The following is a 57,371-nucleotide window of genomic DNA, read 5'->3' on the forward strand; positions in this document are numbered from 1 at the left end:
CGCTGCGCCGCCGCTTCGATGGCGGCTCGCTGGCGCTGGAGTGGGTGCAGGCGCATCGCTTCGATCGCACCACTTCGGGCTGGGCGTTGGACGGCTACGCCAAGCTGTGGTCGCGCGCGTACGCAAACGCGCGTTACCAGCACGGCCCGGATGGCGGGATCCTGCCGCGCGATGCGTGGCGGGTGGAGTTGTTCCAGGGCGTGGGCCACGGCTGGGAGCTGTCGGCGAGCATCGATCACCTCCGCTTCAGTTCCAATACCGAGTTCTATGGCATCGGCATTGGTCGTTACGTCGGCAATTGGTATGCGCGCTACAAGTTGCAGCACGTGCCCGGGGTTGGTTCGGGCAGCTGGAGCCATCGCGCACTGGTGCGTAACTACTATCGCGGCGACGCGGACGATTACGTGGAGTTCAGCGCCAGCACAGGGCGCAGCACGGACCTTGATCGCACTGGCGGGCTGGTGCGCAACAACAACGCCGCCTTCGGTGTGGCTTGGTCGCACTATTTCCGCCCGCAATGGGGATTCAAAATCGGTGCCGGTTATGCCGACGATGCGGACGGCATCAACGAACAGCGCCTCTGGTTCTCGCTGTACCACCGCTGGTGAAGCCGCGCGCGACTCCGTTGGTAGGGACGGACGAACAAGCGACCGCGTCGATGCGCTTCGTCAGCTGGATGCCGGCGCTCCTGCTGGCGCAACTGGCGCTGTCGGCGTGGGCCGTGGGCCGTGCGTTGCCGCCCGGCGAGGGCTCGATCCAGGTGATCGCGGCCGCGATCGGCAACCAGCTACTGTTCCTGTTGCGCGCGTTGCCGATCCTGTTCCTGCTGACCTGGCCGTTGTTGAAGTTGCGCGACAAGCGCTTGCGGCTGCTGGCGGTGGGCATGTTGTGGTCGTTGTTCCTGTTGTTCCAAGCCGGCCTGGAACAGTATTACCTGATGGCGAGAACGCCATTGGGTGCCGATCTGTTCGGCTACGGCATCGAGGAAATCCGCACCACAACAGGTGGTGCGGGCAGCGCGCTGGGGATCGTCGATTGGTTCGGCTGGTTGTTGCCGCCGGGCGTGCTGTGGACGGTGCTGGCGTTGCGCGCGCGGCGTACGCCGCGCAGCCGGCAAGTCTGGCCATGGCTGCTCGCCGGGGTCGCGTCGTGGTTCCTGCCGGTTGCGGTCGGCATCGGCGGTCTTGGTGGCGAAACCCAGCGCGATATCGCCACCAGCAAAGGCACCTACCTGGTAGCCGACAGCCTGCGCGCATGGCGCGGGTCGTCGGTACTCGCGATCGGCAGCGCCAATGCCGGAGCGCGAACCGCAGGCGCATCCGCCGCCGTGCAACCGGACTATCCGTTCCTGCATCCGGAAAGCACGCCGGACGCGCTAGGACCGTTCTTCGGGCCGACCCGCGATGGACGTCCGCCGAACATCGTGGTGATCATCGTCGAGGGGCTTGGTCGTTCCTTTTCCGGCCCGGATGCGCCGCTCGGCAGCTTCACGCCGTTCCTGGACGATCTCGCCGCGCGTGGCCTGTACTTCGACAATTTCATGGCCAACCAGGGCCGCACGTTCGGCGTGTTGCCGTCGTTGTTCGGCTCGCTGCCGATGGCCGATCAGGGGTTCGCCGCGCTGGGCCCGAAGATGCCGGCGCATGCGGGTCTGTTCAACGTCCTGCGGCGGCAGGGCTACCGCAGCGCGTTCTACAACGGCACGGACACCAGCTTCGACAACGAGCGCGGCTACCTGCAGTTGCAGGAAGTCGACGACATCGTCGACCTGCGCAACTTCGGTACCGGCTACCAGCGCAACCCGTTCAGCGACTGGGGCTATCCCGACCGGGAACTGGTCTCGCGCGTGCTGGCCGACAGTGGTCGCCTGCGGTCGCCGTTCGTACTCGGCATCCAGACCATCAGCATGCACACCAGCTATCGCTTCCCCGGGCAGGAGGCGTACACGAAGCGGTTCGAGCAGCAGTTGGACGCATTGGGCGTGCCGGCGTTGTTGCGTTCGAAGTATCGCGCCAACGCGGAGATCTACAGCACCATCCTCTATACCGACGACCAGTTGCGGCGTTACTTCGAGGCGGTGGCCAAGACCGGCTGGTATGCGAACACGATCTTCCTCGTCACCGGCGACCATCGACTGGCCGAGATCCCGCAGGACACCCATATCGAGCGCTACCACGTGCCGTTGCTGGTGTATTCGCCGTTGCTGCGCAGGCCGGCGCGGATCCGCGGCGTGTCGTCGCACCTGGACGTGGCACCCTCGCTGCTGGCGCTGTTGTCGAATACGTACGGGTTGCGGCGGCCGCAACAGGTCACCTGGCTCGGCCGTGGCCTGGACATGTCGGCGGACTTCCACAGCGGGCATGATTTCCCGCTCAAGCAAACCAAGACCAGCGTGCCGGATTTCGTGTCCGGACGCTGGTTCCTGCACGACGGAAAGCTGTACGAATTGCAGGACGGCATCCGCGCCTCGGAAGTGGGCGATGCCAACCTCACGGCACGGACGGAGCAGCGGCTGCAGCGCTACCTCGCCGCGAATGCCGCGTTCCTGCAGCGTCTGGCGCTGTCGCCGGAAGGCGGAGCGCCCAGGCTCGTGCCGTTCGCGGAGACCGCCAATCAGGTGGCGGCCCGGCCACCGCCGGAAACCGAAGCGTTGCCTGCGGGATTAGGGTTGGATGCGGTCAAGCTGGCTCGTTCGGGCAAGGGAATCGAAATCATCGCCACGTTCGCCAACGGCGATGCCGTCGATTCGTCGCGCTTCGTGCCGCTGGCCGTGCTGGCAACGGAAAACGGGCGCGAGCTGGGCGAAGCCTACGGCAGTGCGATCCAGCTGCGTGGCCACGAACGACGCGAAGTGCTGCTGACGCTGACGCTGCCGATGCCCGCGCAGCGTCGCTATTTCGTCTCGGTGCTGCCGTCCTCGCCGGATAGCGGAAAACCGCTCGGACGAGGACGCTACCGCATTCCACTCGATGCGACGGGAGAGGCGCCTTGAACCCCATGCGGCGGCTGGTGCAACTGGCGCTGTGTGCGCTGCTGATCCTCGTGCCGTGCGCCGATGGCAAGACGCCGGCACCAGTGCCGCGCGCGGTCTGGATCTGGGAACAGCCGTCCTACGCCATGCTGGAATCGCCGCAGGTGGCGGAGGAAGCGCTTGCGTTCCTGCGTCGCGAGCGGATCGGCATCCTCTACCTGTACGCGGATGGGTTCGATGGACGCAACCTGATCGCGGAGCATCCGCAGCTGTACCGCGACTTCATTCGCCGCGCGCATGCGCAGGACATGCAGGTCTATGCCTTGCTCGGTTCCTGGTACCTGCATACCGAACGCTACGTGTTGCCAAAGCACCGCGGCGACGCGGTGGCGATGCTGCAACGCGTGCTCGACTACAACGCCGGGGCACCGGCCGCGGCACGCTTCGATGGCGTCAACTACGACATCGAACCGCATTTGCTGGACGAATGGGAAGACGCCACGCGGGTGCGATTGCTCGGTGATTTCCTCGACATGAGTGCAGCGTTGATGGCGGCCAAACGCAAGTCGGGGCAACGCCTGCCCATCGGGCCTGCGATGCCGTTCTGGTGGGACGGCATCGAGCTTGACTGGAAGAGTGCGCGCAAGTCGGTTGCCGATCACGTCATCGACACCACCGACTACGTGGCGCTGATGGACTACCGCAACAAGGCCGAAGGCAGCGACAGCATCCTGTCGCACGCACGCGATGAAATGACATATGCGGACAAGGTGGGCAAGCGGGTGGCGATTGGCCTGGAGTTCAATCCAGGCGAACCGAAGAAGCTCAGTTTCCACGGCATGGATAAAGCGGCATTCGAGCGCGAGGCGGGCAAGGTCGAAGCGGCCCTGCGCGGACGGCCCGCCTTCGCGGGATTCGTGTTCCACCATTACCTGGGCTATCGACGTTTCGTCGGTGAAGCCCCATCGCAATAACCTGCCGGATGCGACGTGCGAAAACGAAAGCCCCGGAATCCAGGGGCTTTCGTTGTGGCGAGGATGGCAGCTGCTTACAGCGGCTTGCCGCCCAGCTTCCAGGTGATCTGCAGGTAGTAGCTGCGGCCCATGCTGTCGAACCAGGAGGTGTCGTAGTACGGGTAGTTCGCCCAGGTTGCGTCTTTCGGCGGCATCTTGTCGAGCAGGTTGTTGACCGCCAGCGACACGCGCAGATGGTCGTTGATGTCGTAGCGCGCGCTGCCGTTGAAGCGCCAGGTCGCCGGCGTCCAGGCATCGTTGTTGTAGTTGGCTACGCGTCCCACATAGTTGCCGAACAGGCCCGCGCCCCAGGCATTCTTGTCCCAGTTGACGCCGATGTTGCCCTTCACGCGCGGCAGGGTGGTGTCGGCGAAGCCAACGTCCAGCATGTCTTCTTCCGGATCGCCAGGAAACTGCCGGCGCGTGTGCTTGTCCGCCCAGGTGTAGTTGCCGGTGAAGCGGAAATCGCCGGCACGGGCGGTCTGCAGCCGGTAGTTGGCGGTGACGTCGATGCCGGAAGTCTCTTCGCTCGCGATGTTGATCGGGGCGAAATGCACGCTGGTGATCACGCCGTCCTCGTCGCGGATGACGCGTGCCAGGGCGTCGACGCAAGTTGGTGAATTGATGTCCACGGCCACGCCGTCGTCGGTGATGCCTAGCCGGCAATCGGCCTCGGTGCTGCGCAGGCGTTCGCGATCCTGCGCCTGCACTTGGTTCTTCACCTGGATCTTGTAGAAATCGACCGCCAGATCGAAGTTGGCGCTCGGCGACCACACGAAGCCGGCGGTAAACGACTTGCTGGTTTCCACGTCCAGCTGCATGTTGCCGGTATAAACGTCGAACGTGCTGACGTCCCAGCTGCCGTCGTCGTAGCAGTCGCCATCGCTCATGCCCGGTTCGTCGGTGCGGCACTGGAAATAGTCGGTCGCGAAGCGGGTGCGGTAGTAGTCGCTGCCGGCGAACAGGTAGTGCATGTCGGGCGCGCGGAAGCCGGTGCCGTAGGAACCGCGCACCAGCAGGGTGTCGATCGGGCGCCATTCAAGGCCCATGCTGTAGGTGAACTTGCCCGGGTTCTTGTCGCCGTAGCTGTAGCGGTCGTAGCGGCCGGCCAGGCTGGCTTGCAGCGAGGACAGCAGCGGCATGCGCAATTCGCCTGCCGCGCTCCAGCGATTGCGGCTGCCATCGCCGTCGCCGTAGCGCGGGCCGTAATAGGCATCTTCGGTCAGCGCCAGCGGGTCGGGGTTGATGCGGTAGGACTGGCGGCCGAATTCGAGTGCGCCGGCGAAGCCGACATCGCCGGCCGGCAGCGAGAACAGGGTCGGGGTGTCGGCGGTGAAGCTGACGTTGTCGTTCTTCGCCACCGGGTGCCAGGAAGACATCACCCCGAACGTGGCGAATTGCGCTGGCGTCAGCGGGGTGAACAGACGCGCCGGATCCGCGTTGTAGATCGCATAGCCGTCGTCGTCGTAGCCCAGCCGCGGCCCCAGGAAGAACGTGTTGGCCGCTGCCGCGCTGATGCGTGGCATGTCCACGTCGGCCTTGTACTCGGAATGGTTGTAGGCCGCTTCCCAGTTCCAGTCTTCGCCGAACGCGCCACTGAAGCCGGTGGTCAGGGCCATGGTCTTCTGGGTGGTGGTGTTCATGCGGTTTTCCAGGCCGCCGATTTCCTCGGGTGTGAACTGACGCGACCAGATCTCGTAATGCCCGGTAGCGGCGTTGAAGAACATCTTGCGCCGGTAGTTGCTGGTCGAGGCTGGGTCATGGAACTCCCAGCCCATGTGGTCGCTGGCGACGTCGTTGCCGTTGGTGCCGGTCAGCAGCTTGACGGTCTGCCGGCCGAGCTGGAAATCCGCGAACCAGAACAGGTCGCTGGAAAAACGATACTCGAGCGAGCCGTAGACATTCGCGCCCTTGCGTTCGTTCTGGATCGTGCGATACGCGATGGCGCGGTCGCTGCCGCAATAGGGTTCGCCGAAGCGGTCGTCGGCCAGCACCGTGGTGCCTTCGTTCAAACCGGCCATCGCCGCGCAGCCATCGGCTGGCGCGATGTTGACGTCGTCATCCCAGTCGTAGAGCTGGGCGGTGAGCCGGGGCAGCCGGCGCCTCGAGGTCGGTGCGTCGAGGGTGGAATCCTGCACGCTGCGGTCGAAGCCCCATAGCGGGCGCTTGTCCTGCAGTTCCACGCCGACGATGCCGCTGAAGTCGCCGCGCTCGAACCCGGTGGTCAGGGTGAGCCGATGCGATTCGCCGCCGCCGCGCTCGGTATCGCCGTAACGGTAATCGATGATGGTGCCGTCGATGGACTTCTTGAGGATGAAGTTGATCACGCCGGCCATCGCATCCGAGCCGTACACGGCCGAGGCGCTACCCGTCAGGATTTCCACGCGATCGACCATGCCGAGCGGGATGTTGCCGACGTCGGTGAAATTGCTGCGGCTGTTGAGTGGCAGCGGGAAGTCGGCGATGCGGCGGCCGTTGATTAGCACCAGCGTGTGGTTGGGCCCCAGGCCACGCAGGTCGACCGCCTGCGCGCCTGGCGTGGACTGCGCATTGGTGGTGTTTTGCTGGCCGTAGACGCTGCCGCTGTTCTGGCTCAGCGAACGCAGCAGGTCCGGGACGGTGGTGAGGCCGGCGGCCTGGATTTGCTCGGCCGTCACGATGGTGATCGGCGCTGGGCCTTCCACCTGCGCGCGCGGGATGCGTGAGCCGGTGACCTGCACGGTTTGCAGATCGGTGACAGGCGTATCGGTGGCGGCTTGCGGCGACGGTGTCGCCGCGCGTGGCCGCGTCGGCGCCTGGGCGGGTGCGGCTTGCGAAGCGGCCGCCTGCGGCACGACCAGCACCGCGCCGGAATCATCGCGTTGGGCGTGGAAGCCACTGCCCTTGAGCAGCGCGTCCAGCGTTTTCGGCGAGGCCGGCTGTCCCTTCAGTCCCGAGCTGCGCGCACCCTTGAGCTGGTCGGCGCGATAGACGAGCTGGGTGCCAGACTGGCGGGCGTAGGAATCCAGCGCGGAGGCGAGATCTCCTGCGGGAACGTCGATGCGGCCGGATGCCGCCTGCGCCTGCGCGGCGAGCGCGGCGGAGCAGGCCAGGGACAGCAGCAGGACGCGCAACGGTCGGGACGACTTCATTCAAACTCCCCCATGGCGCTCGATATGGCGCCGTTAAAGTTTCATGACGAACGAGTCCGGGAAATCCCCCCTGCCGGTCAGGGCGAGGCCAGCACGATGCGATCCACCGCGTACTCGGCGCGCACCGGGAAGCCGCGTTCAAGCAGGCGGGCGAAACCCTCGGTGTTCTCCCAGCGGAAACTGCCGCCGACCCGCAATGCACCCGCTTCGGCATCGGCCACCACGATCTTGCGCGCGTTGTAGCGGTTGAACTCCGCCGCAGCGTCGGCCAGCGTGGCATTGCGGAACACCAGCAGACCCTCGCGCCAGTCCAGCAGTTGCTCCGCATCGGCGATGGGGATGCTGCGCACCAGCACGCCATCCTCGCGCACCAGCGCCACGCTGCCGGCCGGCAATAGTGTGGTGGGCTGCGGATGGGTGCCGCCTGCGGGCGATTGCAGGCGCACCGTACCCTCGGTCACCACCACGCGCAGTTCGTGCGCGTCGCGGCGCACCGAGAAATGCGTCCCGACTGCCACCACCTGGCGACTGCCGGCATCGACCACGAACGGGCGCTGCGGATCCTTGGCGACATCGAAGATCGCCTCGCCGCGTTCCAGGTCGATGTGCCGTTCGCGTCGCGACAGGTGCACGTCGAGCTGGCTGTTGCTGGCCAGCGTGGTCTTCGAGCCATCGGCCAACGAAATGGTCTGCAGGCCGCCCAGCGCGGTGTGGTAGCTGGTCGATTCCACTCGGTGGTAGGACTGCCAGCCCCAGCTTGCGAACACGGCGCAGGCCGCGATCGACAGTGCAGCGAACGCGCGTGCCGCATGCGAACCGTTAGCGCGTGCGTACCGGCGCGGTGCAAATTCGAGATCGCGCAAATCCGGCGGCGCATACGGCGGATCGGCATCCAGCACCGCGACATCGGGTGCCTGCGCCGGCAGCGTCCAGTGCGCGCGTGGTGGCGGCCCCGGCTGCTTCCAGCCTGCGCCCAAGGCTTGCAGCCGTCCGCTTTCGTCCCAGGCCGCTTGCAGGCGCAGCAAGGCGACGCGGTGCATGGTGTCCGCCTCCAGCCATGCGTCCAGCGCGGCCGCGTCGGCTGGCGTCCACGCGCCGCTGTCGCGCAGCGCCAGCCAGTCGGCGGCGATGCCTTCGATGTCAGTCCGCATGTTGCTGCTCATCGCCCTCTTCCAGCGCCGTCGACGCCGCATGGCGCGACATGCCCTCGCCGCCAAACAGGTGTCCGGCCAGCAGGCGCATGCCCTTGGCGATGTGTTTCTCCACGGTCTTCTCGCTGATCCCTAAGCGCAATGCCACGTCCTTTTGCGACAGTTCCTCGACGCGTCGCAGCCACACCACGTCGCGGCAGCGATCCGGCAAGCGGTCGAAGGCATCGGCCAACCGCTTCAGGGCTTGCCGTCCACCGCACCAGCGTTCCGGCGACACGTCATCCACCAAGACGTGCGAAGGCTCGAAATCACCCATCGGCTCGATCGACACCACCCGTGCGCGGCGCGCGCGATCCGCCATCAGGTGGCGCGCGCTGGCGAACAGGAAGGCCTTTGGCTGCTGCGGCAACGCCTTGCCGGCGGCTTCATAGACGCGTGCGTAGACTTCCTGGCGCAGGTCATGCACTTCGTCGCGGTGCGGCCAACTGCGCTGCAGATAGCGCAGCAACGCTTCCTCGTGGACGAGGATCGCCTCGATGAACCATCTGTCGAGCACGGTCGGCATCGAGCGAAGATAGCGGAAGCGGCGATGTAGTGCAGCGAGGGGGAAATCGCGCCGCCGCTCGTCTAGGACTAACACTGCAGCGAAGGAAGCGGATCACGATGAAGCGACGCAACGGTTTGGCGATGATGCTTGTGGCATTGATGGCGGCGTTGCCCGCGATGCCGACAATGGCCGCGGACTTGGGTCACTACGTCTTGGGCGACACTGCAGCGAAGACCCCGGGCAAGCCCGCGCCTGGCCTGTTGCTGATGGGCGGCGGCGACCGCAACTTCGATGCCATGCGCTGGTTCATGAAGAAAGCCGGCAACGGCCACATCGTGGTGCTGCGCGCCTCGCAGGCGGGCGAGATCGGCGAGGAATTCTTCAACGAAGTCGGCGGCATCAAGTCCGTCGAGACCTTCGTGTTCAATGATCGCGAAGCCGCCACCGATCCGAAAATGCTGGCCGCGATCAAGCGCGCCGATGGCATCTTCCTGGCCGGCGGCGACCAGTCGCGCTATGTGCGATTCTGGCGCGGCACGCCGGTCGCCGACGCATTGGACGCTCATGTGCGCGCCGGCAAGCCGCTGGGTGGTACCAGCGCCGGCTTGGCGATGCAGGGCGAATATTTGTACGGCGCGATGGATGGCGGCAGCCAGATCAGCCCGCGCGCATTGGCCGATCCGCTTGGCGCGGAAAACACCATAGAGACCGGTTTCCTCAACATCGCGCTGCTGAAAGGCATCATCACCGACACCCATTTCAGCGAACGCAACCGGCTGGGCCGGCTGATCGCCTTCGTCGCCAAGGGCGAGTCGATGGCGGGCAAGCCGCTGATCGGTTTGGGCGTCGATGAAGACGCCGCGGTCGCGGTGGAAGGCGACGGTACGGCACGCGTATACGCCACCTCGCCGATGGCCGGCGCGACGGTGGTGAAGGGCGGCTTCGCCAAGCAGGTCGAAGACGAAGCGATGCAGCTGGAACGCGTGGACACCGTCGGTGCCGGCCCGAACTCGGTACTGCACTTGCCCGATGCCCGGGTCGAACGGCCGGTGTTCCAGCGCCACTACGCGGTGCGCGATGGTGTGCTGACTGCGCTGGATGCGCCCTTGCTGGTGATCCATGGCGGTGCCGGCGTGGAGCCGGGCGACTTGACCAAGGAAGAAGAGCAGGCCGCGCGTGCGGCGCTGGAAGCCGCATTGCGCGCAGGCCACGCCAAGCTCACGGCCGGCGGCTCATCGGTCGATGCGGTCGCCGCCACCATCACCGTGCTCGAGGACGCACCACAGTTCAACGCCGGGCGCGGCGCGGTGTTCACTCACGACGGCGTCAACGAGCTGGACACCTCGATCATGGATGGTGCCAACGGCAAGGCCGGCGCTGCGGCGGGCCTGCATCGGGTGAAGAATCCGATCCTGCTGGCGCGCGCTATCATGGACAAGTCCAAGCACGTGATGATGGTCGGCGATGGCGCGGAACGCTTCGCCACCGAACAGGGCATCACGTTGGTCGACCCGGTGTATTTCCGCACCGAGAAGCGTTGGCAGCAGCTGCAGAAGGCCTTGGCGGAAGAAGCCAAGGCACAGGCGTCCAATACGCCGCTGGTGCTGCCGGGCAAGGCCTATTTCGGCACAGTCGGTGCGCTGGCGCTGGATGCGCAGGGCCGGCTGGCGGCGGGCACCTCCACCGGTGGCATGACCAACAAGCGCTACGGCCGCGTCGGCGATTCGCCGATCATCGGCGCCGGTACCTGGGCCGATGCGCGTTGCGCGGTGTCCGGCACCGGCTGGGGCGAGTACTACATCCGCGCCGCTGCCGCGCACGAAATCTGTGCGCGCGTGCGCCTGTCCGGGTACAGCATTTCCCGAGCGGGCGAGGGTGTGATCAACAAGGACATCCCCAAGGCCGGTGGCGATGGCGGTGCGATCGCGCTGGACGCGCAGGGCGTGGCCGCGTTCCCGTTCAATACCGGCGGCATGTACCGTGGCTGGATCGGCGCGGATGGCGTGCCGCACGTGGCGATCTACAAGGGCGATGCGTTGCCGATGCCGGCGTATTGAGCGACGCCAAGTCCTGAACCGTCATCCCGGCTTTCGCCGGGATGACGGCAAGCGAAGCGCGCTATCGCTCCGAATGCCCGCTCTGGTCGTACTCGCGTGAGGCCAGCACTTCCGGCTTGATCAGTTCCACGAACGCACGCGCCTGCGATGACAGGAACTTGCCCTTGCGCATGACGATGCCGTAGCTGCGCGAGGGGAACCAGCGCGCCAGCGAGCGCGCGGCCAGCCGCTGGCGGTCGGCCTCGGTCAGGCAGATCGCGGTGACGATGCTGATGCCGAGACCCATCGCCACGTACTGCTTGATCACCTCCCAGCCGCCCACTTCCAGCGCCACCGTGTACGGAACGCGGTTCTGCTGGAACACGAGGTCCACCAGTCGATAGGTGGTCAAACGCTTGGGCGGCAGGATCAGGCCGTAGGGCGAAAGGTCTTCCAGCGACAGGTCGCGTTTATCGGCCAGCGGATGGTCGAGCGGCATGATCAGCATCGGTTCGAAGCTGTAGACCGGCGCATAGCTGAGGTCGGCGGGGACATCCAGCATCGAGCCGACGGCGAGGTCGACCGCATCGTTGCGCAGCAGGTCCAGGCCACCGGCGCCGGTCACGTTGTGCAGGCTCAGGCGCACGTCGGCATGGCGCTGGCGGAACGCATCCACGATGCCGGGCAGCAGGTACAGGATGGTCGAACTGCCGGCGGCCACGTTGAGCTCGCCCGCGTCCAGCCCGCGCACCTGTTCGCGGAAGCTGGCGGCCAGTCCGTCCAGCCCTTCCACCAGCGGGCGGGCCATCTCGTACAGCAGTTCGCCCTCGCGGGTGGGGGTCAGGCGGCGACCACTGCGCTCCAGCAGGCGCACCCCCAATTCGCGCTCCAGCGCCTGCAATTGCAGGGTCACCGCCGGCTGGCTGAGGTACAGCGCTTCCGCCGCACGGCTGACCGAACCCAGCCGCGCCACCTGGCAAAACGCCCGCAAAGGCTTCAGTCGCGAGCCTTTGTAGGCGAATCGCAGGGCGCTGGAACCCGGTTCGGCCATTGATCTGATTACTGTATTTGGAAATTAAATAGTACGCATTGATAAAACTGCTTTGTCAAATACCAGACGCTGGCGGATGGTTCGATTCCCCACGGTGTTGTTCTGGAGTTGGCGATGTCGGCAGTGCTGCAGCAAGCCTCGCAAGAGTTGGGCCCGAACGAGGGCGGAATCGAGGTCACCCGCACCCTGCCGGGTCAGGAGCAGCTGCTGACCCCGGCCGCGCTGGCCTTCCTGGCCGGCCTGCAGCGCCGCTTCGAGGCCGAGCGCCAGGCCCGCCTGACCGCACGTGCCGCCCGCCAGGCCCAGTTCGACGCCGGTGCGTTGCCGGATTTCCGCGCGGACACCGCCCACATCCGCGATGGCGAATGGAGCGTCGCGCCGATCCCGGCCGCCCTGCAGGACCGCCGCGTCGAAATCACCGGCCCGGTCGACCCGAAGATGGTGATCAACGCGCTGAACTCCGGCGCGAACTGCTACATGGCCGATTTCGAGGACAGCACCAGCCCGACCTGGGCCAACCTGATCGAAGGCCAGCAGGCGCTGCGCCAGGCGGTGGCCGGGACGCTCGAGTTCACCGCAGACAACGGCAAGCACTACGCGCTGAAGCCGGAAGCCGAGCGTGCGGTGCTGCTGGTGCGTCCGCGTGGCTGGCACCTGGACGAAAAACACGTGCTGGTCGATGGCCAGCGCATGTCGGCCAGCCTGTTCGACCTGGGCCTGTTCTGCTTCCACAACGCCAAGGCGCTGGCGGCCAAGGATCGCGGCCCGTACTTCTACCTGCCCAAGCTGCAATCGATGGAAGAGGCGGCGCTGTGGGATACGGTGCTGTCGCAGATCGAGCGCGAGCTGGGCTTGGCACAGGGCCAGCTGAAGGCCACCGTGTTGATCGAGACCCTGCCGGCCGCGTTCGAGATGGACGAGATCCTGCACGCGCTGAAGGACCGCATCGTCGGCCTCAACTGCGGGCGCTGGGACTACATCTTTTCCTACATCAAGACCTTCCGCCGCCACCGTGACCGCGTGTTGCCGGAGCGCGCGCAGGTCGGCATGACCCAGCCGTTCCTGAAGGCCTACTCGGAACTGCTGATCAAGACCTGCCACCGCCGCGGCGCGCATGCGATGGGCGGCATGGCCGCGCAGATCCCGATTTCGGGCGATGCCGACGCCAACGAAGCCGCATTGGCCCGCGTGCGCGCCGACAAGCTGCGCGAAGTCACCGCCGGCCACGACGGCACTTGGGTCGCGCATCCGGCATTGATTCCGCTGGCCCGCGAGATCTTCGATGCGCACATGCCGGAGGCCAACCAGCGCCATGTGTTGCGCGACGACGTGAACGTGGCGCGCGACACGCTGATCAAGCCATCGCTTGGCACCATCACCCGCGCCGGTTTCGAGAACAACGTCGAAGTCTGCGTGCGCTATCTCGCCGCATGGCTGGATGGCAACGGCTGCGTGCCGATCCACTGGCTGATGGAAGATGCCGCCACCGCGGAAATCGCCCGCACCCAGTTGTGGCAGTGGCTGCACTTCGCCGACGACGGCCGCGAGCCGCTGCACCTGGCCGATGGCACTCCGGTCGATTTCGCCCTGCTCGAGCGCGCGCTGATCTCGCTGCCCAGCAAGTTGACTGATCGCCTGCGCATGCCCGGTGCCAGCCGCGTCAACGAGGCGATCGGGATGCTCGACCGGCTCACCCATGCCGACGTGCTGGTCGATTTTCTGACGCTTCCGGCCTACGAACGCATCGATTAGCGCTGCATCGATTGACCTGCATCGACTGAATTCCTTCCCGTTTCCACCGCCCCGCCAACCCCACGAGAGAGCCCCATGAAGAACCACATGCCGAGCGCCGAACAACTGAAGCTGGACTGGGCTAACAATCCGCGATGGGCCGGGATCACCCGCCCCTATTCCGCGGAAGACGTGGTGCGCCTGCGCGGCACCGTGCACATCGAACATTCCATCGCCCGCCTCGGTGCGGAGAAATTGTGGAAGTCGCTGCACAGCGAACCCTTCGTCAACGCGCTGGGCGCGATGACCGGCAACCAGGCCATGCAGCAGGTCAAGGCCGGCCTCAAGGCCATCTACCTGTCCGGCTGGCAGGTCGCCGCCGATGCCAACCTGGCCGGCGAGATGTATCCGGATCAGTCGCTGTATCCGGCCAATTCGGTGCCGCAGGTGGTCAAGCGCATCAACAACACCCTGCTGCGCGCCGACCAGCTGCATCATGCCGAAGGCGACGACACCATCGACTTCATGCAGCCGATCGTGGCCGATGCCGAAGCCGGTTTCGGCGGCGTGCTCAACGCCTATGAACTGATGAAGGCGATGATCGAGGCCGGCGCCGCCGGCGTGCATTTCGAAGACCAGCTAGCCAGCGTGAAGAAGTGCGGCCACATGGGCGGCAAGGTGCTGGTGCCGACGCGCGAGGCCATCGAGAAGCTGACCGCCGCGCGCCTGGCCGCCGACGTGATGGGCGTGCCAACGATCATCGTCGCCCGCACCGATGCCGAAGCCGCAGACCTGCTGACCGCGGACGTCGATGCCAACGACCAGCCGTTCACCACCGGCGAGCGCACCATCGAAGGCTTCTACAAGACCAACAACGGCCTGAACCAGGCGATCAGCCGCGGCCTGGCCTACGCGCCGTACGCCGACCTGGTATGGTGCGAGACCGGCAAGCCGGACCTGGAATTCGCGCGCAAATTCGCCGAGGCGATCCACGCCAAGTTCCCGGGCAAGCTGCTGGCCTACAACTGCTCGCCCAGCTTCAACTGGAAGAAGAACCTGGACGACGCGACGATTGCCAAGTTCCAGAAGGAAATCGCCAGCTACGGCTACAAGTTCCAGTTCATCACCCTGGCCGGCTTCCACGCGCTGAACTACGGCATGTTCGACCTGGCCCACGGTTACGCCCGCCGCCAGATGAGCGCCTTCGTCGAATTGCAGGAGAAGGAGTTCGCCGCTGCCGAACGCGGGTTCACCGCCGTGAAGCACCAGCGCGAGGTCGGCACCGGTTACTTCGATGCCATCACCCAGACCATCCAGGGTGGGCAGAGCTCGACCGTGGCCTTGAAGGGTTCCACCGAGGAAGAGCAGTTCCACGGCGAACGCGCCGCGGCCTAAGGCTTTCCCTACCCACGCAGGCCGGTTTTCCGGCCGGCCTGCGTCACTCTTTCCATGGGACTCCCGGTGGTATCCTGCGGTCAGATCGTCTCGGGGGACGTGGAGAGTGGGAGAGGGCGTGGCCGCAATCGCACAGGACGTAGCGGGCGCCTTTGTCCAGGGCGACCCGCATTCACCCGTGCTGACCGCTGCGGAATATGCGCTGTTCGCGCAGGTGGCACGCACGCGTCGGGCGGATACCGGGCATCCCCTGTTCCGTCGTGGCGACCTCGGCACCTCCATGTTCGTGATCGCCAGTGGTGCGGTCGACCTCGATTTCGGCGACGACCTGGTCGGCAAACGCCTTGGCGCACGCGAATTCTTTGGCGAACTCGGCTTGCTGATCGGTGACCACGCGCGCAGCGCGGAAGCCACCATGGTCGAATCCGGCGTGCTGCTGGAACTGGGGCGTGACGAATTCGACGCGCTCGCTGCGCGCGATCCGCAACTGCTCGCACAATTCCTGCGCCGCGCGATCATGCGCGTGGTGTCCAACGAACAGGCCCTGATCGGCCGCTTGCGCCGGCGCAACCAGGAGTTGCAGACCGCGCTGGACACCTTGCGTGCCACTGCGCACCGGTTGAACCAGACCGAAGTGCTGACCCGCACCGACGAGTTGACCGGCCTGTCCAACCGTCGCGGCTTCGGCACGCACGTCCAGCAGCGTCGACGCAACGGCGCGTTGAGCGGCCTCAGCCTGATCCTGATCGATTGCGACCGTTTCAAGCACGTGAACGACGCCCATGGTCACTTGGCCGGCGACCGTGTGCTGCAGAGCGTGGCCAACCTGTTGCGCGCGGTGGCCGGCCCCGATGATGTCGCCTGCCGGCTGGGCGGCGACGAGTTCTGCCTGCTGGTGCAAGGACACCAACACCAGGAGCTTGAGCGCACGGCCGATTACATCCTCGGCAGCGCGCGCGCGCTGACCCGCATGCACCACAACCCCCCGCAGATGACCACGCTCAGCCTGGGCATCTGCACGGTCGGTGAGTCTCCGCAGGATTGGGAGCATTGGTACACCCAGGCCGATACCGCCCTGTATCGCGCCAAGCGGCTGGGCGGTGATCGCGTTGAGTGGCAGGACTGACGTCATGATGGGCGCGATCACCCACACGCCACAGGTTCGTACGCTACTGCTGACCGACCTTGCGGATTCGACCCAGCTGGTCGAGAGGCTGGGCGACAGTGCGGCGGCGGAACTGTTCCGTGCCCATGACCGCATGGTGCTGGAACTGCAGCAACGTTGGCGCGGCCGCCTGATCGACCGCAGCGACGGTCTGCTGTTGCTGTTCGAGCGCCCGATTGACGGACTTGGCTTCGCCCTGGATTACGTGCGCGGATTGCGCGACCTGGGGCGCGAGCAGAACTTGAAGCAACCGCTGCAGGCACGCGCCGGCCTGCATGTGGGCGAAGTGCTGGTTTGGGAAAACAGCGTCGATGCGGTGCGCCTGGGCGCCAAGTCGCTGGAGGTAGAGGGCCTGGCCAAGCCGTTGGCCGGCCGGTTGATGGCGTTGGCACGGCCCGGGCAGATCCTGCTGTCGGCCACCGCGGAACCACTGGCGCACCGCGCGGCGCGCGAACTCGGCGAACGCGGCGAGCTGCTGGTGTGGAAGTCCTATGGGCGCTGGCGTTTCAAGGGCGTGCCGGAGCCACAAGAAGTCTTCGAGGTCGGGGAGCCGGGGCTGGCACCGTTGCGAATGCCGGCGCACACCCCGAAGGCGTGGCGCGATTTGCCGCTGTGGCGGCGGCCGGTGGCGCTGGCCGCGGAAACCCTGCTGTTGGCGGGACTTGCGCTCAGCGGCTGGTTCCTGACCCGGCCGCAGCCGGCCATTGCCTTTTCCGAGCGCGACTGGGTGGTGGTGGGTGATCTGCGCAACCTCACCGGCGACCCGCGCCTGGACGATTCGCTGGAACAGGCGTTCCGCATCAGCCTGGAGCAGTCGCAGTACGTCAAAGTGCTCAGCGACCTCAAGATGCGCGAAACGCTGCAACGCATGCAGAAGAAGCCGGGTGCGCAGGTCGACCGCGCCGTCGGCTCGGAGATCGCGCAGCGCGACGGCGCCCGTGCCGTGCTGCTGCCCACTGTGGCCGAAGTTGGTGGTCGTCTGCGGGTGAGTGCGGAAGTCATCGATCCACGTACCCAGACGACGGTGTACGCAGTATCTGCGGACGGCAAAGGCATTGATTCCGCGCTGGCCTCGATCGACGACGTCACCGACCAGCTGCGCGAGAAGCTGGGCGAGGCGATGCAGAACGTACAGAAGACCTCGGTGCCGCTGCCGAACGTGGCCACGCCGAGCTTGGATGCGTTGAAGGTCTTTGCTGTAGCGCGCAACGTGGTCAATACCACGAGGGATCGGAACCAGGCACTGGGTTTGTATCGACGGGCGTTGCAGTTGGATCCGCAATTCGCATTGGCCCATGCGGATATGGGGCGCATGCTGGCCGCCTCGGGCGAAGTCGAGATGGCGCAGAAGGAGTGGCGTGCCGCGCTAGCGCTTTCGCAACGGCTATCGCCCCAGGAAAGACAATGGGTTGAACTGATGCTGATGGAGCATGTTGCGCCGGAGCAGTTCTTCCGCAAAGCCGGGGAATACCTGGCCCTGTATCCCGATGATTACAAGACGATCGGCAGGCTAGGCACGCACCAATGGCATGACTTGAATGATTTCAAGCTTGCGGAAACCACGTTCCGTCGCGCCATGAAACCGCAGTTTGAAGGAGTTGAAAGTACTCGATACAGCCTTGGTATCGCCTTGCTGGGACAGGAGCGCATCGATGAAGCCTTGACCGAATTCAAACGTGCCCGTGCGGCAGGGTTCACTGGTGCCGGTGAACTGTACGCGCGCGCGTATGACGCGCGTGATCAGCACGTGGATGCGGACAAGGTCTATTTGGCCAGCACGGGTGGGCGCGACGGTTGGAAGGATGAGGCAGCGGTTGTCACCGGTATTGATCGTGGGCAATGGCAGCAGGCGGCGACGGCGGCCCAGTCTTGGGCAGCTGCTGCGGATGGTGCGCACAATACACATGAATCGGTGCTCGCGCGCACCGCGATTGCCGGTGTTGCCGTCCTGTCCGGTCAATCCGACGCCATGCGTGAACTGCAGGAACTGAACTTGGTCTTGGGCACCCGCGAGCGCGAAGTCGACGCGATTTATTCACCCACCTCGATTGAACTGCGGTTGTATGCCGGATTGTTGGCTGCGTACATGGGCGACGCGGCAGGAGTTGCTGAAGCCCTGCACCAGACAGAGGGGGCACAGGTAGTCCGCGATTACCCAGCTGTTGCCCAATTGCGGCAGACGGTGCTCGCGGAGCAAGAACGCATGGCGGGCAAACCGCAGGCAGCAGTGGCCAGGCTCATGTCGTTTGCGAAGCAAGACACCGCGCTGGTAGTCGTGCACTGGGCGTTGATGCGGGCTTTGCAGAAAGCAGGGGATGATGCCGGTGCCCAGGCGCAGGCCGATTGGCTCGCGACTCACCGTGGTCGCATATTCGCGGAAAGCACGACAACGGGTGCGCTGCGGTTCTTCAATGCAGCGGTATCGCGAGAGGCGATTCGTGATCGGAAAACGATCAATCGATGAATCGAGAACACAAAGGCCAAGGCGCTGCTTGCGCTGAGCGCCTTGGCCCAGGCGATATCGTTGGCTTCAGTTGCCGCGGAAGTCTTTTGCGCACAGGAAGGTCAGCGGAACCTTCAGTGCCGCTTCGAGTTTTGCGCGATCCCGGATGATATTCGCCTTGGGCGCGATCCGGTCCGTTACCTGGAGTTGCATGCAATCGCCGGCAGAGGTGGCATTCGCCTCCGCCTTATAGCCCACGGAGGCCAATGCAGCATCCGCATCTTTTTTGAACAGCCGGCGGAATTCGTTGTCGGTGGAAAGCTTGTCCAAGAGTTTTTTCGCCACTTTCGGATCCAGTGGTGCCGGTGCCGAACCTTTGTTTTTCTTTGTCGCCATGTGCGCTCCCCTTTGGTTGGTGAAAATCCCCGGACGCGACGCTACGCTGCCGCGACCTTAACGGCAAGCGGCTGGGAGAATCGAGCGTGCGGATCAGACGGTGTACGACCCTTTGGCTGGAGGCGGCCGAACTTGCCAATTTCGATTTGGGGGCGATGTTGGCGGGCGGTACAGGTGTCGTAACCCATATGGAGTGGCTTGCACATTCACCCCATCTCCACTCGCCGGTGCAGGTGGATGTCGCTGAGATTCCTTTGCTCGGCAGCCTCAGCCCATTGGACTGGGTTGCGGCTGCGCCGCTGCGCGAACGGTATGGCGCCACGCGGGTACGCCGTTTGCTGCAGGCTGGCTTGCTCATAGGCAGCACAAAACCATGGGTAATGGCCCGCGAGGCGGATGAGCGCTTCCGCGGACAGTTTTGGAATGGGTTGGCTGCGGTTAGCCACATGAATTCCAGGTGGGAAGGTGTCGATGCCGCGCGAGAGGTGGAAGAAGCGGGCCTGCAGACGGCGGAAGATTTGCGTCAATCCTATGGCATCCCGCCGCCGGCGCACTGCGAAAGGGCCGCTCATAGTGCGGTGGTCAAGCTGGAGGCAACCCGGCGGGGCTCGCTCGACGACTTGCTTGATGCCCGCGCGACTTGCCGTAATTTCGATACGACCCGATCGATGCCGCTGGCGCAACTGTCGAGCGTTCTCGAGCGTACGTTCGGCATGAGGGGTGAGGTACAAGGCGCCGAGGATTTCGATGTCATGAAAAGGACAAGCCCGTCGGGCGGTGCTCTTCATCCGACCGAGTGCTACCTGATCATCAGGCGGGTGGAAGGACTGCCGGACGGCATTTATCACTATCAGCCGAAAAGTCATACGCTCTTGCCGCTACCGTACGACCAGCAACAGGTCGTTGTGGTCGATAGCGAAAGCCATGGTGCCGCGCCGAAGGAAGCCTTGGATCGTTTGGCGTGGATTGCAGTCGGTGGGCAATCATGGTTCGCGGAGGCACCCGTCCTGTGCGTGCTTGCGCCGAGGTACGTCAGGAGCTTCTGGAAGTACCGCAACCATGCAAAGGCATATCGGGTCTGTATTTTGGATGTGGGCCATCTGTCGCAGACTCTGCAGCTTTGCGCTACCCACGAAGGGCTTGGAAGTTTCGTTACCGCAGCAATCAACGAGGTAGACATCGAGCGAGCGTTTGGTTTGCTGGGGTATGTCGACGGGCCTTTAGCAGTATGCGGCTTCGGTCCGCGCGCGAACGAGATGCAGACCTACGAGCTTGATCCCAACCGCAAGATATGGCCGCGAACATGACAGAAGCACGGCCGCCCACATTCAAGCTACCTTGCGCTCATACCCGCGCTCCAGCTTCCGGTAACCGATCGCTTCGCTGAGGTGCGGTGTCTGGATCTCCGCCGATCCCGCCAGGTCGGCGATGGTGCGCGCCACCCGCAGGATACGGTGCAGCGAACGCGCCGACAGCTGCAGGCTTTCCACCGCACGCTCCAGCAGGGCGCTGTCGTGCGCTGCGAGTCGGCAGTGGGCATCGGTTTGCGCCTGGCCCAGGCGCGCGTTCGTCCTGCCGCAGCGCGCCAGCTGCACATCGCGCGCATTGGCGACACGTTCGCGCACTCGCGCACTCGCTTCGCCGGCCGCGGCATCGTGCCGCAACGCTACTGCAGGCAGTCGCGGTACTTCGACATGCAGATCGATGCGTTCCATCAGCGGCCCGGAGATGCGTGCGCGATAGCGACGGATCTGCTCGTTGTTGCACAGGCAGCGGCCGGAAGGATCACCCGCCCACCCGCAGGGGCAGGGGTTCATCGCCGCGACCAACTGGAAACGCGCCGGGAATTCGCATTGCCGTGCCGCACGCGAGATAGTGACGTGGCCGGATTCCAGCGGCTCGCGTAGCACTTCCAGCGCGTGCCGGCCCCATTCGGGTAGTTCATCGAGAAACAGCACCCCGTGGTGGGCTAGGGAAATTTCGCCGGGTCGCGGGTCTGCACCGCCGCCGACGAGCGCAACCGCACTGGCCGTATGGTGTGGTGCACGGAATGGCCGTTGCCGCCAGCGTGCGGGATCCAGGCCGCGGCCACTGGCGGAGGCGATCATCGCCGCTTCCAGCGCTTCGGCTTCCGAAGGCGCGGGCAGGATGCCGCACAGCCGCGAGGCGAGCAGGGTCTTGCCACTACCCGGCGGCCCGACGAACAACAGGTGGTGCGCGCCAGCGGCGGCGATCTCCAGCGCGCGGCGCGCCTGTGCTTGTCCGCGCACATCGCCGAGATCCGGCTGGCGCGCTTCTTCGCAAGGCAGCGGTTGTGCGTGCGGCAGCGCCTTGCGTGCATCCAGCGCTGCGCAAACTTCGAGCAGGGTGCGCGCGGTGCGGACTTCGACATTCGATGCCAATGCCGCTTCGTGTCCGTTGCCCGGCGGTACCAACAGTTTGCGGTTCGCTTGCCCGGTGGCGATCGCCGCCGCCAGCACGCCATCGACCGGGCGCAATTCACCGGTCAGGGCCAGTTCGCCGAGGAATTCCCAGCCATCCAGCGCGTCGGTCGAGAGTTGCCCGCTGGCGGCAAGGATGCCCAGGGCGATGGCCAGGTCGTAGCGGCCGCCGTCCTTCGGCAGGTCCGCCGGGGCCAGGTTGACGGTGATCCGCCGCGCCGGGAATTCGAACTGCGCGCACTGGATCGCGGCGCGCACGCGATCCTTGGCTTCGCGCACCGCGGCTTCCGGCAAGCCGACGATGTTCATCGCCGGCAAACCGCCAGCCAAGTGGACTTCCACGCGCACGGCAGGCGCATGCACGCCCGCGCGTGCACGGCTGTGCACGAGTGCAAGACCCATGGCGGCGGCCGTCAGTGCTGTTGCGGTGGCTTGGGCGCTTCGCCGCCGAGTGCGGCCAGGTCGCGTTCCAGCGCTTCCAGCTTCTCGCGGGTGCGCGCCAGCACCGCGCGCTGCACCTCGAATTCTTCGCGGGTGACCAGGTCGAGCTTGCCCAGGCCCGCCTGCAGCACCGACTTGAAGTTCTGCTGCAGCTCTTCACGGCCCTCGCGCAGGCCGGGCGGCACCAGGCTGCTGAGGCGGCGGGCGAGTTCGTCGAGTTGGGCGAGGTCGATCATGGGAGGCGGGCTCATCGTCGTGCTCCTGCTGGCTTGGTCGACGCCAGCATGCGTAACGCGCCGTGTCGTCGCCGTCGGGGCAGGGTGCTTCGTGGCGTGGGAAAACCCCGCGCCGCATGCGCGCAGTATGCACGCCGAGCATGGCGGCGGGCTATGCTGCCGGCATCGAAACAACGTGTTGAAGACGGAGCGGCGCCAATGAAAATGGTCATGGCGATCATCAAGCCATTCAAGCTGGACGACGTGCGCGAGGCGCTGGCCGAGGCCGGCGTGGCCGGCATCACCGCCACCGAGGTCAAGGGATTCGGTCGCCAGAAGGGTCATACCGAGCTGTACCGCGGCGCTGAGTACGTGGTCGATTTCCTGCCAAAGATCAAGCTGGAAGTGGCGGTGACCGACGACCAGGTGGACGCGGTGAGCGAGGCGATCATGAAAGCGGCCGGCACCGGCAAGATCGGCGACGGCAAGATCTTCGTGTGGGATCTGGAACGCGTGGTGCGCATCCGCACCGGCGAGCTGGACGGCGACGCGCTCTGACTAGCTTTCGATGCGGTCGCGGCCTTGTTGCTTGGCGCGATAGAGCGCCGCGTCGGCGCGGTCGATCAGCGCATCGTAGCTGTCCCCGCCGCGCCGCGCCTGCGCCGCCCCGATACTGACGCTGACGCGTAAGGCGGGATCGATCTCGTCGAAGCGCAAGGCATTGGCGGCATCGCGCAGGCGATTGCCCACCACCAATGCCTGGTCGAGACTGGTATCAGGGCAAACCACCACGAATTCTTCGCCGCCTACCCGACCGAGCGGATCGCGGCCGCGCAATTGGGCCTGCCAGGCCGCGGTGACGGCGCGCAGCACCTTGTCGCCGGCGGCGTGGCCGTAGCGGTCGTTGATTGCCTTGAAGTGGTCGAGATCCAGCATCAGCAGCGAAAGCGACGTCCCGTCTGCCACGGAGGCATCGAGTGCGCGCGCGGCTTCGCGTTCGATGCCGGGACGGTTGGCGATCTTGGTGAGCGGGTCGAGCAGGGTCAGATCCCGCAGGCGACGCGACTTGTGCCACTGCCGCCACGCCAACGCGGAAAGCAGGGACACCAACAGCGCGCCGAGGGCGATGGTCAGCCATTGCCAGCGCCGCACCGCTTCCAGCACCGAGACTTCCTGCTGCTTGGCAACCGCCTGCGCGCGCAATTGCTTGTTCTCGAAATCGCGGCGGCGGATTTCGTATTCGTATTCGAGCATGCGGCTTTGCTCCAACCGCATCTTGCCCTGCAGTTTCATCTGCAGGTCGTTGTAGCGCTTGTAGTCGGCAAGCGCCGGGCCATCTTGCCCCAACGCTTCCTCGCTGGCGGCTTGCGCCTTGTACAGCATGGCCAGGTAGCGTTCGTTGCCGTCCTGCTGGATCAGCGGCAGCGCCTGTGCGTAACGCACCAGCGCCTCGCGGTGCTGGCCTTGCCGCGCCAAGGCCTGGCCGGTCAGCATCAACAGCATGTCTTCGCTGGAATCGTCGTGTTCGGCGGCGAATCCGGCGCGCGCCTGCTGCAGGACGACGAGTGCGGTGTCCTGCTGCCCAAGCGCGACCTGGCTTTCGGCGATGCCAAGCCGCGCGGCGTTCGCGTTGTAGGCATCGTCGTGCGCGATGGCCACGCTTTCGGCCTCGCGGAACGCCGCCAGCGCCTTGTCGGGTGCACCCGATTCGCCATGAAGGAAGCCGAGCTGGATCAGATTGGTGGCGACGTTTTCCCAATCGCCTTTGTCGCGCATCCGCTTCACCGCGTCGGTGAAATAGCGTTGTGCCTGCGGCCAATCGCCCATGCGCCGGTAGGCCACTGCGATGCTGAGCATCAACGGTTCGACTTCGTGCGCGATGCCGGCACCGCGATACGCTGCGCGCGCGCGCTGGAAATCGATCATCGCGTTGGCCTGCTCGCCGAGCAGGGAGCGGATGTCGCCGCGCATCTCCAGCGATTCGGCCAGCAGTTGCTGGTCCGGGCCGTCGCGGAGCAGGGCGATCGCCTTGTTCACTTCCGGCAAACCGCGCTGCGAGCCGCTGATCAGCATGATGTAGACGGCGCGACACAACGTGGCGCGGGCTTCCGAAGCGATGTCGTGCGCATCGCGGGCGATTCTCAGCGCATCGTTCGAATAGGCCAGGCCTTGCTGCGCATCCTTCCATTTGCGGCTGCCGCAATACACCGACCGGAAGCGCACGTCGCGGGCATGGTCGCCGACCGGCAGCAGCGTGCGCAGGCGTTCCAGTTCGGCGTCGTAGGCGTCGGTGCTGCTGTCCAGCGACGCTGGCCCGATCACCTGCTGCAGGGTTGCATCGAAGGTGGCGGTACGGGTCGTGACGGGCTCGCCCGTATCGGCCTGCTGCGACGTGCTGGCGAACGCCAGGGCGGGCCACGCCAGGAGCGCGACCAGTAGGCCTGCATGGATCGGTTGCGACTGCGCTGCCACGCGCCCCCCGCGTGCCGGATCAACCCAGCACCCTATCGGTGCAACGATACGCTTGCCGTGCGCGGTTTCTCAGTTCCCGCGGCCAGAAACGTTCTCAGCTGGTCAGTGCCGCCGCCACGAACGGCGGCAGGTGCTGCGCGCCGGCATGGATGTCGGCGCTGTAGTAGGCGGTCGGGAACCCCTTGCCGCGGGCGTCGGCGTCGCGGAAATCGAAGCTGGCATTCGCGGCCTTCTTCGCCATCGTGCAGCTCCACCAGCCGGTGGGATAGCAGGGCTGCGGGAACGGCAGGGTCTGGAAGCTGGCGAAACCGGCCTTGCCCATTTCCACGCGCATTTCCTTGATCAGGTCCAGCAACACCAGCGGCGATTCGCTCTGCTGCACCAGGATGCCGTCGGCCTTCAGCGCGCGGTGGCAGCTGGCGAAGAACGCGGCATTGAACAGGCCTTCGGCGGGGCCGACCGGATCGGTGGAATCCACGATCACGATATCGACGCTGCCCGGCTCGCAGTTGGCCATGTAGGCGATGCCGTCATCGAACAATAATTCCGCGCGCGGATCGTGGTTGGATTCGCACAGCTCGGGGAAATACTTCTCCGCCATGCGCGTGACCTGCTCGTCGATGTCGCATTGCGTCGCCTTCACCACGCCCGGATGACGCAGCACTTCGCGCAGGGTGCCGCAGTCGCCGCCGCCGATGATGACGACGCGCTTCGGATCGGCGTGGGTGAACAGCGCCGGGTGCGACATCATCTCGTGGTAAAGGAAGTTGTCGCGGGTGGTCAGCATCATCGCGCCGTCGATCAGCATGACGTTGCCCCAGTCGGTGCTTTCGTAGATCTCGATGTGCTGGAACGGCGACTGCACCTCGTCCAGCTTGCCGGTCACCCGGAAGCCGATCGACGAGCCGGCCTTGTCGAAGTTCTCGTACAGCCAGGTGGTCTCGGTCATCGCGGCGGTTCCGTGCAAGCGTGGTGGGGCGCCCATTGTATGGGCACGCTGTAACGGTGCGGGCGTTGCCGCGCTGACCACGGGCTGAAGCGCCCACGCCCCCTGCTGGCCGCAAGCCCTACAATGCGCGTCCCCCGTATTTTCAGCCGGTGCCGCGCACATGTCCGACTGGTCGCTCGACCTCGCCCGCAAGACCTATTCGATCCCGCACTGGTCGGACGGGTATTTCGACGTGGACGCTCAGGGCCGCATCGCGGTACGGCCGAAGGGCCCCGCCGGCCCCACCGTGGCCTTGCCGGACGTGGTCGATACCGCGATGGCGCAGGGCGCCAAGCTGCCGATGCTTGTGCGTTTCCCGGACGTGCTGGGCAACCGCCTGGGCAAGCTGCAGGCCGCGTTCGCGCAGGCGGAGAAGGATTGGGACTACAAAGGCGGCTACACAGCGGTGTATCCGATCAAGGTCAACCAGCATTACGGCGTGGCCGGCACATTGGCGTCGCACCATGGCGAAGGCTTCGGCCTGGAGGCCGGCAGCAAGCCGGAGCTGATGGCGGTGCTCGCGCTGAGCCGGCCGGGCGGGCTGATCGTCTGCAACGGCTACAAGGACCGCGAGTACATCCGCCTGGCGCTGATCGGCCGCAAGCTGGGCCTGCAGACCTTCATCGTGATCGAGAAGCCCTCCGAACTGAAGCTGGTGCTGGAGGAAGCACAGGCGCTGGGCGTGCAGCCGGGCCTGGGCGTGCGCATGCGGCTGGCCAGCCTCGGTGCCGGCAAGTGGCAGAACAGCGGCGGCGACAAGGCCAAGTTCGGCCTCAACCCGCGCCAGCTGCTGGACCTGTGGAAGCGCCTGCGCGATGCCGGCATGGGCGATTGCCTGCAGCTGCTGCATTTCCACATGGGCAGCCAGATTTCCAATGTGCGCGATATCGCCAACGGCATGCGCGAGGCCACCCGTTACTTCGTCGAACTCTCCAAGCTGGGCGCGAAGATCACCCATGTCGATGTCGGTGGTGGCCTCGGCATCGATTACGAAGGCACGCGTTCGCGCAGCTACAACTCGGTGAACTACGGCATACACCACTACGCGTCGAGCATCGTGCAGCCGCTGGCCGAAGCCTGTGTGCGCGAAGAACTGACGCCGCCGCGCATCGTCACCGAGTGCGGTCGCGCGATGACCGCGCATCACGCCGTACTGGTCACCAACGTCTCCGAAGTGGAGCACGCGCCGGAAGGCCGCGTGCCCGACGTGCACGAGGACGAATCGCACCCGGTGCGCCAGTTGCGCGAATTGCACGACGAGATGCTGCAGCGCCCGGCCGTCGAGGTGTTCCACGAAGCCGCTTCCGCGCATGCCGAAGGCCTGAGCCTGTACGCGCTCGGGCAGATCGACCTGACCCAGCGCGCGCGCATCGACGACCTGTTCTACACCATCGCCCATGCGGTGAAGGCGCGCCTGACCTACGACGAAAAGAGCCATCGCGACTTACTCGACGAACTCAACGAGCGCCTGGTCGACAAGTACTTCGTCAACTTCAGCGTGTTCGAATCGATGCCGGATGTGTGGGCGATCGACCAGGTGTTCCCGATCGTGCCTATCGAGCGCCTGGACGAGGAACCGACGCGCCGCGGCATCATCGCCGACCTGACCTGCGACTCCGACGGCAAGATCGATACCTATGTCGAGAACGAAGACCTCGACAGCTCGCTGCCGCTGCACGAGCTGCGCCCGGGCGAGCGCTACCGGATCGGCTTCTTCCTGATCGGTGCCTACCAGGAAGTTCTCGGCGACATCCACAACCTGTTCGGCGATACCGATGCCATCGAAGTGAAACTCAATGGCGACGGCTACGCGATCACCCAGCAGCGTCGCGGCGATACCACCGACGTGATGCTGGATTACGTGGGCTACAAGCTGGACGACCTGCGCCGCCGCTACAAGGCGCTGGTGGGTGCGGCCGACCTCGGCAAGGGCGAAGCCGAACGTTTGAACGAAGCACTGGAACGCGGCCTGACCGCCTACACCTACCTCAGCGACGAGCCGCTGGAGTAATCGGGTCGGATGTGCCGGCCGGATTCTTCGCGGCTGGCGCGCGCCACGGCGCCACCACCAGCAGCACGCCGGCCAGTACCAGCAACGCGCCGAGCAGGCGCATCCAATCCACTGGTTTCGGTGCCTGCAGAATGCCGAACTGGTCGAGCAGCAGCGAAGCGGTGACCTGGCCGAGCACCGCCAGGCAGACCATGCCGGCGGCACCGATGCGCGGGATCAGCAGGGTGAAGCAGGCCACGTAGATTGCACCGAACACGCCGCCGGCCCAGATCCATGCCGGCAGCTTCAGGCTGCCCTGCAGCGTGACCGGCGTGCGGGTGGCGAGCAGGTACAGGCCCAGCATCACCGTGCCGACCAGGAACGAGACGAAGGCTGCGACCACCGGCCCGCCGACGTGCACGCCGAGGCGGGCATTGACCAGTCCCTGCAGCGGCAGGATGGTGCCGATCAAGACCGCGACCAGCAGCGCGCCGAAAATATTCATGCGCCGCGATGCACCTGGAAGCCGGCGAACGACTGGCGGGTCGGCATCATTTCGAGGCGGTTGATGTTGAGGTGCGGTGGCAGCGTGGCGACCCAGAAGATGGTGTTGGCGATGTCCTCGGCCGTCATCGGCCCTGCATCCTTGTACAGCGTGTCCGATGCGGCCTGGTCGCCATGGGTGCGTACCAGGGTGAATTCGGTCTCGGCCATACCCGGTTCCAGCGCGGTCACCCGCACGCCGGTGCCGTGCAGGTCGGCGCGCAGGCCCAGCGAGAACTGGCTGACGAAAGCCTTGCTGCCGCCGTAGGCATTGCCGCCGGCATACGGGTAGATCGCCGCGGTGGAGCTGACGTTGATGATGGCGCCCTTGCGTTCGATCAGCGTGGGCAGCAGCGCATGGGTCAACGTCACCAATGCGGTGATGTTGGTGTCGATCATGGTCTTCCAGTCCGACAGCAGCGCGTCTTGCGCCGGCTTGGTGCCCTGCGCCAGGCCTGCGTTGTTGATCAGGAGGTCGATGCCGCGGAAGCGCTCCGGCAATGCGGCCAGTGCGGCGCGCATCGCGGCTTCGTCGCGGATGTCGAAGGCGGCCGGATGCAGCCTGTCGCCGAGCTCATCGCGCAAGATTTGCAGCCGATCCGCGCGGCGGCCGGTGGCGATCACCTGCCAGCCTGCATCGATGAAGGTCTTCGCGGCAGCGCGGCCGAAGCCGGAGGTGGCGCCGGTGATCAGGACGGTCTTGGTCATGCCGCCGATTCTAAGCGTCGCCGGCGAAACGGTTCAGCTCTTCTTCGTGGGCTTTCGCGGCGCGGCGGCCGGTTTCTTCGCCGCCGGCTTGTCGTCGGGCTTTGTTGCCGATGGCTTGCGCTTGCGCCCGGTCGCCGCCTTGCCGGTGGTCTTGGCCTTGGTCGCGCGATGCTTCTCCAGCATGCCCTGGGCCAGCACCACGTCCTCGGACAGGATGCCGGCGGCCTTGGCGATCGCGATGCGCGCCTCGGCCTTGTTCTCGTCGGGGTTGGCCAGCAGCAGCTCGCGGATGGCCTCGCGCACGGCGGCTTCGGCGTTGCGCTTGAGGTTGGCTTTCTCGCCACGCTGGAGCAGGGTCATCAGCGCATCGACGACGGGTTTGATCAGCGCAGTTTCAATCGCCATGACGGGCTCCTCGCAAGGAAACCAGTCTACGCCGCGGCCATCTCAGCAGCCGCGACGTGGCGACTCGGCGCGCGGTGCTCAGTTGGTCTTGACTGCCATCGCCGGCAAACCGCCGCCGGCCAGCTTGGATTTGGCCTCGGCCAATTCGCTGGCGCTACCGTACGGACCCATGCGCACGCGATACACCGTCTTGCCGCCGATCTGCGCGGATTCCACGCGGGCGTTCAGGCCCAGCATGGCGATTTTGGCCTTCACGGTTTCCGCATCGCCGGATGCACCGAACGCGCCGGCCTGCAGGATGTAGCGGGCATCGCTCGATGGCGCAGCGGCGGTTGCGTTGGCGGGCGCAGTGGCTGTGGTCGGCGTTGCGGATTCAGCAGGCTTCGCGGCGGGCGCAGGATCGCTGCTGGCGACGGGAGTTTCCGAGACTGGCTTTGGCAGTGCGGCGGTATCGCCTGTGTTCGTCGTCTTTGCCGCCGCTTGCGCCGCGCGTGCCTGCGCTTCGGCTTCGGCCTTGGCGCTGGCGGCCAGTTCGGCGTCGCTCACGGCGACTTCTTCGCCGGGCAGCAAGGTGTAGAAATCGTATTGGGTCGGCTTCGGCTTGGCGGCATCGCCCGTGGCTGGCGCATCACTGGCGACGTCGGGTGCGATTGCATCGCCGCTTTCGTCCACGGCGGCCGGCAATGCGTCCGGGTTCGGCTTCGGGCCGATGCGCAGGAAGCCGTCGCCATCGCCACCCTTCAGGAGCCGCGGAACGGCCAGGATGACCAGCAGCGTGACCAGCACGCCGATCACCAGCCACGCCCAGCCGGGCAGGCCGTTGGAGTTGTTGCGCCGTGCCTGCGTTTTGCCGCGTCGTGCCGCCATTTACATTTTCTCCGGGGCGCTCACGCCCAACAAATCCAGTCCATTGGCCAATACCTGTCGCGTGGCGAGCGCCAAGGCCAGCCGCGCGTCGCGCAGGCCGGCATCGTCCACCAGCACGGGACTGGCGTGATACCAGCCGTGGAAAGCGTTGGCCAGCTCGCGCAGGTATTGCGCGATGAGGTGCGGCTCCAGGGTGATGCCTGCTGCTTCCACCACTTCCGGGTAGCGCGACAGCTCGCGCATCAGTTCCTGCGCCGGCGCATCGTCGAGGCGATCCAACGATGCCGCGCCGTTGGCTGCATCGTGCGCATAACCCTTTTCGGTGGCCTGGCGCAGCAGGCTGCAGATGCGTGCATGCGCGTACTGCACGTAATAGACCGGGTTGTCGTTGCTCTGCGAGCGGGCCAGGTCGATGTCGAAGGTCAGTTGCGAATCCGGCTTGCGCGCGATCAGGAACCAGCGCACGGCATCGGCGCTGGTTTCCTCGATCAGGTCGCGCAACGTCAGGTAACTGCCGGCGCGCTTGGACAGCTTCACTTCCTCGCCGCCGCGCATCACCGTCACCATCTGGTGCAGCACGTAATCCGGATACCCGGCGGGGATGCCGGCATCCAGGGCCTGCAGGCCGGCTTTCACCCGCGCCAGCGAGCCGTGGTGATCCGCCCCGAGTTCGGTCACCGCGCGCTCATAGCCGCGCTGCCATTTGCTGAGGTGATAGGCCACGTCCGGCACGAAGTACGTATACGTACCATCGGACTTGCGCATCACGCGGTCCTTGTCGTCGCCGAAGTCGGTGGTCTTCAGCCACAGCGCGCCGCCTTCCTCGTAGGTGTGGCCGTGGGCGATCAGCTCGCGCACGGTTTCTTCCACCTTGCCGTCGGCGTACAGCGACGATTCCAGGAAATAGCGGTCGAACGACACCCCGAACGCGGCCAGGTCGGCATTCTGCTCGCGGCGCAGGTAGGCCACGGCGAACTTGCGGATGGCGTCGATGTCGCCCGCATCGTTCTTGCCGGTGACGGTATGGCCTTCGACTTCGACGCTGTCGCCACGCAGGTAGCTGGCGGCCACGTCGCCGATGTAATCGCCGTTGTAGGCCTCGGTTGGCCAGGCCTCGTCGCCCGGCTTCAAGCCTTGCGCGCGCGCTTGGGTGGAACGGGCCAGGTTTTCGATCTGCACGCCGGCATCGTTGTAATAGAACTCGCGCTTCACATTCCAGCCATTGGCGGCCATCACCCGGGCGATGCAGTCGCCGATCACCCCGGCGCGGCCGTGGCCGACATGCAGCGGGCCGGTCGGGTTGGCCGAGACGTATTCCACGCCGACGGTCTTGCCGCCGCCACTGCCATTGCGGCCGAATTCACTGGCGGTGGCGTGGATGTCGCGCACCTGCTGCTGCCACGCGGCCGGGGTCAGGTGGAAGTTGATGAAGCCGGGGCCGGCGAGTTCGACCTTGGCGATGGCGCCCGATGCCGGCAGCGCATCCAGCAACTGCTGCGCCAGCGCGCGCGGATTGGATTTCGCGGCCTTGGCCAGCAGCATCGCCACGTTGGTCGAGAAATCGCCATGCGCGCGCTCCTTGGGGCGCTCGATCACGAAATCGGGCGAGGCAAGGTCGGCGGGCAGGGTGCCGGCGGCACGCAGGGCGGTCAGGCCCTGTTCGATGAGGGCTCGGAGCTGGGTTTTCACGAAGGATGCGGCAGGCGTTTCAATGGCTGCGCATTGTACGCGAGGCGGCCTCCGGGCTCGCTGAAGCCGGGTTCAGACCAACCCCCGCGCCGCCATCGACACCGGCGCGCCATCGCCAATCACGAAATGATCCAACAGGCGCACGTCCACCAGCGCCAGTGCCTGCTTCAGGCGCGCGGTGACGGCGCGGTCGGCGGCGCTGGGCTCCGGATTCCCGCTGGGATGGTTGTGGCCAATGATCACCGCCGACGCGCCTTGCGCCAGCACGCGCTCGACCAGCACGCGCGGGTGCACCTCGGCGCCGTCGATGCTGCCCTGGAACAGTTCCTCGAAGCCGAGTGCGCGGTGGCGCGCATCCAAGTACAAGGCGGCGAACACCTCGCGTGGCTGTGCACGCAGGCGCTGGGCGAAATAGCGGCCGGCGGCGGCCGGATCGGCCAACGCGTCGCCGCGTTCCAGTTGCGAGGCAAGATGGCGATGCCCCAGTTCCAGTGCCGCCGCCAATGTGCAGGCGCGGGCATCGCCGATGCCTTTTACCCGGGTCATCTCCTTCGGGCTGCGGTCGAGCAGGGCGCGCAGTGGGCCATGCGTGGCCAGCAGGTCGCGTGCAGTCGCCACCGCGTCGCGCCCGGCGGTGCCGGAACCGAGGAAGATCGCCAGCAGTTCGGCATCGGACAGGCTGCCGGGGCCGCGTGCCAGCAATTTCTCGCGGGGACGTTCGTGCTGAGGCCAGTCGCGGATGTGCATGCGGTTACGATGCCGGCTGCGGGCGGCTGCGCGCATCGGCGCGGTCATCGCCATCGGGTAAGCTGATGGCTCGTGTTCCGGTCGGGAAATGGCTTGATGTCCGTCGCCAACGGCAACCTGGGTGATCGCCGCGTGCTGCTCTGCGTCTGTGGCGGCATCGCGGCGTACAAAAGCGCCGAGCTGGTGCGCCGCCTGCGCGATGCCGGTGCCGTGGTGCAGGTGGCGATGACCGACAACGCGCAGCGTTTCATCGGTGCGCAGACCTTCCAGGCGCTGTCGCACCGGCCCGTGCGCACCTCATTGTGGGATGAGCATGCCGAAGCGGCGATGGGGCATCTGGAATTGGCACGCTGGGCGCAGCAGGTAGTGATCGCGCCGGCCACGGCCAACACGATCGCCAAGCTCGCGAACGGCTTCGCCGATGACCTAGTCAGCACCCTGTGCCTGGCGACCGAGGCCCCTATCGCCATCGCGCCGGCGATGAATCATGTGATGTGGAAGCATGCGGCGACGCAGGCCAATATCGCGACGTTGAAATCGCGCGGTGTGCAGGTGATTGGCCCGAACGACGGCCCGTTGGCCGAGGGCGAATCCGGCCCGGGGCGGATGGCGGAGCCGACGGAAATCGTGGCGGCGTTGCGCGAGCCCGTTGCATGAGCGCATCGCTCGCCGGGAAACGGTTGCTGGTCAGCGCCGGTCCGACCTACGAAGACATCGATCCGGTGCGCTTCATCGGCAACCGCAGCAGCGGCAAGATGGGTTTTGCGATTGCGGTGGTCGCCGCCGAACGGGGTGCCGATGTCACCTTGATCGCGGGCCCCGTGCATTTGCCGACGCCGTCCGGTCTGCAACGCATCGACGTGCGCAGCGCCGCGCAGATGCACGATGCAGTGATGGCACAGCTGCCCTGCGATGCCTACATCGGCGCGGCGGCGGTGGCGGATTTCACCCCGCGCACGTTCGCCGACAACAAGTTGAAGAAAGTGCCGGGTACCGACACGCTGACGCTGGAGCTGGTGAAGACCCGCGACATCTTGGCCGAGGTGGCGACGCATGCGCAGCGCCCGGGATTGGTCGTGGGCTTCGCCGCGGAAACCAATGACGTGGCGACCTATGCGCGCGGGAAGCTGGAACGCAAGCGGCTGGATCTGATCTGCGCGAACCGCGTAGGCGTCGGCGCCACCGGCTTCGAGAGCGACGACAATGCCTTGCTGGTGTTGGGCCGCGACGGCTTCGAGCGCGCGCTGGGGCCGACATCGAAAACCGAACTGGCGGCGCAGCTGCTGGACCTGATCGCGGAGCGACTGGCTTGATGCATCACGTGTTGCAACTGAAAGTGCTGGATGCGCGCTTCGGCGCCCAATGGGAACTGCCGGCCTACGCCACCGAGCATAGCGCCGGGCTGGATCTGCGCGCCGCGCTGGATGCGTCGCTGACCCTGCAACCGGGCGATACCGCGCTGATTCCGTCGGGCCTGTCCATCCATATCGCCGACCCGACGCTGTGTGCGGTGATCCTGCCGCGCTCCGGGCTGGGACACAAACACGGTGTTGTGCTGGGCAACGGCACCGGGCTGATCGATGCCGATTACCAGGGCCCGCTGATGATCAGTACCTGGAATCGCGGCAGAGTCGCCTACACGGTCGAGCCAGGTGATCGCATCGCCCAGTTGGTATTGCTGCCGATCGTGCGCGCTACCCTGCAAGTGGTGGATACTTTCGACGAGAGCGGACGCGGCGCGGGCGGCTTCGGCCATACCGGTGTGCGCTGACGGGGAACAGGGACGACACGATGAGCGATGGCGACAAGCGAAAGCTGAAATTGACCCGCGCCGACTTGCTGCGGGCCCTGCCGGCGCTGGCGGTCCTGCTGGTACTGCTCGGTGGGTGGTTGTTGTATGCCGGTATCCAGCGCTTGCGCGAGGATTCGCAGGTGGTGGCGCTGCAGCACGCGCGTGACGATGCCGCCACAGCGATCAGCCGATTATTGCAGGAAGACCAGCGAAAACTCGGCACGCAGCTGGCGGCCGCATCGGTACGCAATGCGCTTGCGGCCGGTGATTTGCCGATGGCCGCCAAGGCTGTGGCTGCGAACTGGGGAGGGGTGCAGCGCAGCGAAGTGTGGCCGGCGGATCTGCAAGGCCAGTATGGGGCGCTGCCGGCTGGTGGTTTTGGCGTATTGGCCGTGACTGAAGCGGCACTTGCGAGTGGCAAGCCGGTCGCGCGGGTGATCAAGTCCAAGGGCGAGCAGCGCCTGGCCTTGGCGGCGCCGACGACCGCCAAGCAGGGGCCGGCAGTCGTCTATGTCGAGATGCCGGCGGAACGCCTGATCGCCCAGGTCGGCACGACGTCGATTCCCGGTAGCGCGTATCTGGCCTTGCGGCAGGGAGCCAGCAACCTGTACGAACGTGGCGATACCGAATTGTCGAACAGTGCCGAAGCGCTGGGTACCAAGGTTGCCGGCAGTGACCTGCGCATTGCGGCGGCCGTGCCGGATCCGATGGAAGTGCCTTTCGGGCTGCCGGCGCTGGCAAGCCTGGTCCTGGGAGGCCTGCTGTTGGCCGGTGCAGCTGTGCTGTGGTTGGTCGTGCGCCCGCGCTTGTTGGGCATGGAGCGCCCCTCGGAAGACGTTGGTGGAACCTTGGCCGAGCTGCAATTGTCCCAACCAGCGCCGGGCGTGGCCGAACAAGCCGTGCGCGAAGTGGTCGACACCAAGGCGGCCGCCGCTCCCGTGGCGATCGACCGCGGCATTTTCCGCGCGTATGACATCCGCGGTGTGGTTGGGCAGACACTGGATACGGGCGTGGCCGAACTGATCGGCCAGGCGATCGGTTCGCTGATGGAAGCCAAGGGCCTGGACGACATCGTGATAGGCCGCGATGGCCGTCTGTCCGGCCCGGAACTGTCGGCTGGACTGATCGCAGGCTTGCGCAAGGCCGGTCGCAATGTCATCGACATCGGCATGGCGCCGACGCCGGTGGTGTACTTCGGCAGTTACCACCTGCGTACCGGCTGCTGCGTGGCGATCACCGGAAGCCACAACCCGCCGGAATACAACGGCTTCAAGATCGTGGTCGGCGCCGGGACCTTGGCAGGCCCTGCGTTGACCGATTTATATGCACGTATTGCCGAGGATCGCCTGCATACAGCCAAGCAGCTGGGCGGGCTGAGCGAGCGCGACATCAGCGAGGACTACATCGAGCGCATCGCCGGCGACATCCAGATCGGCAAACGCCTAAAGGTGGTGGTGGATGCCGGCAATGGTGTTGCCGGGGTCATCGGCCCGCGCGTGCTGGAAGCAATCGGTGCCGATGTGACACCACTGTTCTGTGATATCGACGGTACATTCCCCAACCACCATCCCGACCCCAGCGATCCGCGCAACCTGGAAGCGTTGGAGCAGATGGTCAAGCGGCTCGACGCCGATCTCGGCATCGCGTTCGATGGCGATGGCGACCGCCTTGGCGTGATCACCAGGGAAGGCAAGAACATCTTCCCGGATCGCCTGCTGATGTTGTTCGCAGCCGATGTATTGGAGCGCAACCCGGGTGCGATGGTCATCTATGACGTGAAATGCACCGGCCGCTTGCCGACGCACATCCTGCGCCATGGTGGCAGCCCGCTGATGTGGAAGACCGGGCATTCACTGATCAAGGCGAAGATGCGCGAGACCGGTGCCGAGCTGGCGGGCGAGATGAGTGGGCATTTCTTCTTCGCCGAACGCTGGTTCGGCTTCGACGATGGCATCTACGCTGCAGCCCGTCTGCTCGAGATCCTGGATGCCACCGAGCATGCGCCGGATCTGGTGTTCGATGCCCTTCCCGATGGCGTATCGACCGCCGAGATCAAGGTGGATGCGCCCGACGGGGATCCACACGCCTTCGTCGAACGTTTCCGCACCGCGGCTTCGTTCGAAGGTGCGCGCCTGTCCACTATCGATGGACTGCGCGTGGATTGGCCGGATGGTTGGGGTCTGGTGCGGGCCTCCAACACCACTCCAGTACTGGTGATGCGATTCGATGCCGATTCGAACACGGCGATGGCGCGCATCCAGCAGGCGTTCCGCGAACAACTGCTCGCCGTGCAGCCGGATCTCGCGCTGCCGTTCTAGGCCGTTTCAGTTTGAGGACGGCGCGGAGGCTCCCGTTGTCGCGACGGGGGATTCGCCCGGCGCTGCCTTCAAGGCGCGATAGCGTGCGACGGCATCTTGCAGGTCGGCATCCAGCGCGGCGCGATCCTTCTTTTGCGCGACCAGGATCTGTTGTTGGCGCAGCAATTCATCGTGCTGCCCACGGATCGTGTTGGTCATCGACTTCGGTACGACTTCGCCGGCCATTTCCCGGTCGCTGGCTTGGCGCAGCAATGCCAATAGACTCAGGCGCAGGTTGGTCACGCCCAGAGTACTGGCCTTCAGGGTTTCGTCCAGCAGTTCGGTGCGCTCGCCATAGGCGCGCCGCAGGTCGGCTTCGGTCATGTACGACTCGACCATCGCCAGGTCACGGCGTTGCGCCATCGCGTCGGCTTCGGCCTGCTTGCTCGCTGTTTCGGCGGCAAGCGCGGCTGCGGTACGTTCGGCGTCGGTCAATGCGCGCGCCACCTGCCCGGTTTGCATGCCGCTCTTCGTGCTGATCTCGGTGCGTGCGCTATCGGCCGCATTGGCCGGCAGGGCGTCGCCGCAGACCTTGCTGCCGCCTTCGTTCCAGCAATAGATCTTCTTTTGCGCGCCGGTCTTGGTCTGCGCATGCAGCCCGCCGCTACCGGCGAGCGCGGCAAGGCCAATGGCGATGGCGGCGATGAGGATGCGATTCGAGTACGGCATGACAGCCCCCTGTGGCGGTCGATGACGGATTGGCAACGGTGGTCAAGCGATACCGTAGCGCGCGCGATAGGCGAGCAGGGCGTCGCGGTGGCCTACAAGTTCCGCCCTTTCACCGGCAAATTCAAGCAGGTCGCCCAGACCGGCCACCGCGACCACGGTGATGCCGTGTTCGGCGGTCACTGACTGTGCGGCGGATTGCGCGGCATCCTCGCGCACGCGTTCCTGCCTATCCAGTGCGATGACGATGCCGGCCGGGGTGCCGCCGCCTTCAGCAATGATCGCCAGTGCTTCGCGGATCGCCGTGCCGGCGGTGATCACGTCGTCCACGATCAACACCTTCCTGCCGGCCAGTGGTGCGCCGATCAGGCTGCCGCCCTCGCCATGTGCCTTGGCTTCCTTGCGATTGAATGCAAGTGGCAAGTCGCGGCCGCGGCGTGCGTATTCGCAGGCGACTGCCGTGGCCAGCGGGATGCCCTTGTAGGCCGGGCCGAATAGCAGGTCGAACTCGATGCCCGAGGCATCCACTGCATCGACATAGCAGGCGGCCAGTTCCGCCAATGCCGCGCCGGAATCGAAGCGCCCGGCATTGAAGAAGTACGGGCTAAGCCGGCCGGACTTGAGGGTGAACTCGCCGAAGCGCAACGCCTCGGCGCGCAGGGCCAGCTGCAGGAAGCGGGTGCGGTAATCGTGGGTGGTCGCATTCATGCGCCGATTGTCCCATGCGGCATCGGTGAAAGGAGTGTTGCGATGGAAGCGCATCGGCTACGCTCGATCATTGTTTTTCGTGGTGTCCGTGCATGCGCATCCTCAGTTTCAATGCCAATGGCCTGCGTTCGGCGGCCAGCAAGGGGTTCTTCGACTGGTTCGCGGCGCAGGACATCGATGTCCTGTGCCTGCAGGAAACCAAGGCGCAGGAACATCAGCTGTCCGATGCGATCTTCCGCCCGGCTGGCTACAAGGCGTGGTTCAAGGACGCCAGCACCAAGAAAGGCTATAGCGGCGTCGCCATCTACAGCCGTCGCGAACCGGACGAGGTGCGTACCTCGTTGGGCTGGGCGCCGTTCGACGACGAAGGCCGCTACATCGAGGCGCGCTTCGGAAACTTGAGTGTGGTGAGTTTCTACATCCCGTCCGGCAGCTCCGGCGACCTGCGCCAGGGCTTCAAGGAAGAGGTGATGGCCTGGCTGAAGCCGATCCTCGATGAGTGGCTGGCCAGCGGCCGCGAGTACGTGCTGTGCGGTGACTGGAACATCGTTCGCGCGAAGAACGACATCAAGAACTGGACCGGCAACCAGAAAAATTCCGGCTGCCTGCCGCATGAGCGTGCGTGGCTCAACAGGATGATTGCGGATCAGTGCGGCGACGGACTGACCGCTGCACCCGCGCACGGGTGGCGCGATGCCTTCCGCGTCGCCAAGCCGGACGCGGTGGAATATTCATGGTGGTCGCAACGCGGTGCCGCGCGTGCCAACAACGTGGGTTGGCGGATCGATTACCAGTTCGCCACGCCCGGCATCGCCGGCAAGATCGCCGAGGCGACGATCTTCCCAGAACCGAAATTCTCCGACCATGCGCCCTGTCTAGTGGAGTACGCCGAATGAGTGACGCCGTCGCGAAAACCGGCACCCGCGATGTCCTGCGCGCGCTGCGCCAGCCCAAGGTGCTTGCGATGCTGCTCTTGGGCTTCTCCTCCGGCTTGCCGCTGTACCTGGTCGGCAACACCATGGGCTACTGGATGCGCGAGAACGGCAGCGAGCTGTCGGCGATCGGCTTCCTGTCGTGGGTGGGCCTGGCCTACACGCTGAAGTTCCTGTGGGCGCCGATCATCGACAAGACCGATGTGCCGCTGCTCGGCCGCCTCGGCCATCGCCGTGGCTGGATGCTGCTATCGCAAATCATCGTGGCGGCGGGTCTTGCAGGCATGGCCATCGTGCAGCCGCAGGGCGGGCTGATGGTGTTCGGTGCGCTTGCCCTGATGGCGGCATTTGCCTCGGCGACGCAGGACATCGTGATCGATGCCTGGCGTATCGAGATCGCTGACAACAAGGAAGAATTGGGTCTGCTCACCTCCGGCACCCAGATTGGCTACCGTAGTGCGTTGCTGGTCACCGATGCATTGATCCTGATCCTGGCGACCTACATCGGCTGGGCACCGTCGTACTGGGTGATGGCGCTGTTGATGGGCGTGGGCATCCTGGCCGCGTTGTTCCTTGCGCGTGAGCCGGTGGCTTCGCAAGCGCCTGAAGTGGCCGAACACGTGCCGTTGTGGACCATGTCCGGCTTGTGGGATGCGATCGTTGGCCCGTTCGTCAGCTTCTTCAAGACCCACGGCAAATGGGCGCTGCTGATGCTGGCGGCAATCAGCCTGTATCGGCTGCCGGATTTCGTGATGGGGCCGATGAACAACCCGTTCTACGCCGACATTGGCCTCAGCAAGGAATTCGTGGGTGAAGTGCGCGCCTCGATCGGGCTGATCGCCTCGGTGCTCGGCATCGCCGCGGCCGGCATCAGCGCGGTGCGCTTCGGCTTCATCCCCACGTTGCTGGCCGGGGCGATCCTCGGCCCGGGTTCCAACGCTGCGTTCACCTGGGTGGCCTATGCGGGTGGCGATCACGGCGTGTTCGTCGCTGCCATGTTCATCGACGGCTTTGCCACCGGATTCGCCGGCACCGCGTTGGTGGCCTACATGTCCAGCCTGACCAGCATCGGCTATACCGCGACCCAGTACGCCCTGCTCAGTTCGTTCTATGCGCTGCTCGGCAAGGTGTTGAAGGGCTTTTCAGGCGTTGCAGTGGAGACTCTGCAAGCCACCCACGGGCAGATCGGCGGGTATGCGTTGTTCTTCCTCGGCACCGCGCTGGCAGGTATTCCGGCATTGCTGCTATGCCTGTGGCTGTCGCGGCAGATGCGGGCGGAACAGCAGCCCGCGCTTGCCCAGAACCGTTCGACGGGGTAGATAGGAACGGCGTTCCCCCGACGCCACACGGAAGTTGAGTCATGACCGATCTAGTCCTGCGCGATATCGCCCCCGATCTGGCCGAACGCATTCGCAAACTGGCCGAATTGCAGGGCCGCAGCGTGCACGATGTGATGGCAGAAGTCCTCGATGCCGGGGTGTTCGCCTGCGAGATCAAGCTGCGCAAGCAACTCGACCTGGAAGAAGAGGCCGCGTTGAAGCAAGCGATCGCTGCGTTGGAGCAGGTGCCGGACGATACCGGCTTCGGCCTGATCGGGCGGATTTGAACCGGGAAAACCGGATTGGCCAACTTCAGGCCGGATAGATCGCACCCAGGATCCGCAGTCCCGCCGCACCGGTGACCGTGGGCAAGTTGCCGGGCTTGCCGCGCAACGTCTGGCGCGCCAGCCACGCGAAGCCCATGGCCTCCACATGATCCGGATCCAGCCCAAATTCGGCCGTGGAGGCCAGCGCCACGCCGGGCAATGCATCGCGCAATGACGCCATCAACACCGGGTTGTGCACGCCGCCACCGCAGACCAGCAGGCGTTGCGTGTCCGCTTGGCTGGCGCGCAGGGCATCGGCGATGGTGCGGGCGGTCAATTCGCGCAAGGTCGCCTGCACGTCCGCTGCCAGCGTACCGCTGCGCAGGTGCGGTGCCAGCCATTTGCGCTGGAAGTGCTCGCGACCGCTGCTCTTGGGTGGTGGCTGCGCGAACCAGGGATCGTCCAGCAGTCGTTCCAGCAGCGCCGGGTCGGCCTGTCCGGTAGCGCCCCACGCACCGGCTTCGTCGTACGGCCGGCCGGTGTGCTCGTGGCACCACAGATCCATCAGCGCATTCGCAGGGCCGGTGTCGAAGCCGCGTACCGCGCCTTCGCGTGGCAACAGGGTGAGATTGGCGATACCGCCCAGGTTGAGCACCGCGCGTTGTTCCGTGGGATCGTGCAGCAGCGCATGATGCAATGCCGGCAACAGCGGTGCGCCATGGCCGCCGGCGGCGATGTCGCGGCGGCGGAAGTCTGCGACGGTGGTGATGCCTGTGCGTTCGACGATGCGGGCCGCGTCACCGATCTGCAGCGAGAATGGATACGCGGCGTAGGGCCGGTGGCGGACGGTCTGCCCGTGCGAGCCGATCGCAGCCACGTGCGAGCGTTCGATGCCGGAAGCGTCCAGGATCGCCAGTGCGGCGTCGGCGAAGGCCTCGCCCACCTGCGCGTCGAGTTCGCCCAGTTCATCCAGCGAATCCAGTGCGCCGCCCTGTCCCAGCCAGACCAGACGGGCCCGAATATCCGGCTGCCAGGGCAGGGTGTGTGCGGCCACCAGTTCCGCCTGCAGGGACGCGTCGTCGCTGTCTTCGAAACGCACCAGCGCGGCATCGATGCCGTCGGCGCTGGTGCCGGAAATCAGGCCGAGGTAATAGCGATGGGCTGTGGAATTCGACATGCGACGCAGTATCGCATCGCGCCGCCCGGATCAGCCTCGTGAATCAGCCCTTCTTGCGCTTCGGCTTGTCGACGGATGCGACGCGCGAACCGTCGTCGAGCTGGAACACCACGTCTTCGACCTCGCGGATCTTGACGAGCGCGCGGCGGGTTTCGTTCTTGAAGGCGACCAGCGCGGAGCCGCTCAGTGGTTGCGGCGGCGGCAGGGTCATCTTCAACGGGTTCACCTGCACGCCGTTGACGCGGAATTCGTAGTGCAGGTGCGGGCCGGTCGACATGCCGGTGCTGCCCACGTAGCCGATCACCGTGCCCTGCGCCACGCGCTGTCCGGCGCGGATCTTGGCGAAGCGCGACATGTGGCCGTACAGGGTGCTCTTGCCGCTGCCGTGGTCGAGGATCACGGCGTTGCCATAGCCGCCCTTGCGGCCCACGAACTCGACGCGCGCGTCGCCGGCGGCCTGGATCGGGGTGCCGGTGCCGGCGGCGTAGTCCACGCCCTTGTGCATGCGGAAACGGCCCAGCACCGGGTGCTTGCGGCCGCCGAAACCGGAACTCAGCCGCGCGTATGGAATCGGCATGCGGATGAAGGCACGCTTCAGCGAGCGGCCGTCCGGGGTGAAGTACTCCGCCTTGCCGTCGCGCAGGTGGCGGAACGCGCTTTTGAGCTGGCCATCGACGGTGAACGTCGCCGCCAGTACCGGCCCGGTGCTGGCCAGCTGGCCGTTCTTCCAGGTCTGGTCGACCACTACGCTGAAGCGATCGTTCTCGTCCAGGTCGGAATCGAAGTCGATGTCGTACTTGAACATCTCGTCGGTGAGCTGGTTCAGCTGCGCACTGCCCAGTCCGGCCTTGCGCGCGGAGGCGAACAACGACGTGCCCACGGTGCCACTCAGCACCACGGTGCGGGTGCTGACTTCCTGCGGGACTGCGCGTTCACGCAAGGCGTCACCGTCGAACTCCAGCTCCACCGGCTCGCCGCCGATGCCGTGCGCCGCTTCGATGCGCATCGCGCGCACGCTACCGTCGGCCGGCAGGTTGAAGCTGAGTGCGGTGCCCGGGCGCAATTTGCGCAGCGCGGGCTTGATCTTCGGGTGTTGCATCACCTTGGCGAGCTGGTCGTAAGGGATGCCCAGTTCGCCGAACACACCGCTCAGGGTTTGTCCGGATTTCAGGGTGACGGATTGCCAACGATCGGCTGTCTCGCTGCCCAGGTGCAGACGCGGCAATGCCAGCGCCAGCGTGGTGCGCTGCGTATTCGGCGTTTCATGCATCGCCGTGGAAAAACCGGGGATGATGGCCGCCAGCAATGCGCCCATGGTTGCGAACAGGCTGGCATGCATCCAGTGACGGCGCGTCCAGCGACCGTTGAATGCCTGGGAGAAGCGTGGGGCTGGTGCCTCGTGCGAGGTGGAGGCCTGGGCGCGTTCGAGATTGTCGCGCAGCACGGCGTCATGCGTGGCGTTCGCCGTCGAAAAGGCGGCTGTCGGATCCGTCATGTACCTGTTCCCCGCTGTGACGAATGCGTCAAAGCGGTACCATAATCATGTGAAAAACACGCGTCAACTCATTGAATCGCCGAATGTTTTTCGATTCCATGATTTAACGGTACTTTAACGTTCCTTTATCGAACGCGGTCACAGTCCGGCCGCCAGTGAGACCCACGTGACCGATTTGCAGCATGCCATCGACCTGATCGCCCGCGGCAGCGACGAAATCCTCAAGCGCGAGGAGCTGGAGGCGCGCTTGAAGCTTGGCCGCCCATTGCGGATCAAGGCTGGCTTCGATCCCACCGCGCCCGACTTGCACCTCGGCCATACCGTCCTGCTCAACAAGATGCGGCAGTTCCAGGACTTGGGTCACCAGGTGATCTTCCTGATCGGCGACTTCACCGGGATGATCGGCGATCCCACCGGCAAGAACGTCACCCGCAAGCCGCTCACCCGCGAAGACGTGCTGGCGAACGCGAAGACCTACGCCGACCAGGTGTTCAAGGTGCTCGATCGCGACAAGACCGAAGTGCGTTTCAACAGCGAATGGTTCGGCGCGATGAGCGCCGCCGACATGATCAAGCTCGCCGCGCAGCACACCGTGGCGCGCATGCTGGAGCGCGACGATTTCGCCAAGCGCTACGCCGCGCAGCAGTCCATCGCCATCCACGAATTCCTGTATCCGCTGGTGCAGGGCTACGACTCGGTTGCGCTGAAGGCCGATGTCGAGCTCGGCGGCACCGACCAGAAATTCAACCTGCTGATGGGCCGCGGCCTGCAGGAGCACCACGGCCAGCCGCCGCAGATCGTGCTGACCATGCCGCTGCTGGAAGGGTTGGACGGCGTCAACAAGATGAGCAAGTCGCTGCATAACTACATCGGCATCGACGAGCCGGCCATCGACATCGTCACCAAGACGATGAAGATCGACGACGTGTTGATGTGGAAGTGGATCGACCTGCTGAGTTTCGAGATCGGCGTCGATGAAGCGAAGGCGCTCAAGTTCGATATTGAAGCGGGCACCTTGAACCCGCGCGACGTGAAGCTGCGCCTGGCGCGCGAATTGGCTGCGCGTTTCCACAACGATGCTGATGCGGAAAAAGCCGTCGCCGGCTGGCATGCCGCGGTGCGCGGCGAAGGCGACGTCTCGAACCTGCCGTTGCACGACATTGGCGTGGCGGCCGAAGGCGTGCGCATCGCCGCGCTATTGGTGGCGGCGGGCCTGATGCCCAGCAATTCCGAGGCCAACCGCAAGCTCAAGGAGCGTGCGGTGCGTGTCGATGGCGAGGTGTTCGAGGATGCGGCGCGTGTATTCACACCGGGCTTCGAAGGCGTGATCGCAGTCGGCAAGCGCAATTTCGCGCGAGTACGGCTGGTCGCCGGCTGAGGTGTACACCACGCAGGCCAGCATGAAGCTGGTCGACTGCCGCGAGCATGGTGCGAACGCGGAGCTGTTCTTGGTCGAAGGCGATTCGGCAGCGCGTTCGGTAGTGGCGCTGCGCAATGATCGCGAGCAGGCCGTGCTGCCGCTGCAGGGCAAGCCGCTGAATGCCTGGAAGGCCCGCCGCGCGAAGGTCGAAGCCAGCCCGCTCTATCGGCAGCTCGCCAATGCGCTCGGCTTATCCAGCCCCGTGGCATGCAGCGAAGAAGACCTGCGGCGATTGCGCTATGCGCGCGTGCTCCTGTTGTTCGATCCTGATGCTGATGGCATCCACATCGGCGCTCTGATGCTCTTGTATTTCAAGCGCTGGTTGCCTTCATTGCTGGCAACAGGGCGCGTCGAAGTCGTGCGCGCGCCGATGGTCGCGATCAGTCACGCTGGCGGGCCGGCGTATGCCTATTCGCAGCCGCACGCGGACGCGTTGATCGAGCAGATGCGCACTGCGGGCGCTGCTGATGTCCATGCCCATGTTTACCGGGGGCTCGGCAGCATTACGCCGCATGTGCTGGGCGAGCTGTGCGTCGATCCACGCACGCGGCGTTCGCGCGTGGCGGGAGAAGAGGATATTGCGGCGGTCATGCAGGCTTTCGGCCTGGCCGAGCGCCCGCTGGATTGACTTGCCGCGGTGCAGGAACGCCCGGGATCAAGCGATAGCGCATTCAGCCTCTTGCGAAGGCAAAAAAGTCGATCTAGAATGATCGACCCGCCCAAGCCGATTCCTGTATGGATGGCAACGGCGGTCGAAAAAGTCGCTTCACAGGGTGTTGACGGTCAGTAAAAACCTTGTATGATGTGCGGCTCGCTTCGCTGAAAGTGATTTCGGTGGGGCAACGGGAAAGGCGCTGAGGCCGGCCCCGAAGATCTTTGACAGTGTGCGCAGGTGACTTGTGCGGGCGTCTGGTGGTGGCAGTTGACCATCAGCAGATGTCTGAACAGATCACATGATTCAAAGTATTCGTACGCAAGTACAACGTACAGCGAGTAAGTGAGCTGGACGGGCTCTGCATCTAAAGCAATTTGGCCTTTAAGGCTATGCAGTTTTAAGTGAAGAGTTTGATCCTGGCTCAGAGTGAACGCTGGCGGCAGGCCTAATACATGCAAGTCGAACGGCAGCACAGCAGAGCTTGCTCTGTGGGTGGCGAGTGGCGGACGGGTGAGGAATACATGGGAATCTGCCCAGTCGTGGGGGATAACGTAGGGAAACTTACGCTAATACCGCATGCGCCCTTCGGGGGAAAGCCGGGGACCTTCGGGCCTGGCGCGATTGGATGAGCCCATGTCGGATTAGCTAGTTGGCGGGGTAAAGGCCCACCAAGGCGACGATCCGTAGCTGGTCTGAGAGGATGATCAGCCACACTGGAACTGAGACACGGTCCAGACTCCTACGGGAGGCAGCAGTAGGGAATATTGGACAATGGGCGCAAGCCTGATCCAGCCATGCCGCGTGAGTGAAGAAGGCCCTCGGGTTGTAAAGCTCTTTTGTCCGGAAAGAAAAGCATCCAGTTAATACCTGGGTGTCCTGACGGTACCGGAAGAATAAGCACCGGCTAACTTCGTGCCAGCAGCCGCGGTAATACGAAGGGTGCAAGCGTTACTCGGAATTACTGGGCGTAAAGCGTGCGTAGGTGGTTTGTTAAGTCTGATGTGAAAGCCCTGGGCTCAACCTGGGAATGGCATTGGATACTGGCAGGCTAGAGTGCGGTAGAGGGTAGTGGAATTCCCGGTGTAGCAGTGAAATGCGTAGAGATCGGGAGGAACATCTGTGGCGAAGGCGACTACCTGGACCAGCACTGACACTGAGGCACGAAAGCGTGGGGAGCAAACAGGATTAGATACCCTGGTAGTCCACGCCCTAAACGATGCGAACTGGATGTTGGGCTCAACTTGGAGCTCAGTATCGAAGCTAACGCGTTAAGTTCGCCGCCTGGGGAGTACGGTCGCAAGACTGAAACTCAAAGGAATTGACGGGGGCCCGCACAAGCGGTGGAGTATGTGGTTTAATTCGATGCAACGCGAAGAACCTTACCTGGCCTTGACATGCACGGAACTTTCCAGAGATGGATTGGTGCCTTCGGGAACCGTGACACAGGTGCTGCATGGCTGTCGTCAGCTCGTGTCGTGAGATGTTGGGTTAAGTCCCGCAACGAGCGCAACCCTTGTCCTTAGTTGCCAGCACGTAATGGTGGGAACTCTAAGGAGACCGCCGGTGACAAACCGGAGGAAGGTGGGGATGACGTCAAGTCATCATGGCCCTTACGGCCAGGGCTACACACGTACTACAATGGTGGGGACAGAGGGCTGCAAGCCGGCGACGGTAAGCCAATCCCAGAAACCCCATCCCAGTCCGGATTGGAGTCTGCAACTCGACTCCATGAAGTCGGAATCGCTAGTAATCGCAGATCAGCATTGCTGCGGTGAATACGTTCCCGGGCCTTGTACACACCGCCCGTCACACCATGGGAGTTTGTTGCACCAGAAGCAGGTAGCTTAACCTTCGGGAGGGCGCTTGCCACGGTGTGGCCGATGACTGGGGTGAAGTCGTAACAAGGTAGCCGTATCGGAAGGTGCGGCTGGATCACCTCCTTTTGAGATAATGGCAACGCATTGCCAGACGTCCGCACAAGTGACCTGCATTCAGAGAACGTGATCCCGCAGGGGGTTGCGTGTCCCGTATTACGGGGCCTTAGCTCAGCTGGGAGAGCACCTGCTTTGCAAGCAGGGGGTCGTCGGTTCGATCCCGACAGGCTCCACCACTACTAAGCAAGACTTTTGGGTCTGTAGCTCAGGTGGTTAGAGCGCACCCCTGATAAGGGTGAGGCCGGTGGTTCGAGTCCTCCCAGACCCACCACTCTGAATGTTCTGCGCACGCACACATTGAATGCCTCGACGTTGAAGTCGGGGCATGTTCTTTGAAAATCGGGAAGAAGAGTCAAACGAGCGTTTGAGATGCAAGTCTTGCAAACGTGTCGAGGCTGAGGCGAGATGGCGTAAGCCATCTTTATCAAAGTGATAGTCGTACCATTCGCTGGTATGCGTATCGCTCCGAGGCAACTTGGGGTGATATGGTCAAGCGAATAAGCGCACACGGTGGATGCCTTGGCGGTCAGAGGCGATGAAGGACGTGACAGCCTGCGAAAAGTGTCGGGGAGCTGGCAATAAGCTTTGATCCGGCAATGTCCGAATGGGGAAACCCACCCGCAAGGGTATTGCATGGTGAATACATAGCCATGCAAGGCGAACGCGGTGAACTGAAATATCTAAGTAACCGTAGGAAAAGAAATCAACCGAGATTCCGTAAGTAGCGACGAGCGAACGCGGACTAGCCCAAAAGTCGATCTTGTTTTAGCAAAACACTCTGGAAAGGGTGGCCATAGCGGGTGACAGCCCCGTATGCGAAAGGGCCTGATCGATGAAATTGAGTAGGGCGGGGCACGTGAAACCCTGTCTGAACATGGGGGGACCATCCTCCAAGGCTAAATACTCCTGACCGACCGATAGTGAACCAGTACCGTGAGGGAAAGGCGAAAAGAACCCTGGTGAAGGGAGTGAAATAGAACCTGAAACCGTGTGCGTACAAGCAGTCGGAGCTCCGCAAGGAGTGACGGCGTACCTTTTGTATAATGGGTCAGCGACTTACTGTTCGTGGCGAGCTTAACCGTATAGGGGAGGCGAAGGGAAACCGAGTCTGATAAGGGCGCATAGTCGCGGGCAGTAGACCCGAAACCGGGTGATCTAGTCATGGCCAGGGTGAAGGTTGAGTAACATCAACTGGAGGCCCGAACCCACGTCTGTTGCAAAAGACGGGGATGAGCTGTGATTAGGAGTGAAAAGCTAATCGAACCCGGAGATAGCTGGTTCTCCTCGAAAGCTATTTAGGTAGCGCCTCGTATGTATCCTCTCGGGGGTAGAGCACTGTTATGGCTAGGGGGTCATTGCGACTTACCAAACCATTGCAAACTCCGAATACCGAGACGGACTGTACGGGAGACACACGGCGGGTGCTAACGTCCGTCGTGAAAAGGGAAACAACCCAGACCCACAGCTAAGGTCCCAAATTACTGCTGAGTGGAAAACCATGTGGAAAGGCACAGACAGCCAGGAGGTTGGCTTAGAAGCAGCCACCCTTTAAAGAAAGCGTAATAGCTCACTGGTCGAGTCGGTCTGCGGGGAAGATTTAACGGGGCTAAGCAGTAAACCGAAGCTTGGGGTGTGCACCTTTGGTGTACGCGGTAGAGGAGCGTTCCGTAGGCCTGCGAAGGTGGATTGAGAAGTCTGCTGGAGGTATCGGAAGTGCGAATGCTGACATGAGTAACGATAATGCGGGTGAAAAGCCCGCACGCCGAAAGCCCAAGGTTTCCTTGCGCAACGTTAATCGACGCAGGGTGAGTCGGCCCCTAAGGCGAGGCAGAAATGCGTAGTCGATGGGAAGCTGGTTAATATTCCAGCACCTCGCGTAAGTGCGATGGGAGGACGGAGAAGGTTAGGTGAGCCGCGCGTTGGTTGTCGCGGTGAGAGGACTGAGGTGGTGCCCTTAGGCAAATCCGGGGGCGCAACATTGAGGTCAAGGACGAGTCCAATGGGACAAAGTCACCGATATCACGCTTCCAGGAAAAGTCCCTAAGCTTCAGCTTACGCAGACCGTACCGTAAACCGACACAGGTGGGCAGGATGAGAATTCTCAGGCGCTTGAGAGAACTCGGGTGAAGGAACTAGGCAAAATAGCACCGTAACTTCGGGAGAAGGTGCGCCGACCATGGTGAATAGCTGAGGTCGGCCGAAGTGACCAGGCCGCTGCGACTGTTTATCAAAAACACAGCACTCTGCAAACACGAAAGTGGACGTATAGGGTGTGACGCCTGCCCGGTGCCGGAAGGTTAATTGATGGGGTCAGCCGCAAGGCGAAGCTCTTGATCGAAGCCCCGGTAAACGGCGGCCGTAACTATAACGGTCCTAAGGTAGCGAAATTCCTTGTCGGGTAAGTTCCGACCTGCACGAATGGCGTAACGACAGCGGCGCTGTCTCCACCCGAGACTCAGTGAAATTGAAATCGCTGTGAAGATGCAGCGTTCCCGCGGCAAGACGGAAAGACCCCGTGAACCTTTACTATAGCTTTACACTGAACGTTGAGTTCGTCTGTGTAGGATAGGTGGGAGGCTGTGAAACCATGGCGCTAGCTGTGGTGGAGCCAACCTTGAAATACCACCCTGATGTGCTTGACGTTCTAACCTGGGCCCGTAATCCGGGTCGGGGACCGTGTATGGTGGGTAGTTTGACTGGGGCGGTCTCCTCCCAAAGTGTAACGGAGGAGCTCGAAGGTACGCTCAGCGCGGTCGGACATCGCGCACTGTGTGCAAAGGCATAAGCGTGCTTGACTGCAAGATCGACGGATCAAGCAGGTAGGAAACTAGGACTTAGTGATCCGGTGGTTCTGTATGGAAGGGCCATCGCTCAACGGATAAAAGGTACTCCGGGGATAACAGGCTGATACCGCCCAAGAGTTCATATCGACGGCGGTGTTTGGCACCTCGATGTCGGCTCATCACATCCTGGGGCTGTAGTCGGTCCCAAGGGTATGGCTGTTCGCCATTTAAAGTGGTACGCGAGCTGGGTTCAGAACGTCGTGAGACAGTTCGGTCCCTATCTGTCGTGGGCGTTGGAGATTTGAGAGGGGCTGCTCCTAGTACGAGAGGACCGGAGTGGACGAACCCCTGGTGTTCCGGTTGTCACGCCAGTGGCATTGCCGGGTAGCTACGTTCGGAAGCGATAACCGCTGAAAGCATCTAAGCGGGAAGCGCGCCTCAAGATGAGATCTCCCGGGACACAAGTCCCCTTAAGGAACGATCAAGACTAGGTCGTTGATAGGCAGGGTGTGTAAGCGCAGTAATGCGTTGAGCTTACCTGTACTAATGATCCGTGTGGCTTGACCATATCACCTCAAGTTTCTTCGATAACTCGAATGAAACCCTTGGCCTCAACACGTTGATGGCTTGCACGAACGCTCGTTCACTCTTCTTCCCACCCTCTGAGAGCGTGGCGCTACTTCACCTGAAGCCGGCGACCCTCCACCCTCTCCCTGGTGATAACAGCGCTGTGGTACCACCCGATCCCATCCCGAACTCGGAAGTGAAACACAGCTGCGCCGATGGTAGTGTGGCTCAAGCCATGCAAGAGTAGGTCATCGCCAGGGTCTTTATAAAAGCGATACCCCGGGCCGAAAGGCCCGGGGTATTGTCTTTTAAGGTGTCTGGCAATGATCTGACTTGCGCAGAGCTTGCAATACAAACCGCAAGAAACTCACCGAAGCCGTTGCGGAAAGCCGCGCAGCGGCGACCCGCAACAGGTCATCGCCAGGGTCTTTATCCAAAACCCCGCCTCAACAGAGGCGGGGTTTTTCTTTGCGCGACGGGCGCCCTTATGGAGGAAAGTACTGTGACAGTGTCCAGCCCGGGCCGCTAGGCTCGGGCCATGAGTAAGACACCGTCATCAGTCGCTTGGCTGAACAGTAAGTACAGCCGCGCCAAGGGTCAGATCGCTCGCATGGCGGAACGAATCAAGGGTGTGGAAGCCCGGATTGAACTCCATCGCTACAAGATCCAACGCTGCGAGGATCAACTAGTCCACTTAGGGGAAGCACTGGCGCAGGCAGAGATACTAGCCCAGCAGATCGCACACGCCATGAAACTTCATGTGCATGCACCTCTATGCGAAACGGTTGGTGAGATTCGCCCAGGCGAGCATCCATCGTTCTTCAAACGCGGCGGTATGACAGTCGGTATTTTCCGTGCATTGAAGTCAGCGCCGGGTGGTGCGGTGACTATCGATGAGCTGCAAAACCAATTGATGCAGGCGCTCAAACTGGCCCCGGAAGACGTGGCACGCTTCCGGATGCGGTTGCAGACTCGTCTTCAGATTCTGCGCCGGCAGGGCAAGGTGACCTCACCGGATCACAATGGTGTATCGGGGAAGCGATGGATGCTGTCCAAGGATTGGGTTCCCACCCCGCCTGCTATCCAAGGTAAGAAGTACTCCAGACACAGAAGTAATGGTTCTGTTCAGCCCGCACGTTGGTTGATCCAATCGCAGCGGGATATCGCGGCGGTCAAGACCGAAGCCATTGCTCGCGGTGATGCCAACCTTTCCTCGAAACTAGGCGATGACCTGGATGCGATCGACAATGTCTGGAGACAGCATCCCTTGCACTTTGAGATTGAGCTTGGCTGGACCCCGTCGTCTCGCGCTTCGCATTATCGAGAGAGCATTTACGCGCGCGTATCCCGCGCCCTCACGCAGGCTAGGCAGGGCATGACCATCCCAGCTTTGCAAGCCGCTTGTCCATGCCCGTCCAACAAGAATCGACAAGCTTCAACTCGCGCGATCGAAGCGGCCCTCAGGCAGATGCTGCTTGAGGGCCACATTGAACACCGCCAGAACGAGCTTGACGGGCAGGTGGAGTGGCGCCTCCGCCCTACGCCTTAGAGTCGATAAGCACTTCAGCACGGCGACCGCGCCGCTCGTAGTACCCACGCAGGCGGGGAGACGGACCAAGCGACAGCGCCGTCCCCAGCAACCGCTTCACCATTGCCGATTTGCGCAGGCGGCGATGAGTATGCCGCCAAGCCGCTTCGCAAGCATAAAAGTGGAGGAACAGCGGACGGCTCCCATGGTAGATACCATATTCGGCGCGGCGCATGCGACTGAAGAACGCCTCGGCATGGTTATCGTTCACGCCCTCGCTATTGGAATACTCCTTCGCATGGCTAACGGAATAGTGCTCGTGCTCGCGCGCCAACTGAGTGTAGGCGCCGGCTTCGTCGGTGAACACGATGGCGCCAGGCGCTATGTGTGCTTTCGCCATCAAGCCGACGGCGTACGCGCTCTCGCCGCCACGCGCCACAGCCACGGACACCGCCCGCGAACCTTCACCGCGCTGACCATTCGAGTCGGTAACCACCAGCACGACCCGTTTGTTGGCCATTTTCTGCCAGTTGCGTTGGGTCATGCCCATCGCCTTCCAGGGCTTGTCATCATCGGAGGCGATCGGCTCCTTGCCAAAACGGCGCTGCAACTGCTCGCGGGTGGCCTTGGGCTGCCGCTGGTTCGATTTGCGCGGCTTGCCGCCGAAGTATCCGCCATCCATTTGCACCATCCCTTCAAAAGGCTTGACGGGCTGATCTGCCGCCATGGCTTCGCGAAAGCGATGTTCGAGCAAAAAAGTGGTCATCGGCGCCAGGCCGGAGGTACCCGAAATGCCCACCGAGCTGGCGCCGTTACCCGGACCGAGGAACAGCACCGCACAGTTCAAAATGGTGCGCAACGGCAGCTTAGTCCCGTCGAACAACGTCCCTGTGGTCACCGAAAAGATCGCCTGGCAATGCTTGCACTGCCAGGTCGGGTTGGTGGGCTCCTCCCAACTGCCGCAGGGGCGGTGACAGGAGCGCCGGCGCCGGCGGCGCGGGTAATGTGTGTCGATCGCCCCGCACTTGGGGCAGACCTGTTCGGTTTCGTTCCCCCAGCGCAGGGAGGCGAAGTAGGTCACCACTTCAGTGTCGGACATGCGGCCCACGACCGCGAGGTTGATATCGCGGGCCAAGGGGGTGAGACGGTGATGCTGAGCCATAAAATTCCTTTCCGGGGCTTCCAAGCCCCGGATTTCGAGCGGGTGACGGCAGGTCGTTCCTGCCCAATCGGACAGTTATTGACAAGCCGGGAGACTGGCCCGCACAATTAGCTCAAAGCTGCCTAGGCTTGAGCTCTGAAGCCCGGATCTTCCTCTGCAAAGGAACCCGGGCTTTTGTGCGTCTGGCCGACGGAAAAGTCCACGTTGGGAAGCGCGTTAGCCGACTAGGTCATGACGCCCCCTTTGCCCGGCAAGCGAGAACCGGCTTTCCCGGTAGCGGTCGACTGAGACTGGCGCTGAGCCAGAACCCAAGCGCAAGCTTCTTCAGTCACGGCAAATACTCCCATTCTCCCCAGCAGTGGGAACACGGCCACGCCGAGCTGCCCCTGCAATCGGGCTTTCTGAAAGGCGGCAGTCGTCCGGAACCCCAGCAGGCTGCGCAAGGCCGCCCCTCCGACCATGGGGCCATATCGCTCGATTTGAGCCTCAACCCAAGCGATTTCGTTGAAGCCAGAAGGGATGGTCTGATTGTTCATAGGCCGGAAATCCATGGAATTTGGATGCTCGGCGCAGGATCTGGCATAAGATCGGCTTTCGCTACCATTCAAATAGCCTGATTTTCGAAAGCCTTTTTGTGGTCCGCCCATGCCTTTACCCGATTGAACGCATCCAGTGGAAGGTCTGGATCCGAGCCTTACGCATGGCTGCCAACAATGTGCCGCCCTTCAGCACATCCGGCAGAGGTGTAAGCACTTGGGCAAAACTGCAACGAGCGTTGCTGCAAGGCTATGGCGATGCGGCTGTCCAAGGTCGCATCCAGGGAATCTTGGGGGTGGTCAACCGCGGAACGAACCCACGAAGCCTGATACGGCGGATCGCAGCTGACGAGCTCGATTTCGAGCTGCCGGAGACAACGGTATTCGTACTCCGAACGAAGTCGGGGCGGGGGCGACGTGGCGGCAAGAAAGACAAGAAAGAAATGAAGCAGAAGAAATATTTGGAGATTCCAATTGACCTGGTCGAGGCCGGCGAACGTCTCTGCCCAGGCTCGTCGCACTGGGAGGATGCCTACCTGTGGCGACTGGCTGGCCCCGTCCTCCCTGGCCTCGAGGAAATCCGTGTTGCGATTTTCTACCTCAAGCATCGTCTTGGATTCTGCTCGCCCTCGCCGGAGGAGCATGCGCGCCATTTGACAGCATTGGGAGTCGCCCGACTGTCCTTGCTCTCGGAATCAGAAATGCAGGACTGCTATGCCGCAGCACTTGTCCCGATAGCCAAAACAGCTAGCGCCGATGCACTCAGCCTGCTCGCAGCGCTGCTTGCCGAAAGCTTCATCACCAATCAGAAAACACTACTGAGACTGCACCGAAACGCCTTTCATCTTAGTGTCGAGACACTTTTGTCCGAACCGTTGATGATGGACATCGGCAAGGAGTTCAGAGACTGGATCACCGACGGGATTCTGGACACCGCATGGGAACAGCCCGCCGAGCAACATATTTCCTCCCTGTCAGCCCCCTTAATACCAATAAAGGAGTGGGAAGCGATCTCGGGACAAAGGGACATGGAATCCTTCTTGATCAATGTGCTCGGTGCGAAGCGGGCGGATCCGCCATGGCATTCGCGGAAAGGATTGAGCTCGATCCCTTGGGTGTCTACTGAAGAAATCCCTCCAGCGGCCACATGCGATCTTCCTCCACCAGGCGCCGTTGACAAATCATAAGTTATGCATAAATATGGATTGGGACAACTTCCTTTTTTTGCATAAATCGAGGCTCCAATGGATCAGGCACCGCACGCGTTTAACCCGGCACTGGTCGAATCTAGGCTTCGCATCATTGCCGAAGCCCTCCTTGAGGTTCTGTACGACACCGAACTCGAGCTTGCGAGTCCACTGGATGATGGCTACACGCGCGGGACGACCACGTTTGGCCGGCAGCGCAATGCCCTGATCCAGTTGTGCACAAATGGGCAATATCAATGGCTCAAGCTCACTCACGCGGCGATGGACGTGACGTTCGAGATTGATGGCGTTCCTTGCCGGTTCTTCTCCGATGACCCGGCCAAACCGCGTAAGCCCGGCTTCTTCCGACGGAACGATTGCGACCAGCTCTTCGAGATTGAAATCGGCGCACCGCAACTGTTCCGCTTCATCGTAGCCAAGCCGCAAAACGCGGATGAGGAAGCAGAGGTGTTCTTCATCGGCTACGACGCAAACCAGAACGAAGCCTTTCGCTGGCAGTACTCGCGCAGCACGCCCACTTTGTCGAGCGTCGACAACAGCCGGCCGACCGAAGTGCTCTTGCCGAGCCCGGTGGCGAAGGTGCGTCCGAAGAAACCCGACCAAGAAACCGGCAAAGACCGTGCCATGGGTGACAACGACGATGTCCAGGGGTGATGCATGTCCGAACCCGCTGCAGTTCTTGGAGCTAACATTCGGCTTGCGCGTCTATTCCATGGTCTGACGCTTGAGGATGTCGCTGCGCGTCTGGATAAGTCGCGCCAATACGTCCACAAGATCGAAACCGAGCAGATCGTTCCTCCGTCGGAGACGCTGGCGGCAATCGCCGAACTGACGCAGGTGGAACCTGCGTTTTTTGTTGCGCCTGCGCCTACGCCTGTGGCGGAGGAGCAGTGCCATTTCCGCAAACATTTCACAACGCGTTCGGCGATCAAGCATGTGGCCTTGGCCAAAGGCGAAATGTTCCGCCGACTCGTCGCTGGTTTGGAAGAGCAACTAGAGTTGCCAGCGCCCAACATTCCTCAGTACGACGTGAGTTCGCTAGTCGAGATCGAACGTGCAGCTGAGGCGTGCCGCGCCTACTGGGGGCTTGGTTTCGGGCCAATCCAGAACATGGTGCGCGTGGCTGAACTGGCGGGTGCCGTGGTCACGTCGTTCAAGGGGGTTTCTCGCGAAGTCGATGCTTACTCGATCAGCGCAGCCCGCCCGATCATTGTGGTCAACAGTGAGGGGGCGTCGGCATGTCGCCAGCGGTTCGACATCGCTCATGAACTGGGCCATCTAGTGCTGCATGTTGGTTTGGCAACCGGCGACCGCAAGACCGAAGGGGAGGCCAACCGCTTCGCCGGCGCTTTCTTATTGCCACGTTCGAGTTTCGTCAAGGAGTTTCCGCGACTGCGCGGCAGTTATCTCAATTGGCAAGGCCTATCCGAGATGAAGCTTCGATGGAAGGTCAGCAAGGCCGCCTTGTTGTATCGGGCTCGTCAACTCGGACTGATCTCGGAAGACCAATATCGCACCGGCGTCATCCGACTCAATCGTGGCGGCGAAGCAAAGGTCGAGCGCGAAGATGCCATGGTGGCGCAGGAAATCCCTGAGCTGTTCACTCAGGCCGTGCGGCTGGGAATGGAGCATCAACGCATGAACCTGGAGGCCTATAGCCGACTGTTCTGCGTCAAGAAATCCGTGCTGGCAGAGTTTTTAGCGGAGTCTCTGGCGTCACCTGCACCGAACGAAATACCCCCAGTGGAGAATAATGTGATTTTCCTGGCTGAGCGTCGTCAAATTGTTGGTTCTGAAGTTGCGCGTCGACGCTGCTGATGCAAATCAAACAGACCGCCGAGAAGGGACGGCGGCGCGTGCCGGTGTCGTTGTTGCCGGTGATCGCGCAAGTGCTCGACACCACACTCGATGCGCTGGTCGCTGACAACGCAGCGCTCACGATGGCATCAGCACCGAAGAAGCGCGGGCCGCAGAAGAAGATTCGGCAACAACTCGAACAAATCGAAGCCTTACCCATGGCCAAGCAACGCGCCATCGCACACGTGCTTGACTCGATGCTCGCGCAGAGCAGCCGCTAAAACAGAAGCCCCGCTCAGAGCGGGGCTTCGGTCGCTCCTGGACGCTGTTAAGACGAATTAATTACCTCCGTCCCGGCTTTTGGCTAATTGTCCCTGACACCTTTTTCCAATAAATCTTCGGCCATCTTGATGCACTGCGATGGGTTTCCTGACGGACGCTCATCGGCAAGGCTCTTGCACAACTGCGGCAACTCCATAGCTTTAATTTCAGCGTTAGAAGTCCTGCCTTGCTGCTGCGAAATTGCTATCACC

Annotated in this window: 45 protein-coding genes, 2 tRNA genes, 3 rRNA genes and 2 pseudogenes (2 of these 52 cut by a window edge); 30 read left to right on the forward strand and 22 right to left on the reverse strand. The window is 63.7% G+C overall.

Features of this window, described 5'->3' with window-relative positions; translation table 11 throughout:
- The 3 genes in view from G7079_RS01995 to G7079_RS02005 are tightly spaced (each overlapping or abutting the next) and all read left to right on the forward strand, a layout consistent with a single transcriptional unit that may run on beyond the window.
- Positions 1-608, forward strand: partial view of a YaiO family outer membrane beta-barrel protein gene (locus G7079_RS01995; RefSeq protein WP_166055060.1) — the 3' portion only. It extends 670 nt beyond the left edge of the window; 608 of the gene's 1,278 nt are visible here — the last part of the coding sequence; the start codon falls outside the window, past its left edge; it ends in the stop codon at positions 606-608.
- The gene (locus G7079_RS02000) at positions 605-2,992 is read left to right on the forward strand and encodes an alkaline phosphatase family protein (protein WP_166055062.1); all 2,388 of its coding nucleotides are present in this window, start codon (positions 605-607) and stop codon (positions 2,990-2,992) included. Before G7079_RS01995 ends, G7079_RS02000 begins: the two co-directional genes overlap by 4 nt.
- Positions 2,989-3,945: a hypothetical protein gene (locus tag G7079_RS02005; protein ID WP_166055064.1), complete on the forward strand. Its 957-nt coding sequence runs from the start codon at positions 2,989-2,991 to the stop codon at positions 3,943-3,945. The genes G7079_RS02000 and G7079_RS02005 overlap by 4 nt, the downstream gene beginning before the upstream one ends.
- A 74-nt stretch (positions 3,946-4,019) precedes the next feature.
- Here the strand turns inward: G7079_RS02005 and G7079_RS02010 are convergent, their stop codons facing one another.
- The 3 genes from G7079_RS02010 to G7079_RS02020 all read right to left on the reverse strand — a co-directional run bounded on the left by G7079_RS02010 (position 4,020) and on the right by G7079_RS02020 (position 8,831).
- Entirely contained in the window at positions 4,020-7,115 is a 3,096-nt protein-coding gene (locus tag G7079_RS02010; protein ID WP_166055066.1) for a TonB-dependent receptor, read from the reverse strand.
- Between the two features lie 77 nt (positions 7,116-7,192).
- Positions 7,193-8,266 carry a FecR domain-containing protein gene (locus tag G7079_RS02015; RefSeq protein WP_240906219.1) on the reverse strand — a complete coding sequence of 358 codons (1,074 nt, stop codon included), beginning with the start codon at positions 8,264-8,266 and terminating at the stop codon, positions 7,193-7,195.
- On the reverse strand, positions 8,256-8,831 hold the full coding sequence (locus G7079_RS02020; protein WP_166055070.1) for a sigma-70 family RNA polymerase sigma factor: 576 nt from the start codon (positions 8,829-8,831) through the stop codon (positions 8,256-8,258). Before G7079_RS02020 ends, G7079_RS02015 begins: the two co-directional genes overlap by 11 nt.
- A gap of 437 nt (positions 8,832-9,268) precedes the next feature.
- On the opposite strand from G7079_RS02020, the pseudogene G7079_RS13490 reads away from it, so the two are divergent.
- Together G7079_RS13490 and G7079_RS13495 are read left to right on the forward strand one after the other, a co-directional pair.
- Positions 9,269-9,688, forward strand: a pseudogene (locus G7079_RS13490) (cyanophycinase); the annotation flags it as partial.
- A 174-nt stretch (positions 9,689-9,862) separates the two neighbouring features.
- Complete coding sequence (locus tag G7079_RS13495) at positions 9,863-10,870, forward strand: isoaspartyl peptidase/L-asparaginase (protein ID WP_343160889.1); 1,008 nt, start codon at positions 9,863-9,865, stop codon at positions 10,868-10,870.
- Positions 10,871-10,931: 61 nt separating this feature from the next.
- Here the strand turns inward: G7079_RS13495 and G7079_RS02030 are convergent, their stop codons facing one another.
- Positions 10,932-11,900, reverse strand: a complete 969-nt coding sequence (locus G7079_RS02030) for a LysR family transcriptional regulator (RefSeq protein WP_166055074.1) — start codon at positions 11,898-11,900, stop codon at positions 10,932-10,934.
- Positions 11,901-12,014: 114 nt separating this feature from the next.
- Between G7079_RS02030 and aceB the strand changes: the two genes are divergently transcribed.
- The 4 genes from aceB to G7079_RS02050 all read left to right on the forward strand — a co-directional run bounded on the left by aceB (position 12,015) and on the right by G7079_RS02050 (position 18,655).
- Positions 12,015-13,652 carry a malate synthase A gene (aceB, locus tag G7079_RS02035; protein WP_166055076.1) on the forward strand — a complete coding sequence of 546 codons (1,638 nt, stop codon included), beginning with the start codon at positions 12,015-12,017 and terminating at the stop codon, positions 13,650-13,652.
- Between the two features lie 75 nt (positions 13,653-13,727).
- On the forward strand, positions 13,728-15,026 hold the full coding sequence (aceA, locus tag G7079_RS02040; protein WP_166055078.1) for an isocitrate lyase: 1,299 nt from the start codon (positions 13,728-13,730) through the stop codon (positions 15,024-15,026).
- Positions 15,027-15,144: 118 nt separating this feature from the next.
- Entirely contained in the window at positions 15,145-16,152 is a 1,008-nt protein-coding gene (locus G7079_RS02045; protein WP_240906220.1) for a diguanylate cyclase, read from the forward strand.
- Positions 16,153-16,159: 7 nt separating this feature from the next.
- On the forward strand, positions 16,160-18,655 hold the full coding sequence (locus tag G7079_RS02050; protein ID WP_240906301.1) for a putative peptide modification system cyclase: 2,496 nt from the start codon (positions 16,160-16,162) through the stop codon (positions 18,653-18,655).
- A 66-nt stretch (positions 18,656-18,721) separates the two neighbouring features.
- Here the strand turns inward: G7079_RS02050 and G7079_RS02055 are convergent, their stop codons facing one another.
- A complete protein-coding gene (locus tag G7079_RS02055; protein ID WP_166055084.1) occupies positions 18,722-19,030 on the reverse strand; it encodes an NHLP-related RiPP peptide in 309 nt (102 codons plus the stop codon).
- A gap of 86 nt (positions 19,031-19,116) precedes the next feature.
- On the opposite strand from G7079_RS02055, the gene G7079_RS02060 reads away from it, so the two are divergent.
- Positions 19,117-20,337: a putative peptide maturation dehydrogenase gene (locus tag G7079_RS02060; RefSeq protein WP_166055086.1), complete on the forward strand. Its 1,221-nt coding sequence runs from the start codon at positions 19,117-19,119 to the stop codon at positions 20,335-20,337.
- A 21-nt stretch (positions 20,338-20,358) separates the two neighbouring features.
- Here G7079_RS02060 and G7079_RS02065 read toward each other — a convergent pair whose 3' ends face one another.
- A complete protein-coding gene (locus G7079_RS02065; RefSeq protein WP_166055088.1) occupies positions 20,359-21,873 on the reverse strand; it encodes a YifB family Mg chelatase-like AAA ATPase in 1,515 nt (504 codons plus the stop codon).
- A gap of 11 nt (positions 21,874-21,884) precedes the next feature.
- A complete protein-coding gene (locus G7079_RS02070; RefSeq protein WP_166057806.1) occupies positions 21,885-22,148 on the reverse strand; it encodes an accessory factor UbiK family protein in 264 nt (87 codons plus the stop codon).
- A gap of 198 nt (positions 22,149-22,346) precedes the next feature.
- Here G7079_RS02070 and G7079_RS02075 point away from each other — a divergent pair, with 198 nt between their 5' ends.
- Positions 22,347-22,685 carry a P-II family nitrogen regulator gene (locus G7079_RS02075; protein WP_166055090.1) on the forward strand — a complete coding sequence of 113 codons (339 nt, stop codon included), beginning with the start codon at positions 22,347-22,349 and terminating at the stop codon, positions 22,683-22,685.
- On the opposite strand, the gene G7079_RS02080 is transcribed toward G7079_RS02075, so the two are convergent.
- Together G7079_RS02080 and speE are read right to left on the reverse strand one after the other, a co-directional pair.
- Positions 22,686-24,599 (reverse strand): tetratricopeptide repeat-containing diguanylate cyclase, encoded by a 1,914-nt coding sequence (locus tag G7079_RS02080; RefSeq protein WP_166055092.1) that lies wholly within the window; start codon positions 24,597-24,599, stop codon positions 22,686-22,688.
- 94 nt (positions 24,600-24,693) lie between these two features.
- Complete coding sequence (speE, locus tag G7079_RS02085) at positions 24,694-25,548, reverse strand: polyamine aminopropyltransferase (protein WP_166055094.1); 855 nt, start codon at positions 25,546-25,548, stop codon at positions 24,694-24,696.
- A gap of 160 nt (positions 25,549-25,708) precedes the next feature.
- Between speE and speA the strand changes: the two genes are divergently transcribed.
- Complete coding sequence (speA, locus tag G7079_RS02090) at positions 25,709-27,598, forward strand: arginine decarboxylase (protein WP_166055096.1); 1,890 nt, start codon at positions 25,709-25,711, stop codon at positions 27,596-27,598.
- Here speA and G7079_RS02095 read toward each other — a convergent pair.
- The 6 genes from G7079_RS02095 to radC all read right to left on the reverse strand — a co-directional run bounded on the left by G7079_RS02095 (position 27,576) and on the right by radC (position 32,536).
- Positions 27,576-28,082, reverse strand: a complete 507-nt coding sequence (locus G7079_RS02095; protein WP_166055097.1) for a DMT family transporter — start codon at positions 28,080-28,082, stop codon at positions 27,576-27,578. The genes speA and G7079_RS02095 overlap by 23 nt on opposite strands.
- A complete protein-coding gene (locus G7079_RS02100) occupies positions 28,079-28,828 on the reverse strand; it encodes an SDR family NAD(P)-dependent oxidoreductase (RefSeq protein ID WP_166055099.1) in 750 nt (249 codons plus the stop codon). Before G7079_RS02100 ends, G7079_RS02095 begins: the two co-directional genes overlap by 4 nt.
- 33 nt (positions 28,829-28,861) lie before the next feature.
- Positions 28,862-29,233 (reverse strand): hypothetical protein, encoded by a 372-nt coding sequence (locus G7079_RS02105; RefSeq protein WP_166055101.1) that lies wholly within the window; start codon positions 29,231-29,233, stop codon positions 28,862-28,864.
- A 78-nt stretch (positions 29,234-29,311) separates the two neighbouring features.
- On the reverse strand, positions 29,312-30,100 hold the full coding sequence (locus G7079_RS02110; RefSeq protein ID WP_166055103.1) for an SPOR domain-containing protein: 789 nt from the start codon (positions 30,098-30,100) through the stop codon (positions 29,312-29,314).
- Entirely contained in the window at positions 30,101-31,789 is a 1,689-nt protein-coding gene (gene argS, locus G7079_RS02115) for an arginine--tRNA ligase (protein ID WP_166055105.1), read from the reverse strand.
- A 72-nt stretch (positions 31,790-31,861) separates the two neighbouring features.
- Positions 31,862-32,536, reverse strand: coding sequence for a DNA repair protein RadC (gene radC, locus G7079_RS02120; protein WP_166057807.1), 675 nt, complete (start codon positions 32,534-32,536; stop codon positions 31,862-31,864).
- Positions 32,537-32,632: 96 nt separating this feature from the next.
- Between radC and coaBC the strand changes: the two are divergent.
- The 3 genes and pseudogenes from coaBC to G7079_RS02135 all read left to right on the forward strand — a co-directional run bounded on the left by coaBC (position 32,633) and on the right by G7079_RS02135 (position 36,646).
- A pseudogene (gene coaBC, locus G7079_RS02125) lies at positions 32,633-33,849 on the forward strand (bifunctional phosphopantothenoylcysteine decarboxylase/phosphopantothenate--cysteine ligase CoaBC).
- A complete protein-coding gene (dut, locus tag G7079_RS02130) occupies positions 33,849-34,307 on the forward strand; it encodes a dUTP diphosphatase (protein ID WP_166055107.1) in 459 nt (152 codons plus the stop codon). The pseudogene coaBC and the gene dut overlap by 1 nt, the downstream one beginning before the upstream one ends.
- A 20-nt stretch (positions 34,308-34,327) precedes the next feature.
- On the forward strand, positions 34,328-36,646 hold the full coding sequence (locus G7079_RS02135) for a phosphomannomutase/phosphoglucomutase (RefSeq protein WP_166055109.1): 2,319 nt from the start codon (positions 34,328-34,330) through the stop codon (positions 36,644-36,646).
- 6 nt (positions 36,647-36,652) lie between these two features.
- Here the strand turns inward: G7079_RS02135 and G7079_RS02140 are convergent, their stop codons facing one another.
- Positions 36,653-37,354, reverse strand: coding sequence for a hypothetical protein (locus tag G7079_RS02140; protein WP_166055111.1), 702 nt, complete (start codon positions 37,352-37,354; stop codon positions 36,653-36,655).
- Positions 37,355-37,396: 42 nt separating this feature from the next.
- Positions 37,397-38,059: an orotate phosphoribosyltransferase gene (gene pyrE, locus G7079_RS02145; RefSeq protein WP_166055113.1), complete on the reverse strand. Its 663-nt coding sequence runs from the start codon at positions 38,057-38,059 to the stop codon at positions 37,397-37,399.
- A 92-nt stretch (positions 38,060-38,151) separates the two neighbouring features.
- Here pyrE and G7079_RS02150 point away from each other — a divergent pair, with 92 nt between their 5' ends.
- From G7079_RS02150 to G7079_RS02160, 3 genes are read left to right on the forward strand one after another with little or no spacing between them, the layout of a single operon-like run.
- Positions 38,152-38,955 (forward strand): exodeoxyribonuclease III, encoded by an 804-nt coding sequence (locus tag G7079_RS02150; protein WP_166055115.1) that lies wholly within the window; start codon positions 38,152-38,154, stop codon positions 38,953-38,955.
- Positions 38,952-40,310 (forward strand): MFS transporter, encoded by a 1,359-nt coding sequence (locus G7079_RS02155; protein WP_166055117.1) that lies wholly within the window; start codon positions 38,952-38,954, stop codon positions 40,308-40,310. The genes G7079_RS02150 and G7079_RS02155 overlap by 4 nt, the downstream gene beginning before the upstream one ends.
- A 41-nt stretch (positions 40,311-40,351) precedes the next feature.
- A complete protein-coding gene (locus G7079_RS02160) occupies positions 40,352-40,597 on the forward strand; it encodes a hypothetical protein (protein ID WP_166055119.1) in 246 nt (81 codons plus the stop codon).
- 25 nt (positions 40,598-40,622) lie between these two features.
- On the opposite strand, the gene G7079_RS02165 is transcribed toward G7079_RS02160, so the two are convergent.
- On the reverse strand, positions 40,623-41,753 hold the full coding sequence (locus G7079_RS02165) for an anhydro-N-acetylmuramic acid kinase (RefSeq protein ID WP_166055121.1): 1,131 nt from the start codon (positions 41,751-41,753) through the stop codon (positions 40,623-40,625).
- A 43-nt stretch (positions 41,754-41,796) separates the two neighbouring features.
- Positions 41,797-43,248, reverse strand: coding sequence for a peptidoglycan DD-metalloendopeptidase family protein (locus G7079_RS02170; protein ID WP_166055123.1), 1,452 nt, complete (start codon positions 43,246-43,248; stop codon positions 41,797-41,799).
- 166 nt (positions 43,249-43,414) lie between these two features.
- Between G7079_RS02170 and tyrS the strand changes: the two genes are divergently transcribed.
- The 8 genes from tyrS (at position 43,415) to G7079_RS02210 (ending at position 52,156) form a co-directional block, all read left to right on the forward strand.
- Positions 43,415-44,626 carry a tyrosine--tRNA ligase gene (gene tyrS / locus G7079_RS02175; protein WP_166055125.1) on the forward strand — a complete coding sequence of 404 codons (1,212 nt, stop codon included), beginning with the start codon at positions 43,415-43,417 and terminating at the stop codon, positions 44,624-44,626.
- Positions 44,627-44,648: 22 nt separating this feature from the next.
- The gene (locus G7079_RS02180; protein ID WP_166055127.1) at positions 44,649-45,296 is read left to right on the forward strand and encodes a toprim domain-containing protein; all 648 of its coding nucleotides are present in this window, start codon (positions 44,649-44,651) and stop codon (positions 45,294-45,296) included.
- A 425-nt stretch (positions 45,297-45,721) separates the two neighbouring features.
- A 16S ribosomal RNA gene (locus G7079_RS02185) occupies positions 45,722-47,266 on the forward strand.
- 91 nt (positions 47,267-47,357) lie between these two features.
- Positions 47,358-47,433 (forward strand) — tRNA-Ala (locus G7079_RS02190).
- A gap of 18 nt (positions 47,434-47,451) precedes the next feature.
- Positions 47,452-47,528, forward strand: a tRNA-Ile gene (locus G7079_RS02195).
- Between the two features lie 216 nt (positions 47,529-47,744).
- Positions 47,745-50,608 (forward strand): 23S ribosomal RNA (locus G7079_RS02200).
- Positions 50,609-50,752: 144 nt separating this feature from the next.
- A 5S ribosomal RNA gene (gene rrf / locus G7079_RS02205) occupies positions 50,753-50,867 on the forward strand.
- The 16S, 23S and 5S rRNA genes sit together here with 2 tRNA genes alongside, the layout of an rRNA operon.
- 278 nt (positions 50,868-51,145) lie before the next feature.
- Positions 51,146-52,156, forward strand: coding sequence for a hypothetical protein (locus tag G7079_RS02210; RefSeq protein WP_166055128.1), 1,011 nt, complete (start codon positions 51,146-51,148; stop codon positions 52,154-52,156).
- On the opposite strand, the gene G7079_RS02215 is transcribed toward G7079_RS02210, so the two are convergent.
- Together G7079_RS02215 and G7079_RS02220 are read right to left on the reverse strand one after the other, a co-directional pair.
- The gene (locus tag G7079_RS02215) at positions 52,146-53,321 is read right to left on the reverse strand and encodes an IS1595 family transposase (protein ID WP_166055130.1); all 1,176 of its coding nucleotides are present in this window, start codon (positions 53,319-53,321) and stop codon (positions 52,146-52,148) included. The genes G7079_RS02210 and G7079_RS02215 overlap by 11 nt on opposite strands.
- Before the next feature lie 200 nt (positions 53,322-53,521).
- On the reverse strand, positions 53,522-53,944 hold the full coding sequence (locus G7079_RS02220) for a hypothetical protein (protein WP_166055132.1): 423 nt from the start codon (positions 53,942-53,944) through the stop codon (positions 53,522-53,524).
- 53 nt (positions 53,945-53,997) lie between these two features.
- On the opposite strand from G7079_RS02220, the gene G7079_RS02225 reads away from it, so the two are divergent.
- From G7079_RS02225 to G7079_RS02240, 4 genes are read left to right on the forward strand one after another with little or no spacing between them, the layout of a single operon-like run.
- Positions 53,998-55,020 carry a hypothetical protein gene (locus G7079_RS02225; RefSeq protein WP_166055133.1) on the forward strand — a complete coding sequence of 341 codons (1,023 nt, stop codon included), beginning with the start codon at positions 53,998-54,000 and terminating at the stop codon, positions 55,018-55,020.
- A 57-nt stretch (positions 55,021-55,077) separates the two neighbouring features.
- Positions 55,078-55,695 (forward strand): hypothetical protein, encoded by a 618-nt coding sequence (locus G7079_RS02230; RefSeq protein WP_206203232.1) that lies wholly within the window; start codon positions 55,078-55,080, stop codon positions 55,693-55,695.
- A 3-nt stretch (positions 55,696-55,698) separates the two neighbouring features.
- Positions 55,699-56,859 carry an XRE family transcriptional regulator gene (locus G7079_RS02235; protein ID WP_166055135.1) on the forward strand — a complete coding sequence of 387 codons (1,161 nt, stop codon included), beginning with the start codon at positions 55,699-55,701 and terminating at the stop codon, positions 56,857-56,859.
- Positions 56,859-57,119, forward strand: coding sequence for a hypothetical protein (locus tag G7079_RS02240; RefSeq protein WP_166055137.1), 261 nt, complete (start codon positions 56,859-56,861; stop codon positions 57,117-57,119). The genes G7079_RS02235 and G7079_RS02240 overlap by 1 nt, the downstream gene beginning before the upstream one ends.
- Positions 57,120-57,202: 83 nt before the next feature.
- Here G7079_RS02240 and G7079_RS02245 read toward each other — a convergent pair whose 3' ends face one another.
- Positions 57,203-57,371: the final stretch of a hypothetical protein gene (locus G7079_RS02245; RefSeq protein WP_166055139.1), read on the reverse strand. Its footprint extends 302 nt past the window's final position; the window shows 169 of its 471 coding nt (coding positions 303-471); its start codon lies off the right edge, out of view — the gene reads right to left on this strand; its stop codon occupies positions 57,203-57,205.

It is taken from the genome of Thermomonas sp. HDW16 (genome assembly GCF_011302915.1).
GTDB lineage: Bacteria > Pseudomonadota > Gammaproteobacteria > Xanthomonadales > Xanthomonadaceae > Thermomonas.

What these genes read in the sequence shown, in the direction of transcription:
- G7079_RS02010 (WP_166055066.1), bottom strand. Translation starts at nt 7,115, where the DNA reads ATGAAGTCGTCCCGACCGTTGCGCGTCCTGCTGCTGTCCCTGGCCTGC.
- G7079_RS02015 (WP_240906219.1), bottom strand. Translation starts at nt 8,266, where the DNA reads ATGCGGACTGACATCGAAGGCATCGCCGCCGACTGGCTGGCGCTGCGC.
- G7079_RS02020 (WP_166055070.1), bottom strand. Translation starts at nt 8,831, where the DNA reads ATGCCGACCGTGCTCGACAGATGGTTCATCGAGGCGATCCTCGTCCAC.
- G7079_RS02030 (WP_166055074.1), bottom strand. Translation starts at nt 11,900, where the DNA reads ATGGCCGAACCGGGTTCCAGCGCCCTGCGATTCGCCTACAAAGGCTCG.
- aceB (WP_166055076.1), top strand. Translation starts at nt 12,015, where the DNA reads ATGTCGGCAGTGCTGCAGCAAGCCTCGCAAGAGTTGGGCCCGAACGAG.
- aceA (WP_166055078.1), top strand. Translation starts at nt 13,728, where the DNA reads ATGAAGAACCACATGCCGAGCGCCGAACAACTGAAGCTGGACTGGGCT.
- G7079_RS02050 (WP_240906301.1), top strand. Translation starts at nt 16,160, where the DNA reads ATGGGCGCGATCACCCACACGCCACAGGTTCGTACGCTACTGCTGACC.
- G7079_RS02055 (WP_166055084.1), bottom strand. Translation starts at nt 19,030, where the DNA reads ATGGCGACAAAGAAAAACAAAGGTTCGGCACCGGCACCACTGGATCCG.
- G7079_RS02065 (WP_166055088.1), bottom strand. Translation starts at nt 21,873, where the DNA reads ATGGGTCTTGCACTCGTGCACAGCCGTGCACGCGCGGGCGTGCATGCG.
- G7079_RS02070 (WP_166057806.1), bottom strand. Translation starts at nt 22,148, where the DNA reads ATGATCGACCTCGCCCAACTCGACGAACTCGCCCGCCGCCTCAGCAGC.
- G7079_RS02075 (WP_166055090.1), top strand. Translation starts at nt 22,347, where the DNA reads ATGAAAATGGTCATGGCGATCATCAAGCCATTCAAGCTGGACGACGTG.
- speE (WP_166055094.1), bottom strand. Translation starts at nt 25,548, where the DNA reads ATGACCGAGACCACCTGGCTGTACGAGAACTTCGACAAGGCCGGCTCG.
- speA (WP_166055096.1), top strand. Translation starts at nt 25,709, where the DNA reads ATGTCCGACTGGTCGCTCGACCTCGCCCGCAAGACCTATTCGATCCCG.
- G7079_RS02095 (WP_166055097.1), bottom strand. Translation starts at nt 28,082, where the DNA reads ATGAATATTTTCGGCGCGCTGCTGGTCGCGGTCTTGATCGGCACCATC.
- G7079_RS02100 (WP_166055099.1), bottom strand. Translation starts at nt 28,828, where the DNA reads ATGACCAAGACCGTCCTGATCACCGGCGCCACCTCCGGCTTCGGCCGC.
- G7079_RS02105 (WP_166055101.1), bottom strand. Translation starts at nt 29,233, where the DNA reads ATGGCGATTGAAACTGCGCTGATCAAACCCGTCGTCGATGCGCTGATG.
- G7079_RS02110 (WP_166055103.1), bottom strand. Translation starts at nt 30,100, where the DNA reads ATGGCGGCACGACGCGGCAAAACGCAGGCACGGCGCAACAACTCCAAC.
- radC (WP_166057807.1), bottom strand. Translation starts at nt 32,536, where the DNA reads ATGCACATCCGCGACTGGCCTCAGCACGAACGTCCCCGCGAGAAATTG.
- dut (WP_166055107.1), top strand. Translation starts at nt 33,849, where the DNA reads ATGCATCACGTGTTGCAACTGAAAGTGCTGGATGCGCGCTTCGGCGCC.
- G7079_RS02135 (WP_166055109.1), top strand. Translation starts at nt 34,328, where the DNA reads ATGAGCGATGGCGACAAGCGAAAGCTGAAATTGACCCGCGCCGACTTG.
- G7079_RS02140 (WP_166055111.1), bottom strand. Translation starts at nt 37,354, where the DNA reads ATGCCGTACTCGAATCGCATCCTCATCGCCGCCATCGCCATTGGCCTT.
- pyrE (WP_166055113.1), bottom strand. Translation starts at nt 38,059, where the DNA reads ATGAATGCGACCACCCACGATTACCGCACCCGCTTCCTGCAGCTGGCC.
- G7079_RS02150 (WP_166055115.1), top strand. Translation starts at nt 38,152, where the DNA reads ATGCGCATCCTCAGTTTCAATGCCAATGGCCTGCGTTCGGCGGCCAGC.
- G7079_RS02155 (WP_166055117.1), top strand. Translation starts at nt 38,952, where the DNA reads ATGAGTGACGCCGTCGCGAAAACCGGCACCCGCGATGTCCTGCGCGCG.
- G7079_RS02160 (WP_166055119.1), top strand. Translation starts at nt 40,352, where the DNA reads ATGACCGATCTAGTCCTGCGCGATATCGCCCCCGATCTGGCCGAACGC.
- G7079_RS02165 (WP_166055121.1), bottom strand. Translation starts at nt 41,753, where the DNA reads ATGTCGAATTCCACAGCCCATCGCTATTACCTCGGCCTGATTTCCGGC.
- G7079_RS02170 (WP_166055123.1), bottom strand. Translation starts at nt 43,248, where the DNA reads ATGACGGATCCGACAGCCGCCTTTTCGACGGCGAACGCCACGCATGAC.
- G7079_RS02180 (WP_166055127.1), top strand. Translation starts at nt 44,649, where the DNA reads ATGAAGCTGGTCGACTGCCGCGAGCATGGTGCGAACGCGGAGCTGTTC.
- G7079_RS02210 (WP_166055128.1), top strand. Translation starts at nt 51,146, where the DNA reads ATGAGTAAGACACCGTCATCAGTCGCTTGGCTGAACAGTAAGTACAGC.
- G7079_RS02220 (WP_166055132.1), bottom strand. Translation starts at nt 53,944, where the DNA reads ATGGGCGGACCACAAAAAGGCTTTCGAAAATCAGGCTATTTGAATGGT.
- G7079_RS02225 (WP_166055133.1), top strand. Translation starts at nt 53,998, where the DNA reads ATGGCTGCCAACAATGTGCCGCCCTTCAGCACATCCGGCAGAGGTGTA.
- G7079_RS02230 (WP_206203232.1), top strand. Translation starts at nt 55,078, where the DNA reads ATGGATCAGGCACCGCACGCGTTTAACCCGGCACTGGTCGAATCTAGG.
- G7079_RS02235 (WP_166055135.1), top strand. Translation starts at nt 55,699, where the DNA reads ATGTCCGAACCCGCTGCAGTTCTTGGAGCTAACATTCGGCTTGCGCGT.
- G7079_RS02240 (WP_166055137.1), top strand. Translation starts at nt 56,859, where the DNA reads ATGCAAATCAAACAGACCGCCGAGAAGGGACGGCGGCGCGTGCCGGTG.